General features: G+C 63.2%; 54 protein-coding genes (2 of these 54 only partly in view). 30 read left to right on the forward strand and 24 right to left on the reverse strand.

The window, feature by feature from the left end:
* From OKC29_RS10425 to OKC29_RS10460, 8 genes are all read left to right on the forward strand, one after another.
* Window positions 1-1,009 carry the 3' portion of an N-acetylmuramoyl-L-alanine amidase gene (locus tag OKC29_RS10425; protein WP_043118558.1) on the forward strand. Its footprint begins 557 nt before the window's first position, so the window shows 1,009 of its 1,566 coding nt (coding positions 558-1,566); the start codon falls outside the window, past its left edge; it ends in the stop codon at window positions 1,007-1,009.
* Window positions 1,010-1,239: 230 nt separating this feature from the next.
* Window positions 1,240-3,105 carry a DNA mismatch repair endonuclease MutL gene (mutL, locus tag OKC29_RS10430; RefSeq protein ID WP_073348990.1) on the forward strand — a complete coding sequence of 622 codons (1,866 nt, stop codon included), beginning with the start codon at window positions 1,240-1,242 and terminating at the stop codon, window positions 3,103-3,105.
* A gap of 92 nt (window positions 3,106-3,197) precedes the next feature.
* Complete coding sequence (gene miaA, locus OKC29_RS10435; RefSeq protein ID WP_073348992.1) at window positions 3,198-4,115, forward strand: tRNA (adenosine(37)-N6)-dimethylallyltransferase MiaA; 918 nt, start codon at window positions 3,198-3,200, stop codon at window positions 4,113-4,115.
* Window positions 4,116-4,185: 70 nt separating this feature from the next.
* A complete protein-coding gene (gene hfq, locus OKC29_RS10440) occupies window positions 4,186-4,449 on the forward strand; it encodes an RNA chaperone Hfq (RefSeq protein WP_011704864.1) in 264 nt (87 codons plus the stop codon).
* Between the two features lie 63 nt (window positions 4,450-4,512).
* Window positions 4,513-5,799 (forward strand): ribosome rescue GTPase HflX, encoded by a 1,287-nt coding sequence (gene hflX / locus OKC29_RS10445; RefSeq protein ID WP_011704865.1) that lies wholly within the window; start codon window positions 4,513-4,515, stop codon window positions 5,797-5,799.
* 91 nt (window positions 5,800-5,890) lie between these two features.
* Window positions 5,891-7,042 carry an FtsH protease activity modulator HflK gene (gene hflK / locus OKC29_RS10450; protein WP_073348994.1) on the forward strand — a complete coding sequence of 384 codons (1,152 nt, stop codon included), beginning with the start codon at window positions 5,891-5,893 and terminating at the stop codon, window positions 7,040-7,042.
* A gap of 3 nt (window positions 7,043-7,045) precedes the next feature.
* Complete coding sequence (gene hflC, locus OKC29_RS10455) at window positions 7,046-7,930, forward strand: protease modulator HflC (RefSeq protein WP_011704867.1); 885 nt, start codon at window positions 7,046-7,048, stop codon at window positions 7,928-7,930.
* A gap of 111 nt (window positions 7,931-8,041) precedes the next feature.
* Window positions 8,042-8,230 (forward strand): DUF2065 domain-containing protein, encoded by a 189-nt coding sequence (locus OKC29_RS10460; RefSeq protein ID WP_011704868.1) that lies wholly within the window; start codon window positions 8,042-8,044, stop codon window positions 8,228-8,230.
* 87 nt (window positions 8,231-8,317) lie between these two features.
* Here the strand turns inward: OKC29_RS10460 and ispB are convergent, their stop codons facing one another.
* Window positions 8,318-9,289, reverse strand: a complete 972-nt coding sequence (ispB, locus tag OKC29_RS10465) for an octaprenyl diphosphate synthase (RefSeq protein ID WP_073348996.1) — start codon at window positions 9,287-9,289, stop codon at window positions 8,318-8,320.
* Window positions 9,290-9,531: 242 nt separating this feature from the next.
* On the opposite strand from ispB, the gene rplU reads away from it, so the two are divergent.
* The 5 genes from rplU to OKC29_RS10490 all read left to right on the forward strand — a co-directional run bounded on the left by rplU (window position 9,532) and on the right by OKC29_RS10490 (window position 15,140).
* A complete protein-coding gene (rplU, locus tag OKC29_RS10470) occupies window positions 9,532-9,843 on the forward strand; it encodes a 50S ribosomal protein L21 (RefSeq protein WP_005304210.1) in 312 nt (103 codons plus the stop codon).
* A gap of 17 nt (window positions 9,844-9,860) precedes the next feature.
* Complete coding sequence (gene rpmA / locus OKC29_RS10475) at window positions 9,861-10,118, forward strand: 50S ribosomal protein L27 (RefSeq protein WP_005339028.1); 258 nt, start codon at window positions 9,861-9,863, stop codon at window positions 10,116-10,118.
* Between the two features lie 190 nt (window positions 10,119-10,308).
* A complete protein-coding gene (gene cgtA / locus OKC29_RS10480; RefSeq protein WP_011704870.1) occupies window positions 10,309-11,511 on the forward strand; it encodes an Obg family GTPase CgtA in 1,203 nt (400 codons plus the stop codon).
* A 393-nt stretch (window positions 11,512-11,904) separates the two neighbouring features.
* Window positions 11,905-13,275 carry a YjiH family protein gene (locus OKC29_RS10485; protein WP_016349611.1) on the forward strand — a complete coding sequence of 457 codons (1,371 nt, stop codon included), beginning with the start codon at window positions 11,905-11,907 and terminating at the stop codon, window positions 13,273-13,275.
* Between the two features lie 170 nt (window positions 13,276-13,445).
* The gene (locus tag OKC29_RS10490) at window positions 13,446-15,140 is read left to right on the forward strand and encodes an AMP-binding protein (RefSeq protein WP_073348998.1); all 1,695 of its coding nucleotides are present in this window, start codon (window positions 13,446-13,448) and stop codon (window positions 15,138-15,140) included.
* Window positions 15,141-15,182: 42 nt separating this feature from the next.
* Here the strand turns inward: OKC29_RS10490 and OKC29_RS10495 are convergent, their stop codons facing one another.
* From OKC29_RS10495 to OKC29_RS10505, 3 genes are all read right to left on the reverse strand, one after another.
* Window positions 15,183-15,536: a hypothetical protein gene (locus OKC29_RS10495; RefSeq protein ID WP_073349000.1), complete on the reverse strand. Its 354-nt coding sequence runs from the start codon at window positions 15,534-15,536 to the stop codon at window positions 15,183-15,185.
* A 76-nt stretch (window positions 15,537-15,612) separates the two neighbouring features.
* Window positions 15,613-15,963: a hypothetical protein gene (locus tag OKC29_RS10500; protein WP_073349002.1), complete on the reverse strand. Its 351-nt coding sequence runs from the start codon at window positions 15,961-15,963 to the stop codon at window positions 15,613-15,615.
* Between the two features lie 132 nt (window positions 15,964-16,095).
* A complete protein-coding gene (locus OKC29_RS10505) occupies window positions 16,096-19,068 on the reverse strand; it encodes an HD domain-containing phosphohydrolase (protein ID WP_073349004.1) in 2,973 nt (990 codons plus the stop codon).
* A 155-nt stretch (window positions 19,069-19,223) separates the two neighbouring features.
* Between OKC29_RS10505 and OKC29_RS10510 the strand changes: the two genes are divergently transcribed.
* Together OKC29_RS10510 and OKC29_RS10515 are read left to right on the forward strand one after the other, a co-directional pair.
* Window positions 19,224-20,213, forward strand: a complete 990-nt coding sequence (locus OKC29_RS10510; protein WP_073349006.1) for a luciferase-like monooxygenase — start codon at window positions 19,224-19,226, stop codon at window positions 20,211-20,213.
* Between the two features lie 235 nt (window positions 20,214-20,448).
* Window positions 20,449-20,949, forward strand: coding sequence for a 2TM domain-containing protein (locus OKC29_RS10515; RefSeq protein WP_017410311.1), 501 nt, complete (start codon window positions 20,449-20,451; stop codon window positions 20,947-20,949).
* Window positions 20,950-21,200: 251 nt separating this feature from the next.
* Here OKC29_RS10515 and OKC29_RS10520 read toward each other — a convergent pair whose 3' ends face one another.
* The 6 genes from OKC29_RS10520 to lptD are packed head-to-tail and all read right to left on the reverse strand — an operon-like array spanning window position 21,201 to window position 27,969.
* On the reverse strand, window positions 21,201-22,022 hold the full coding sequence (locus OKC29_RS10520; protein ID WP_065475907.1) for a symmetrical bis(5'-nucleosyl)-tetraphosphatase: 822 nt from the start codon (window positions 22,020-22,022) through the stop codon (window positions 21,201-21,203).
* 6 nt (window positions 22,023-22,028) lie between these two features.
* Window positions 22,029-22,391, reverse strand: coding sequence for a Co2+/Mg2+ efflux protein ApaG (gene apaG / locus OKC29_RS10525; protein ID WP_073349008.1), 363 nt, complete (start codon window positions 22,389-22,391; stop codon window positions 22,029-22,031).
* Between the two features lie 4 nt (window positions 22,392-22,395).
* Entirely contained in the window at window positions 22,396-23,223 is an 828-nt protein-coding gene (gene rsmA, locus OKC29_RS10530) for a 16S rRNA (adenine(1518)-N(6)/adenine(1519)-N(6))-dimethyltransferase RsmA (protein ID WP_016349619.1), read from the reverse strand.
* Window positions 23,213-24,208: a 4-hydroxythreonine-4-phosphate dehydrogenase PdxA gene (gene pdxA, locus OKC29_RS10535; protein ID WP_073349010.1), complete on the reverse strand. Its 996-nt coding sequence runs from the start codon at window positions 24,206-24,208 to the stop codon at window positions 23,213-23,215. Before pdxA ends, rsmA begins: the two co-directional genes overlap by 11 nt.
* Window positions 24,208-25,506, reverse strand: coding sequence for a peptidylprolyl isomerase SurA (surA, locus tag OKC29_RS10540; protein WP_011704881.1), 1,299 nt, complete (start codon window positions 25,504-25,506; stop codon window positions 24,208-24,210). Before surA ends, pdxA begins: the two co-directional genes overlap by 1 nt.
* Window positions 25,507-25,536: 30 nt before the next feature.
* Window positions 25,537-27,969, reverse strand: coding sequence for an LPS assembly protein LptD (lptD, locus tag OKC29_RS10545; protein WP_073349012.1), 2,433 nt, complete (start codon window positions 27,967-27,969; stop codon window positions 25,537-25,539).
* A gap of 174 nt (window positions 27,970-28,143) precedes the next feature.
* Between lptD and OKC29_RS10550 the strand changes: the two genes are divergently transcribed.
* The 3 genes from OKC29_RS10550 to djlA are packed head-to-tail and all read left to right on the forward strand — an operon-like array spanning window position 28,144 to window position 30,660.
* Complete coding sequence (locus OKC29_RS10550) at window positions 28,144-29,154, forward strand: aminoglycoside phosphotransferase family protein (protein WP_024944341.1); 1,011 nt, start codon at window positions 28,144-28,146, stop codon at window positions 29,152-29,154.
* A complete protein-coding gene (gene murU, locus OKC29_RS10555; RefSeq protein WP_073349014.1) occupies window positions 29,151-29,819 on the forward strand; it encodes an N-acetylmuramate alpha-1-phosphate uridylyltransferase MurU in 669 nt (222 codons plus the stop codon). The genes OKC29_RS10550 and murU overlap by 4 nt, the downstream gene beginning before the upstream one ends.
* A 19-nt stretch (window positions 29,820-29,838) precedes the next feature.
* Window positions 29,839-30,660, forward strand: a complete 822-nt coding sequence (gene djlA / locus OKC29_RS10560; RefSeq protein ID WP_065475924.1) for a co-chaperone DjlA — start codon at window positions 29,839-29,841, stop codon at window positions 30,658-30,660.
* Window positions 30,661-30,727: 67 nt separating this feature from the next.
* Here the strand turns inward: djlA and OKC29_RS10565 are convergent, their stop codons facing one another.
* The 3 genes from OKC29_RS10565 to ettA form a co-directional block, all read right to left on the reverse strand.
* Entirely contained in the window at window positions 30,728-32,071 is a 1,344-nt protein-coding gene (locus OKC29_RS10565) for an NCS2 family permease (protein WP_005304142.1), read from the reverse strand.
* A gap of 264 nt (window positions 32,072-32,335) precedes the next feature.
* On the reverse strand, window positions 32,336-32,668 hold the full coding sequence (locus tag OKC29_RS10570; RefSeq protein ID WP_073349016.1) for a hypothetical protein: 333 nt from the start codon (window positions 32,666-32,668) through the stop codon (window positions 32,336-32,338).
* A gap of 163 nt (window positions 32,669-32,831) precedes the next feature.
* Entirely contained in the window at window positions 32,832-34,499 is a 1,668-nt protein-coding gene (gene ettA / locus OKC29_RS10575; RefSeq protein WP_016349627.1) for an energy-dependent translational throttle protein EttA, read from the reverse strand.
* A 240-nt stretch (window positions 34,500-34,739) separates the two neighbouring features.
* Between ettA and OKC29_RS10580 the strand changes: the two genes are divergently transcribed.
* Together OKC29_RS10580 and OKC29_RS10585 are read left to right on the forward strand one after the other, a co-directional pair.
* Window positions 34,740-35,315, forward strand: coding sequence for a Crp/Fnr family transcriptional regulator (locus OKC29_RS10580; RefSeq protein ID WP_073349018.1), 576 nt, complete (start codon window positions 34,740-34,742; stop codon window positions 35,313-35,315).
* A gap of 57 nt (window positions 35,316-35,372) precedes the next feature.
* Entirely contained in the window at window positions 35,373-35,882 is a 510-nt protein-coding gene (locus OKC29_RS10585; RefSeq protein WP_162275617.1) for a YgjV family protein, read from the forward strand.
* A gap of 90 nt (window positions 35,883-35,972) precedes the next feature.
* Here OKC29_RS10585 and OKC29_RS10590 read toward each other — a convergent pair whose 3' ends face one another.
* Together OKC29_RS10590 and OKC29_RS10595 are read right to left on the reverse strand one after the other, a co-directional pair.
* Window positions 35,973-36,809, reverse strand: coding sequence for a phosphorylase family protein (locus tag OKC29_RS10590; RefSeq protein ID WP_162275618.1), 837 nt, complete (start codon window positions 36,807-36,809; stop codon window positions 35,973-35,975).
* A 108-nt stretch (window positions 36,810-36,917) separates the two neighbouring features.
* Window positions 36,918-37,772: a lytic transglycosylase domain-containing protein gene (locus OKC29_RS10595; protein WP_073349020.1), complete on the reverse strand. Its 855-nt coding sequence runs from the start codon at window positions 37,770-37,772 to the stop codon at window positions 36,918-36,920.
* A gap of 181 nt (window positions 37,773-37,953) precedes the next feature.
* On the opposite strand from OKC29_RS10595, the gene OKC29_RS10600 reads away from it, so the two are divergent.
* The gene (locus OKC29_RS10600) at window positions 37,954-38,271 is read left to right on the forward strand and encodes a hypothetical protein (RefSeq protein ID WP_232090966.1); all 318 of its coding nucleotides are present in this window, start codon (window positions 37,954-37,956) and stop codon (window positions 38,269-38,271) included.
* 33 nt (window positions 38,272-38,304) lie between these two features.
* Here OKC29_RS10600 and OKC29_RS10605 read toward each other — a convergent pair whose 3' ends face one another.
* Together OKC29_RS10605 and OKC29_RS10610 are read right to left on the reverse strand one after the other, a co-directional pair.
* Window positions 38,305-38,493: a hypothetical protein gene (locus OKC29_RS10605; protein WP_011704892.1), complete on the reverse strand. Its 189-nt coding sequence runs from the start codon at window positions 38,491-38,493 to the stop codon at window positions 38,305-38,307.
* 155 nt (window positions 38,494-38,648) lie between these two features.
* Window positions 38,649-39,587: a LysR family transcriptional regulator gene (locus tag OKC29_RS10610; RefSeq protein WP_073349022.1), complete on the reverse strand. Its 939-nt coding sequence runs from the start codon at window positions 39,585-39,587 to the stop codon at window positions 38,649-38,651.
* Window positions 39,588-39,917: 330 nt separating this feature from the next.
* On the opposite strand from OKC29_RS10610, the gene xapA reads away from it, so the two are divergent.
* The 4 genes from xapA (at window position 39,918) to OKC29_RS10630 (ending at window position 43,864) form a co-directional block, all read left to right on the forward strand.
* Window positions 39,918-40,745, forward strand: coding sequence for a xanthosine phosphorylase (gene xapA, locus OKC29_RS10615; RefSeq protein WP_073349024.1), 828 nt, complete (start codon window positions 39,918-39,920; stop codon window positions 40,743-40,745).
* Window positions 40,746-40,770: 25 nt separating this feature from the next.
* Complete coding sequence (locus tag OKC29_RS10620; protein ID WP_073349026.1) at window positions 40,771-42,030, forward strand: NupC/NupG family nucleoside CNT transporter; 1,260 nt, start codon at window positions 40,771-40,773, stop codon at window positions 42,028-42,030.
* Window positions 42,031-42,092: 62 nt separating this feature from the next.
* Window positions 42,093-42,896, forward strand: a complete 804-nt coding sequence (gene deoC / locus OKC29_RS10625; RefSeq protein WP_073349028.1) for a deoxyribose-phosphate aldolase — start codon at window positions 42,093-42,095, stop codon at window positions 42,894-42,896.
* A gap of 56 nt (window positions 42,897-42,952) precedes the next feature.
* Window positions 42,953-43,864 carry a DMT family transporter gene (locus tag OKC29_RS10630; RefSeq protein ID WP_060388667.1) on the forward strand — a complete coding sequence of 304 codons (912 nt, stop codon included), beginning with the start codon at window positions 42,953-42,955 and terminating at the stop codon, window positions 43,862-43,864.
* A gap of 5 nt (window positions 43,865-43,869) precedes the next feature.
* On the opposite strand, the gene OKC29_RS10635 is transcribed toward OKC29_RS10630, so the two are convergent.
* A complete protein-coding gene (locus OKC29_RS10635) occupies window positions 43,870-44,883 on the reverse strand; it encodes an NAD-dependent epimerase (protein WP_073349030.1) in 1,014 nt (337 codons plus the stop codon).
* A gap of 321 nt (window positions 44,884-45,204) precedes the next feature.
* On the opposite strand from OKC29_RS10635, the gene OKC29_RS10640 reads away from it, so the two are divergent.
* A complete protein-coding gene (locus OKC29_RS10640) occupies window positions 45,205-45,831 on the forward strand; it encodes a YitT family protein (RefSeq protein WP_011704899.1) in 627 nt (208 codons plus the stop codon).
* Between the two features lie 112 nt (window positions 45,832-45,943).
* On the opposite strand, the gene OKC29_RS10645 is transcribed toward OKC29_RS10640, so the two are convergent.
* From OKC29_RS10645 to OKC29_RS10655, 3 genes are read right to left on the reverse strand one after another with little or no spacing between them, the layout of a single operon-like run.
* Window positions 45,944-46,732, reverse strand: coding sequence for a heme ABC transporter ATP-binding protein (locus tag OKC29_RS10645; protein ID WP_073349032.1), 789 nt, complete (start codon window positions 46,730-46,732; stop codon window positions 45,944-45,946).
* Between the two features lie 14 nt (window positions 46,733-46,746).
* Window positions 46,747-47,778, reverse strand: coding sequence for a FecCD family ABC transporter permease (locus OKC29_RS10650; RefSeq protein ID WP_162275620.1), 1,032 nt, complete (start codon window positions 47,776-47,778; stop codon window positions 46,747-46,749).
* A complete protein-coding gene (locus tag OKC29_RS10655) occupies window positions 47,775-48,614 on the reverse strand; it encodes a heme/hemin ABC transporter substrate-binding protein (protein ID WP_073349034.1) in 840 nt (279 codons plus the stop codon). Before OKC29_RS10655 ends, OKC29_RS10650 begins: the two co-directional genes overlap by 4 nt.
* A 168-nt stretch (window positions 48,615-48,782) precedes the next feature.
* Between OKC29_RS10655 and hutX the strand changes: the two genes are divergently transcribed.
* Window positions 48,783-49,295, forward strand: a complete 513-nt coding sequence (hutX, locus tag OKC29_RS10660) for a heme utilization cystosolic carrier protein HutX (protein ID WP_011704903.1) — start codon at window positions 48,783-48,785, stop codon at window positions 49,293-49,295.
* Window positions 49,292-49,849, forward strand: a complete 558-nt coding sequence (gene hutZ, locus OKC29_RS10665; RefSeq protein WP_073349036.1) for a heme utilization protein HutZ — start codon at window positions 49,292-49,294, stop codon at window positions 49,847-49,849. The genes hutX and hutZ overlap by 4 nt, the downstream gene beginning before the upstream one ends.
* 70 nt (window positions 49,850-49,919) lie before the next feature.
* On the opposite strand, the gene OKC29_RS10670 is transcribed toward hutZ, so the two are convergent.
* From OKC29_RS10670 to OKC29_RS10680, 3 genes are read right to left on the reverse strand one after another with little or no spacing between them, the layout of a single operon-like run.
* Window positions 49,920-50,324 (reverse strand): hypothetical protein, encoded by a 405-nt coding sequence (locus OKC29_RS10670; protein WP_073349038.1) that lies wholly within the window; start codon window positions 50,322-50,324, stop codon window positions 49,920-49,922.
* A 39-nt stretch (window positions 50,325-50,363) separates the two neighbouring features.
* Window positions 50,364-50,915 (reverse strand): cysteine hydrolase family protein, encoded by a 552-nt coding sequence (locus tag OKC29_RS10675; protein ID WP_073349040.1) that lies wholly within the window; start codon window positions 50,913-50,915, stop codon window positions 50,364-50,366.
* A 60-nt stretch (window positions 50,916-50,975) separates the two neighbouring features.
* Window positions 50,976-51,944, reverse strand: a complete 969-nt coding sequence (locus OKC29_RS10680) for a ChaN family lipoprotein (RefSeq protein WP_010634917.1) — start codon at window positions 51,942-51,944, stop codon at window positions 50,976-50,978.
* A gap of 188 nt (window positions 51,945-52,132) precedes the next feature.
* On the opposite strand from OKC29_RS10680, the gene OKC29_RS10685 reads away from it, so the two are divergent.
* Complete coding sequence (locus tag OKC29_RS10685; protein WP_073349042.1) at window positions 52,133-54,226, forward strand: TonB-dependent hemoglobin/transferrin/lactoferrin family receptor; 2,094 nt, start codon at window positions 52,133-52,135, stop codon at window positions 54,224-54,226.
* A gap of 288 nt (window positions 54,227-54,514) precedes the next feature.
* On the forward strand, window positions 54,515-55,580 hold the 5' portion of the coding sequence (locus tag OKC29_RS10690) for a 3-phenylpropionate MFS transporter (protein WP_073349044.1). The gene runs 74 nt beyond the window's last position; only the first 1,066 of its 1,140 coding nucleotides appear in the window; its start codon is at window positions 54,515-54,517; the stop codon falls past the right edge of the window.

Here is a 55,580-nt window from a genome sequence, read left to right on the forward strand (position 1 = left end):
CGAGCCCGGCATGCGTGCCGTGCTGACCCGGCGCGGCGACTATTTCGTCGATCTGAACAAACGCTCCGAGATTGCCCGCAAGGCCAAGGCCGACCTGCTGGTGTCGGTGCACGCCGACAGCTTCCACAATTCGACCCCGCGCGGCGCCTCCGTCTGGGTACTGTCGACCAACCGCGCTAACCGCGAGATGGGCAGCTGGCTGGAGAAACAGGAGAAGCAGGGCGAGCTGCTGGGGGGCGTCGGCAAGGTGTTGGCCGAATCGGACCCGAACCCCTATCTGGCGCAGACCTTCCTCGACCTCTCCATGGACAAGTCCCGCGCCGAGGGTTATGACGTCAGCCGCCAGATCCTGCGCTCGCTGGGCCGGGTTGCTCGGTTGCACAAGAAGGCGCCGGAGCACGCCAGTTTGGCGGTGCTGAAGGCGCCGGATATCCCCTCCGTGCTGGTGGAGACGGGCTTTATCTCCAACCACGCCGAAGAGCAGTTGCTGGCCACCGCCAGCTATCAGGATCAGCTGGCCCGCGCCATCTTCGAAGGGATCCGCAACTATTACCGGGCCCATCCGACCAAGGGAGCCATGCTCACCGGCAAGGGGCAGGGCAGCAACAAGCAGGCGGCAGTCAGCCGACCCGCCCCCGCCAGCAAGCCGGTCGCCGTCAGCAAGCCGGCGGCGCAACCGGTGCAGCAGGTGGTGACCAACCGGATGCCGGCCACCGAGCCGAATCGCAGCAGCGATGGCGGGGCACCGGTCAGCAGCGTCGGCGGATCCTCGTCCGGCGCCGGGGTGATCAAGCCCTACGTGGTGGCGGCCAAGGAGCCGAGCGCGCCGGTCAGCAGCGTGCAGAGCAACGACAAGGCCAACATGCTCCGTCATGTGGTCACCCGCGGGCAGAGCCTTTCCCGGCTTGCCGAGAAATACGGGGTGAGCCAGGCGCGGCTGGTGGAGATCAACAAGCTCAAGTCGCGGGATATCCAGATAGGGCAGGTGCTCTATATTCCGCAAAAATAGCGCAGGATGAGGCGCCGGCCCCGTCCCTGCCAGTGGCAGGGACGGGGCCGGCGAGCCGTCATCGACCCCCGCCGATTACCCGCGCCTTTAATCATCAGGAGTCCGTGATGCCGATCCGTACCTTGTCCCCTGTTCTGGCCAGCCAGACGAGCGTGGGCTGTGATACGGCGGCGTGGCTCTCATCCGGGGCGATTGCCACAGCCACCCCGTTCAACCAGCAGGAGTAAGCGATGCCAATCCGTATATTGCCGCCGATTCTGGCCAACCAGATTGCTGCCGGTGAGGTGGTGGAGCGGCCCTCCTCCGTGGTCAAGGAGCTGGTGGAAAACAGCCTGGATGCGGGTGCCGACCGGGTCGAGATCGACATCGACAAGGGCGGTGCCAAGCTCATTCGCATTCGCGACAACGGCGGTGGCGTTGCCAAGGATGAGCTGGTGCTGGCACTGTCGCGCCACGCCACCTCCAAGGTAGCGACCCTCGACGATCTGGAAGGGATCAACAGCCTGGGCTTTCGCGGCGAGGCGCTCGCCTCCATCAGTTCGGTCTCCCGGCTCACCTTCACCTCCCGCACGGCGGAGCAGTCCGAAGCCTGGCAGGCGCAGGCCGAGGGGCGCGAGATGAGCGTCACCATCAAACCGGCGGCCCACCCGGTGGGCACCACGGTGGAGGTGGTGGATCTCTTCTTCAACACTCCGGCGCGGCGCAAGTTCATGCGCAGCGAAAAGACCGAGTTCGCCCACATCGACGAGCTGGTGCGCCGCATCGCGCTCTCCCGCTTCGACGTCACCCTGATCCTGCGCCACAACGGCAAGGTGGTGCGCCAGTACAAGGCCGCCAATACGGTGGCGGAGCAGGAGCGCCGACTCGCCGCGGTGTGCGGCTCTCCCTTCATGCATCACGCGCTGGCGGTGGAGAGCGAGCACAGCGACGTGCGGCTGTGGGGCTGGCTGGCGACCCCGGAGGGCGCCAGGCCGCAGAACGATCTGCAATACACCTATGTCAACGGCCGCATGATGCGCGACAAGCTTATCAATCATGCCATTCGTCAGGCCTATGACGAGCTGCTGCCGGCCGACCGGTTCGCGGCCTACGTGCTCTACATCGAGCTGGATCCGCGCCAGGTGGACGTCAACGTCCATCCAGCCAAGCACGAGGTGCGCTTTCATCAGGCACGCCTCATTCACGACTTCATCTTCCAGGCGCTGTTTACTGCCCTGCGCCAGCAAGGAGCGGCCAGCGATGAGCCCCTGGCCGAGACCCTGGTCGAGCTGCCGGTCAGTGCCCCCATCGAGTATCCGGGTCAGGCTCCCAGAGCCGAGTGGTATGGCGCCGAGCACAACTACCGGGCGCCGGCTCGGGAAGTGCGGGAAGGCAGTAGTACCGGGCGGGCCGGCAACTACCAGCCGCCCGAGCCCCCCAGCCGGGAGGCGATGCGCGGCATGGGATCGCTGCTCACCACCCTGCCGGCGGTGCAGGGCATGCCGCTGGCAGAGGCAGAAACTGCGCCTGTTGCTGCCGTGCCCGCCAAAGCGGGGACGTGGCGGGCATTGACCCTGGTGGAACAGGCCTATCTGCTGCTGGAGCGAGACAACCGGCTGGCCTTGCTGTCGCTGGTGCGGGCCGAGCGCCTGCTGCTGCGCCACTGGCTGCTGGAGACCTGGGGTCAGGGGCTGGCGGCCCAGCCGCTGCTGTTGCCGGTCTCCTTCAAGCTGCCGAAAAACCTGGTCGCGCTGGTCGAGCAGCAGGATCGTTTGCTCAAACGGATGGGGCTGGAGTTGAAAAGCGGCGGGCGCGACACCATGATCCTGACTCGGGTGCCGGCGTTGCTGCGCCAGACCGATCTGGTGCGCTTATTACCCGAATTGCTGCAACTGATCGAGAGCGGATCTGACAGTGATGCCGGCCAGCAGGCTGAAGTACTATGCCAATGGCTGGTGGAGCAGGGGATAAGTCGCGAAAAAGTATACGATTTTGCCACGGCCAACCGCCTGCTGACGGAACTTGTTGCTGATTTCAGTGACCAACTGGCTGACGTTCACATGGTGCGCCCGCTAGCGCTGGCGAGCGTGCTGGCCGAGTTTGCCGATGGCCATTGAGGGGAATGTTCCTCTTGAACCCATAAACCAGTTTTTTGCAGGTGCGCCGCACGGGCGGCGACCATGCAAGGGGAGTTTTTTACGTGGCTGACTTGCCGACTGCAATTTTTCTGATGGGGCCGACGGCCTCTGGCAAGACGGATCTCGCCATCGAACTGTGCCAGGCGCTGCCCTGCGACATCATCAGCGTGGATTCCGCGCTTATCTATCGCGGCATGGATATCGGCACCGCCAAACCGAGTGCCGCCGAGCTGGCGCTGGCGCCGCACCGGCTGATCGACATCCTGGACCCCGCCGTGAGCTATTCGGCGGCCGATTTTTGCAAGGATGCGCTGCGGGAGATGAAAGAGATTGCCAAGCGCGGCCGCATTCCGCTGCTGGTGGGCGGTACCATGCTCTATTTCAAGGCGTTGCTGGAGGGGCTCTCTCCGCTGCCCTCCGCCGACCCCGTCATTCGGGCCGGCATCGAGGAGGAGGCCGCCCGTCTGGGGTGGCAGGCACTGCACGATGAACTGGTGCGCATCGATCCGGTGGCTGGTGCCCGCATCCATCCCAATGACCCGCAGCGGCTCAGCAGGGCGCTCGAAGTCTACCGCATCAGCGGCAAGACGCTCACCGAGCTGACCCAGGTGCAGGGGGAGGGGTTGCCCTATCGGGTGCTGCAGTTTGCCATCGCGCCGAGCGATCGCGCCGTGCTGCACCAGCGCATCGAGCTGCGCTTTGACAAGATGCTGCAGGGCGGCTTTGAACAAGAAGTCAGGGCGCTCTATCAACGGGGCGATCTCACCCCGGATCTTCCCTCCATCCGCTGTGTGGGATACCGCCAAATGTGGGACTACCTGGCGGGGGAAGTGGAGTATGATGAGATGCGCTATCGCGGAATTGTTGCCACCCGCCAGTTGGCCAAGCGTCAAATGACCTGGTTGCGCGGTTGGTCTGATGTGACCTGGTTGGAATCTGGTGAGTCTGGCAATCTGGCAAGGGTCGTCGCCCGTGCCGGAGTGGCTTGACACTCCTGTATAATCAGGTTGTTATATTGATATCCGGTGTTTAAAAACAACAAACTATAAGGAAAAGAAGATGGCTAAGGGGCAATCTCTCCAAGACCCGTTTTTGAATGCGCTGCGCCGTGAGCGGATTCCTGTTTCTATCTATTTGGTGAACGGCATCAAACTGCAGGGTCAGATCGAATCGTTTGACCAGTTTGTCATTTTGCTGAAGAACACCGTGAGCCAGATGGTCTACAAGCACGCCATCTCCACCGTGGTGCCGGCCCGTGCCGTCAACCACCACCAGCATGCGCCGGGCGCGGCTGGCGAAGAGCAGGGTGAAGCCGAGGCGTGATATCCCGGGACGAGGCGACTCGTCAACCCAGATTCATCATGATTCCTGTCAAGGAGCAAGCGCTTGTTTGACCGTTATGAAGCCGGCGAACAGGCCGTTCTGGTACATGTCAACTTCAGTGATGAGGGTGAGCGCGAGGATCTGGAAGAGCTCAAGATGCTGGTGAGCTCGGCCGGGGTCAATGCGCTGGGGGTGATCACCACCAGCCGCAGTGCGCCCAGCGCCAAATTTTTTGTCGGCAGCGGCAAGGCTGAAGAGATAGCGTCCCAGGTCCAGATGCTGGATGCCGACGTCGTCATTTTCAACCATGCCCTGACCCCTGCCCAGGAGCGCAACCTGGAGCGTCTGTTCCAGTGCCGGGTAGTGGACAGGACCGGCCTGATCCTCGATATCTTTGCCCAGCGCGCCCGTACCCACGAAGGCAAGTTGCAGGTCGAACTGGCCCAGTTACGCCATCTTTCAACTCGCCTGGTGCGAGGCTGGACCCACCTTGAACGTCAGAAGGGCGGGATCGGCCTGCGCGGCCCGGGTGAAACTCAGCTGGAAACCGACCGTCGCCTGTTGCGTGAGCGCATCAAGGCGATTCTGCGTCGGCTCGACAAGGTGGCCAAACAGCGGGAGCAGGGGCGTCGTGCCCGCAACCGCAACGAGGTGCCGACCGTTTCCCTGGTGGGTTACACCAACGCCGGAAAGTCCACTTTGTTCAACCAACTTACAGCTGCCAGCGTGTATGCTGCCGACCAATTGTTCGCAACCCTGGATCCGACCCTGCGCAAATTGGTGATCCAGGATGTGGGTGATGTGATTCTGGCGGATACAGTTGGATTTATTCGACACTTGCCCCATGATCTGGTCGCGGCCTTCAAGGCGACGCTGCAGGAGACCCGCGAAGCGGACCTGCTGCTGCACGTGGTGGACTGTGCCGATGAGCAGATGCAGGAAAATATCGAGTCAGTGCAGCAGGTGCTGGCCGAGATCGAAGCCGATGACCGACCCCAGCTGATGATCTGCAACAAGATCGACAAGCTGGGTGAACATCCGGTCGGGCTGGAGCGTGATGAAGAGGGGCGCCCGGTGCGGGTCTGGCTGTCAGCCCAGACCGGGGAAGGGTGTGCAGACCTGTTTACGGCCCTGACTGAATTGCTGGCCGGATCCATGGTGCACCATACCCTGCAGTTGCCGCCTTCGGCCGCCAGATTGCGCAGTGCGCTCTATCGCCTCAAGGGCATCGAGCAGGAAGGTTTCAGCGAGGAGGGGGATTTTGTGTTGGAAGTCCGCCTGCAACTGGCTGACTGGAACCGCCTCATGAAACAAGAAGGTGAGAGTTTACAACGCTTTATCAGGCATTGATTCGTCGATGAGATGAATGTTTGCTGGCTTCATCAACGGTTGATGGCCCGATAGAGATGATATCCATCCGCATGTATTAATGGAGACGCTGATGGCTTGGAATGAGCCTGGTAACAACGGCAAAGACCGTGACCCCTGGGGGAACAACGGCAAGAATCAGGGACCCCCTGATTTGGACGAGATGCTGCGCAAGGTGAGCCGCCGTTTTGGTGGTCTGCTCGGTGGCGGCAAGTCTGGTGGTGGCGATGTAGGCAAGTTTGGCCTGTCCATCGCTCTGGTGGTGGCGGTAGTGGTGTGGGTCGTCAGCGGCTTCTATACCATTCGTGAAGCCGAACGGGGCGTGGTGCTGCGCTTTGGCGAATACTCCCACAACGTGGATCCCGGCCTGCGCTGGAAGCCGACCTTCATCGATCGGGTGATCCCGGTGGATGTGGAATCGGTCCGCTCCCTGCCGGCTTCCGGTTTCATGCTGACCCAGGACGAGAACGTGGTGCGGGTCGAGATGGACGTGCAGTATCGCGTGGTCGACCCGGAGCAGTATCTGTTCAGCGTGACCAATGCCGACGAGAGTCTGAGCCAGGCCACCGACAGCGCCCTGCGTTACGTGGTGGGCCACACCCGGATGGACGACGTGCTGACCACAGGTCGTGAGAAGGTGCGCCAGGAGACCTGGCAGGTGATCGACAGCATCATCGAGCCATATCACATGGGTCTGCAGATCGTCGACGTCAACTTCCTGCCGGCACGTCCGCCGGAAGAGGTGAAAGACGCCTTCGATGACGCCATCTCCGCCCAGGAAGATGAACAGCGCTTCATTCGTGAAGCCGAAGCCTATGCCCGTGAAGTCGAGCCGAAGGCCCGTGGTCAGGTCAAACGTCTGGAGCAGGAGGCTGAAGCCTACAAGTCCCAGATCGTGCTGAAGGCCAAGGGTGAAGTCGCTCGCTTCAATGAGTTGCTGCCCCAGTATCAGGCTGCGCCCGAGCTGACCCGCGATCGTATCTACCTGGAGACCATGGAAGAGCTGTATCAGCAGGCCAACAAGGTGGTGGTCGACATGCCGGCTGGCAACAACAGCATGATCTATCTGCCGCTCGACAAGCTTTCCGGCAAGGCGAACGCAGTGCAACCGACCCGTCCGGCAGGTGCGCCGGTGGTGGAACAGACCCCGCCGTCCAACGAGGGGGCCAACTCCACTCCGACTCCGCTGCGTAGCGGTGACCGTTTCAGCTCAGGGAGAAACTAATAGATGAAAAAGATAGCTATTGGTGTCATCGCTGTGGCCGCCATGGTCTGCTTCTCGTCGGTCTTCATCGTCGATGAAGGCCAGAAGGGCATCGTCGTGCAGTTCGGCAAGGTGAAGCGGGTCGACTCCGGTGAACCGCGCCTGTACGAACCGGGTCTGCACTTCAAGGTGCCGCTCATCGACCAGGTACGCAAGATGGATGCCCGCATCCAGACCCTGGAAGGCCAGGCGGATCGCTTCGTTACGTCCGAGAAGAAAGACCTCATCATCGACTCCTACGTGAAGTGGAAGATCGAGGACTTCTCCAAGTACTACCTGGCGACCGGTGGTGGCAACAAGATCCAGGCCGAAGACCTGCTCAAGCGCAAGATCAACAACGGTCTGCGTTCCGAGATCGGTAACCGCACCATCAAGGACATCGTCTCCGGTGAGCGCAGTACCGTGATGGAAGATGCCCTGATGAAGATGGCGCGCTCCTCCGAGCTCGGCATCAAGGTGGTGGATGTGCGCATCAAGCAGATCAACCTGCCGGTGGAAGTCTCCAGCTCCATCTATCAGCGGATGCGAGCCGAACGGACTGCGGTAGCCCGTGAGCATCGCTCCCAGGGCCGCGAGCAGGCCGAGATCCTGCGCGCCGACATCGACCGCAAGGTGACCGTGATGATCGCCGACGCCGAGAGTAACGCCCGCCAGCTGCGTGGTGAAGGGGATGCCGAGGCCGCCAAGATCTATGCCGACAGCTACAAGAAAGACCCCGAGTTTTTCAGCTTCGTGCGCAGCATGGAGGCCTATCGCAAGAGCTTCGCCGGTGGCAATGACCTGATGGTCCTCAAGCCGGACAGCGAGTTCTTCCGCTACCTCAAGTCGCCGCACGGCAGCAAGCAGTAAGCGAGTCGCAATGATACCCAAGGGCCTGATGATTCAGGCCCTTTTGTTTGGCGGTCAGGGGCTTGCCGGTGTTCCGGCAGCTTGTGGACCTGGTGGTTGAGAGGAGAGGTGATGCTGACATCCATCTTGATGGGGCTGGGCTTGCTGCTGCTGTTCGAGGGGCTGGGACCGCTGCTGATGCCGCGCGCCTGGCAACAGATGCTGCGGCTGTTGAGCGAGCAGCCCACCGAGCAGCTGCGCCGCATCGGCGGCTGTCTGGTGGTAGCCGGGGCCGTGATTCTGTGGGCGCTGGCGCGTTAGAGGATGGTGCTGAGTGGGCCAGACTGTGTTTGCCGGACAATAAAAAAGAGGCCCTTTGGCCTCTTTTTTATTGTGTTCCGACTGGAATCAGGCGCTGCGCTGCACCGCCATGTGGGCCAGTGTTGCCAATGCCTGTTTGTGCTGGGAGTCCGGCAGGATGGCAAGGGCCGCGATGGCCTTGTCGGCCTCTTCCCGGGCCCGCATGCGAGAGTATTCCAGGGCGCCGGTACGGTCGAGGATGGCCAGGATCCGGTCGAGGTGCTCCATGCCGTTGCGGTGCTTGATGGCATCGCGCACCAGCTGGCGCTCATCCGGGCTACCCACTTCCATGGCTCGCAGCAGCGGCAGGGTGGGTTTGCCTTCGGCCAGATCATCGCCGACGTTCTTGCCCATCTCGTCGCTCTGGGAGCAGTAGTCCATCACGTCGTCAATGATCTGGAAGGCGGTGCCCAGATACTTGCCATAGTCGGTCATGGCCTGCTCGACGGGCGCGGGCTGATGGGTCAGCACGGCGGCGAGGCGGGTGGCCGCCTCGAACAGCTTGGCGGTCTTGCAGTAGATGACCGTCATGTAGCTTTCTTCGGTGGTATCCGGATCGTTGCAGTTCATCAGCTGCAACACTTCCCCTTCGGCGATGGTATTGGTGGCATCGGAGAGGATCTCCATCACCCGCAGGTTGGAGAGCTCGCTCATCATCTGGAAGGAGCGGCTGTAGAGGTAGTCGCCCACCAGCACGCTGGCGGCATTGCCGAACAGGGCGTTGGCGGTTTCCCGGCCGCGGCGCAGGTCGGATTCGTCGACCACGTCGTCGTGCAGCAGGGTGGAGGTATGAATGAATTCGATGATGGCAGCCAGTTTCAGGTGATCTTCACCTTCGTATCCCAGTGCGCGGGCGGCCATGACGGTCAGCATGGGGCGCATCCGTTTCCCACCTGCACTGACAATATAGAAACCCAGCTGGTTGATCAGGCTGACATCGGACTGGAGTCTCGCCAGGATCAGTTCATTGACCGCCGTCATGTCGGCGGCACAGAGCGCACGGATAGTCTGTTGGTCCATAAGTCTCGTAACGTGACGGCAGTGATGACTGCGATTTTAGCAATGGCGGGGATTCTACACGATTTCACAATGGGTTACAGTTAAGCGTTTGTTCACGGCGGCAGATATGCGCACAAAATAAACTTTTTGCTAAATTGGCCTTGCCTGAGCAAATCGATTTGCGTAGAATGCCGGCCCATTGTTATAGGTTTTTGCGCGTGTCTGGCCTTGAGCAAAAAACACGCCTTTACGGAGTTAATCAAATGTACGCGGTATTCCAAAGCGGCGGAAAACAACACCGTGTGGCCGAAGGTCAAATCGTTCGTCTGGAAAAGCTGAACGTTGAGACTGGCGCTACCATCGACTTCAACGAAGTGCTGATGGTTGCTGCAGGCGACACTTTTAAAGTAGGTGCTCCTTTCGTTGAAGGTGGCAAGGTTGTAGCTGAAGTTGTGGCTCACGGCCGTGGCGAGAAAGTGACTATCGTCAAGTTCCGTCGTCGTAAGCACCACCGTAAGCAAGCGGGCCACCGTCAGTGGTTCACTGAAGTCAAAATCACTGGCATCAGCGCTTAATTAGAGGAGTACGATAGATGGCACACAAAAAAGCTGGCGGTTCATCCCGCAACGGCCGCGATTCAGAAGCTAAACGCCTGGGCGTGAAGCGTTTCGGCGGCGAAACAGTTCTGGCTGGCAGCATCATCGTTCGTCAGCGTGGCACCAAGTTCCACGCCGGTACCAACGTTGGTCTGGGCAAGGATCACACCCTGTTCGCTACTGCGACTGGTAAAATCCTGTTCGAAGTTAAAGGTCCGCTGAATCGTAAGTACGTTAGCATCGTTGCTGAGTAATTACGGACCGCAAGGATCCGAAGCCCCGCCAACAGGCGGGGCTTTTGTTTTTCTGCAGCAGTTTACGAAAAAACGGCACGCAGCTGACCCTGGCTCTGAAAGGGTATGCTTGGCAAGATGCGTATCGCCCGCAGGGGTCTGTACCACTATAATTGCGTATCGGTTTTTCGAATTAAGGTGACGGTTACCTATGAAGTTTGTTGATGAAGTCCAGATTCGAGTCGATGCCGGTGACGGTGGTAACGGTTGTGTGAGCTTTCGCCGTGAGAAGTACATTCCGAACGGCGGCCCGGACGGCGGTGACGGCGGTGACGGTGGCGACGTATATCTGGTTGCCGATGAAAACCTGAACACCCTGATCGACTACCGTTTCGAGCGTTTTCACGCCGCCGAACGTGGCGAGAATGGCCAGAGCGCCAACTGTACCGGCCGTCGCGGCAAGGACAGGATCCTGCGCGTACCGGTCGGCACCCGCGCCAGCGATGAAGACACCGGCGAACTGCTGGGTGACCTGACCCACCACGAGCAGAAGCTGCTGGTTGCCAAGGGCGGCTTCCACGGTCTGGGCAACACCCGTTTCAAGAGTTCCGTCAACCGGGCGCCGCGCCAGAAGAGCAACGGTACCCCGGGTGAAGTGCGTACCCTGAAGCTGGAGCTGTTGCTGCTGGCCGACGTCGGCATGCTGGGTCTGCCCAACGCCGGCAAGTCCACCTTCATCCGCGCCGTCTCCGCGGCCCGTCCGAAAGTGGCCGACTACCCCTTCACCACCCTGGTGCCTAACCTGGGCGTGGTGCGTGGTGAGAACTCCCGCTCCTTCGTCATCGCCGACATTCCCGGTCTGATCGAAGGGGCTGCCGAAGGTGCTGGCCTCGGTATCCGCTTCCTCAAGCACCTCGAGCGCTGCCGCGTGCTGATCCATCTGGTGGACATCTGTCCGGTCGATGGTTCTGATCCGGCCGAAAATGCGGTGACCATCGTCCGGGAGCTGGAAAAGTACAGCCCGGAACTGGCGAGCAAGCCGCGCTGGCTGGTGTTCAACAAGATGGACCTGATCCTGGAAGAAGAGGCGCAGGAAGTGATGGATCGCGTCAAGACCGCTCTCAATCATGAAGGCCCTGTCTACGCCATCACCGCCATCAGCAAGGAAGGGACCAAGAAGGTCTGCTACGACATCCTGGACCTGCTGGACACCATGCCCCGTCAGCTGGCGGAAGATGCCAAAGACGCCATCGAGAAGGTGGAGTTCAAGTGGGACGACTACCACAAGAACCAGCTGGCCAAGGCTGAAGCCGATGCGCTGGCCGCCTCCAAGGCGTTTGATGAATCGCTGGACGACGACGAGTGGGATGACGAAGACGATGATGGCGTGGAAGTCATCTACGTGCGTGACTGACCCGCATCCCGTGCGCGGTCGTGATACCGCCACCCGATGCTGAAAAACCGGAGCCTTCCCAGGCTCCGGTTTTTTTATGGGGATCGACCGGATCACTATATAGATATATTTCTTATGTCACTTATTGCCTGCCAACCGCAACTGATTATACTGCGCACCTGAATGTAACCATGCTGAAACAATATGCTAACCAATTGCAATGAATTGATATGCGTATCTGCTTGCGTGCATTCTTATGGAAGGTTTGCCTGTATAAATATTTATGCTTGAAATGATCCATTAAAAGCTTGTTTGTGCATTTTATTGGGGTATTCTTGCGCCCGTTTTGCCGGGCGAGAGCATGGATATGCAGGTTTGCCTGGCTAAGGAAAAGTAACATTAAGGCTGTAGACCATGCTGGAAAAGACTCTGCAAGCACCTGCGCTCAATACCCGCCGCAACGTGCTGATGTTCCTGGTCCCGTCACTCATCGGGATCCTGCTGTTCATGACCCCCGTCATCTATGACGGAAACGTCACCATCCCTGTGGCCGTGCTGGCGAAGCTGGTACAAACGGTGTTTGCCGATTATCTGGTGGCCATGGTCAGCGCCATCATCACCACCACCATGCTGATGACGCTGGTAGCCTGGCTGTTCAAGCCGGCGATCCTGGTCAGACGCCCCTTCCTCAACAGCCTGTTCAACGTCTCCCCCTTCTGGGCCTGCGTGCGGGTACTGGGCGGTATCTTCGTGCTGCTGACCTTCTTCGAGGCGGGCCCGGCAGCCCTGCGCTCCGATGCGACCGGCGGCCTGGTGCTGCATGATCTGCTGCCGGTGCTGTTCTCCGTCTTCATCTTCGCCGGCCTGCTGCTGCCCTTGCTGCTCGATTTCGGTCTGCTGGAGTTTGTCGGCACCATGATGACCCGCATCATGCGCCCGGTGTTCCGTCTGCCCGGTCGCTCCGCGGTGGACTGTTTCGCCTCCTGGCTGGGGGATGGCAGCGTCGGTATCCTGCTGACCAGCAAACAGTACGAAGGCAAGTTCTACACCCAGCGGGAAGCGGCCGTCATCGGCACCACCTTCTCCGCCGTCTCCATCACCTTCTGCCTGGTGGTGATCTCCCAGGTTCGGCTGGAGCACATGTTCGTGCCCTTCTACCTGACCGTCTGTCTGGCCGGGGTGGTGGCCGCCATCGTGGTGCCGCGTTTGCCGCCGCTCTGCTGGAAGAAGGATGTCTACAGCGACGGTACTCCCCTGTGTCGCAAGCAGGAGTCGGTGCCGCACCAGCACAGCGTGCTGAGCTACGGCTATGAGCGGGCCCTGACCAAGGCCGAGGGCATGACCGACATGGGGGCAGTGGCACGGGAAGGGGTGAAGAACGCACTGGACATGATCTTCGGCGTGCTGCCGGTGGTGATGGCCATCGGCACCTGCGCCCTGATGCTGGCGGAGCACACCTCCATCTTCAACTGGCTGGGGGCCCCCTTCGTGCCCTTGCTGGAGCTGCTGCAGCTGCCGGAGGCGGAAGCGGCCTCCAAGACCATCATGGTGGGCTTCGCCGACATGTTCATTCCGGCGGTGCTGGCCTCCACCATCGAGAGCGACATCACCCGCTTCGTGATCGCCGCCATGTCGGTCACCCAGCTCATCTACATGTCGGAAGTAGGCGCCCTGCTGCTGGGCAGCAAGATCCCGGTCAAGTTGTGGGAGCTGTTCGTGATCTTCCTGCTGCGTACCCTGATCACCCTGCCGGTCATCGCCGGGGTGGCGCACCTGCTGTTCTGATCCGGCTCGCGCCTTGTCACACGGTCAACTTCGGTTGGCCGTTTTTTATGGCCGGCATTAGACCAAAGTGAGTCTTTTACAGGCCTTGTTTTTACATTAATGTAACAGGCTGCAAAAACACGCCAGCCGAGCAGTAGGCACGTCCAACCTATGTGGCCAGGAGTCACCCCATGACCTCACTGCTCAGCTACCGGGCCGGTCCCTGCGATCAGCCGCTGCTTCACCAGACCATAGGCGCCTACCTGCAACAGATCGCGGAACGTTTCCCCGACCGGCCCGCAGTGGTGGTGCGCCACCAGCAGATCCGCTGGAACTATCGTGAATACCTGACCCAGATAGACAGGTTGGCGCTGGGCCTGCTGGCGCTCGGGATCCGGCCGGGGGATCGGGTCGGCATCTGGTCGCCGAACAACATCGAGTGGTGCCTGGTGCAATTTGCCACGGCCCGCATCGGGGCCATCATGGTCTGCATCAATCCCGCCTACCGCAGCTACGAGCTGGCCTTTGCCATCAACAACGTGGGCTGTCGGGCCCTCATCTGTGCCAGTGCGTTCAAGGGCTGCGACTACCTCGCCATGCTGGGGGAGCTGGCCCCCGAGCTGGCGCACTGCCCACCCGGCCGTCTCGCATCATCCCGGCTGCCGAGCCTGGAGATGGTGATCCGGCTCGGGGAGGAACAAAGCGCCGGCATGCTCAACTTCCCTGAGATGCTGACACTGGGCGACCAGCAGGACCCGGCCTGGCTGGCCCGGGTGGCGGCCACCCTCAAACCCGATGACGCCATCAACATCCAGTTCACCTCTGGTACCACGGGCAACCCCAAGGGGGCCACCCTCAGCCACAGCAACATCCTCAACAACGGCCGCCAGGTGGCGCAAGGCATGGCATTCAGCGAGCAGGACCGGCTCTGCATCCCGGTGCCGCTCTACCACTGTTTCGGCATGGTGCTCGGCAACCTGGCCAGCATCAGCGTAGGGGCCTGCGCCCTGTTTCCGGCCGAAGCCTTCGATCCGGCGGCCACCTTGCGGATGGTGAGCGAGGAGCGCTGCACCGCCCTGCACGGGGTGCCGACCATGTTCATCGCCGAGCTGGAGCTGGCGGAGTTTGACCAGTTCGATCTCTCCTCCCTGCGCACCGGCATCATGGCCGGTGCCATCTGCCCAGAACCCTTGATGCGCAAGGTGCAGAGCCTGATGCACATGACCGAGGTGACCATCGCCTACGGCCAGACCGAGTGCAGCCCCATCAATCACATGACCGCCATCGATGCGCCGCTGGACAAGCGGGTCACCACGGTCGGCCGCGCCATCGGTCACACCGAGATCAAGCTGGTCGACCCCAGCGGAGAGATAGTCGCCATCGGTGAGCGGGGCGAGATCTGCTGTCGCAGCAACGCGGTGATGCAGGGGTACTGGCAGGATCCGGTCAAGACGGCGGAGACCATCGACCAGGAAGGGTGGCTGCACTCGGGGGACATCGGCATCATGGATGAAGAGGGCTATGTGCGGATCGTCGGGCGCAGCAAGGAGCTGATCATCCGCGGTGGCGAGAACATCTATCCGCGCGAGATCGAAGAGCGTCTTTACGATCATCCGGCGGTGCAGGATGCGGCGGTGTTCGGGGTCGACAGCGAGCGCTATGGTGAAGAGGTGTGCGCCTGGATCAAGCTCAGACCCCGCCAGGAGGCCAGCGAGGAGGAGCTGAAACAGTTCCTGGCGGCCCGCATCGCCTATTTCAAGGTGCCCAGATATATCCGGTTCGTGGAGGAGTACCCCATGACGGTGACTGGCAAGCTGCAAAAATTCAGGATGCGGGAGCTGATGAGTGACGAGTTGGCCCGCCAGCACGCCGAGGCGACGGGCTGAGGGGCGATGACAACGGAAAAAGGGCCTGCGGGCCCTTTTTCGTCAGCGTCCAAGCGGATGTGGTTGTGCCGGTGTGCGGGGGCACTGCACCAGCAGCATGTGGGTGGTGAAGGTGCTGGTCTGGGGGAAGCCTGGGCTAAACCCCGTCACCGGATCGGCGACCCCCATGCTCATCTGGTGAGTGGTGATGGTGCGCTTGCTTCTATCGACTTCCTGATAGCCGTGGGGGCAGCTCAAGATCGCCTGTTGCTGGCACTCCTCTGGCGCGCCGCACTCGATCTGGAAGCGTTGTTGAGCAGGATTGGCGGAGGGGAGTTCGCTGACGGTGGCGGGCGCCGGCAGCAGGGCGCAGCCGGACAGCAAGATGCTGCCCAGCAGGGATATTCTAGGTGACATAAGAGGCTCGTTTTCGGTGAGACAAGATAAGGGCCGGCCAGGATTTGGGTTTCCCGTGCCGGCCGCGAGGCGCGGATCAGCGCGGGGTGATGCCCATGTCGGCCGGACACTGGATAGTCAGGGAGTGGACCGTGTTGGCGACGCGATAGGGCTTGGCCGCCTTGTAGACCTTCTTGTCTTCGTCGTAGCTGCCCCCCAGATACTGGGTGCTGTAGAGCGTCTGCTGGCGGCGATCGGTCTCCTTGTAGCCCTGCGGGCAGGTCTGGTTGGCCTGCTGGAAGCAGGCCGTCATGCTGCTGCACTCGATGTAGAAGCCGCGCTGGCTGGCATCGGCCAGGTGCACCGGGGTGACGGTGGGGGCGGGGGGAGACAGCAGGGAGCAGCCGGACAGCGTCAGCGCGCCCAGCACAATGAGATGTTTTGACATAGATAACCTGAACAGTGTGGTGTGACAAAGAGTGAGGGGGAGTCTATTGCTCCCCCTTCGCTATAGGGGCACCGTTATAACCAGCCGGGGACGCTCAGGCCAGTCCGCAAATGTAAGAAAATATGACCCGCCCTAGGCCAACGCGGCCAGCAGGGCGGCTTCATCCACCTGATCCAGCTGCTCGGGGGCGAGGAAGCGCTCGGCATAGTCGCGCCAGATGCCGCTGCTGACAAACAGGGCAAACAGGGCGGGATCGATGTGCTGCTCGCGCACCATGCTCTGCATGATGGCCAGCGACTGGGAGACCGTCTTGCCCGATTTGTAGGGGCGATCGCTGGCGGTCAGCGCCTCGAAGATGTCGGCGATGGCCATGATGCGGGCGGGGATGCTCATCTGGCTGCCCAGCAGCTGGCGCGGGTAACCCTTGCCGTCCATCCGCTCGTGGTGGCCGCCGGCAATCTCGGGCACGCTGCGCAGATGGCGGGGGAAGGGGAGGCGTTCGAGCATGCGGATGGTCTGGATGATGTGTTCGTTGATCTTGTAGCGCTCCTCCTCGGTGAGGGTGCCGCGGCCGATGGCGAGGTTGTAGCGCTCGCCGCGGTTGTAGAGGTGAGTGGGCACTCGCACCTTGAAGCCCCAGGGGTTGTGCTCGTCCAGTTGATCGTGAGCGGGGCGGGGGATGAGGTGGGCGGCCTTGTCCGCCAGCAGGGGTTCGACGCAGGGCAGCGGCGCGGCCGGCTCGTTCTGGCGCAGCTTGAGCTCCTCCCGGCTGATGCCGAGTCGATCGTCCAGGGTGCGCAGCCAGGTGCGGCTGGCGATGGCATCCAGTCTGGCCAGCTTCTCCGGCGCCATCCACTCACCACCCAGGTTGCACTCGGCGACGAAGGCGAACTCCTGATCCAGGGTGCTCCAGAGTGGGGCCACCTCGCTCCTGGCCGCTTCCCGTTCGGACGCCGGCAGGCGGGCCGCCAGCGCCTCGATGTAGCCGTCGCGCTTGAGCACCTCGAAGCGGGTACGGATCTCGTGGATCCGGTCGTAGAGGGTCTCCAGCTTGGTGGCCTTGTCCACCACGAACTCGGGGGTGGTCACCTTGCCACAGTCGTGCAGCCAGCTGGCGATATGGATGGCCTCCCACTCCTCCTCGTTGAGCCGAAACTCGGCGAACGGCCCCTGCTGCTGGGCGCAGGCGGCCTCGGTCAGCATCCGGGTCAACTCAGGCACCCGCTGGCAGTGGCCGCCGGTGTAGGGGCTCTTGGCGTCGATGGCACCGGCCATCAGCTCGATGAAGGATTCCAGCAGCTGTTTCTGCTCCTCCAGCAGGCGCTGGTTCTCGATGGCGGAGGCCGAGGTGCCCGCCAGCGCCTCGATCAGGCTGATGCGCGAGGCCAGCTCGCGGGCCGGGCAGTCAGGCAGGATCAGCAGCAGGCAGCCGCTCAGCTCCTGGCGATGGTTGCGCAGCGGCTCGGCCACCAGCTGGCAGGGGCCGGGGAAGGGGCCCCAGTCCGCCAGATACTGCTGCCAGCCACCCTGGTCGATGGCGAGGCTGAGCCGCTCGCCCCGGGCCAGCTCGCCAAACCGGGCCTGCTGCCAGCGGATCTGTCCGGCCGGTAGCGGCGCTTGGCGCCACAGCGCCTGTACCGCCACCATGCCCCGCTCCTGGGCCAGATAGAGACAACCCCCTTCGGCCTGCACCGCGGCGATGGTCTCATGCAGGATGCGGCTGAGCAGGGAGTCGAAGCGGTGTTCGGCCGCCAGCGCCCGCCCCATGTTCATGAAGTTGCCGAGGGTCAGCCGCATGCCGGACATGGTGCGGGCCAGATCATCGATCTCGCGGATGGCCGACTCGGGGACCCGGCTTTCGCCAAAATCGAAGTGCTGGATCCGCTCCGCCTCCTGGGTGAGCGCCAGCAGCGGGGTGGCGGTGCGCCGCGAGACCAGCCAGATCACCGGCAGCAGCAGCAGCAGGCCCGCCAGTGCCCAACCTAGGTTGACCAGGGCTTCGTCCCGGGCCTGCTGATAGAGCAGGTCGGCCGAGACCAGCAGAGCGATGTGGAAAGGGGAGTCGGTCCCGAGGGGAGCGAGGTTGACCAGCCAGTCGCTGCCATCGGCGGCGGTCAGGTTGAGCTCCGCCGGTTCGCTCAGCAGGGTGGGCTGGCTGATGATCCGCTGCTGCAGATCCGGCAGGGCCGGGTGGGGCAGGGTCGCCAGCATGGGCAGCTGGCTCAGCTGCTCGAAGCTGGGCAGGTGTCTGGGGTCGGCGGCCAGCAGGGTGGCGTACTCATCGAACAGGATCACCTGGCTCTGGGCGGGCAACTGCAGCTTGCCGATCAGGGCCGACAGTCCCTCGACGCTGGTGTCGAGCCCGATCACGGCGCGCCGGTCGTCGCTCTCCACCGCCAGCGTCATGCCTGGCTCCTTGGTGGTGAAGAAGAGATAGGGACTGGTGGTGGCGATCCCCGCGCGCCAGCGGGCCTGCTTGTACCAGTCGCGGCTGCGGGGATCGTAGCGGTAGTTCGGCATGGGGCGGCGCTCGAGCAGGGTCAGCCGTTGATCGAAATAGAGAAATTCCCCCTTGCCCTGGCTGAGGCTCTGCACCAGCAGGGTACTGGCGGCCGGTACGCCCCCCAGCTGGGCTCTGGCCCGCTCGGTCAGCTTGCGCACCAGAAAGAAGTCGCCATCCTCGTAGCCGGCGTAGACGGCCCCATAGCTGGGGCTGTTGGCCAGCACCTCCGCCAGTTGCGGCAGATAGGCCAGGCGTTCGGTCAGCGTGGTCATGGCGGCCAGCTGGCCGCTGCGCAACAGGCTGAGGGACATGCGGGCCGGCCGCTCGTTCAGTTGCAGGGCGAGGGCCAGCTGCTGGCGATACTGCAGGAAGTTCTGTCGCTCGTGCTCCAGTCCCTGGCGCGCCCCTTGCTGGAACTGCAAGGCGATGAGGGCGCTGCCGAGCAGGGTGAACAGCAGGATGAAGAGGGTGGCGATATGCACGTAGAAGGGTTTACGACCTGGCCTGGCAGTTGTCATGGACACATCCTTGTCACACGGGCGATTGCAGAGACGATCAGCTTGCAGTGTGCCAACAGGATGACAGAAAACACAATAACCCATTCATGGATATCGGGATGTGGCCGACGGAAACGGCGCCTGCCGGGGCTCTCGGCGCCCGCTCTGGCCAATTTTGCCGGCTGATCAGGTGATTCATTCAGGTATCCCGTGCTACATTGCCCCACTTGTTACTGGTCTGTGAATCAATGGAGTGACCCATGTCTGCCATCCCCTATTCCGTACTCGATCTGGTGCCCGTGGCCGAAGGCTCCCAGCCGGCCGAGTCGTTTCGCCGCTCGCTGGATCTGGCCCGTCATGCCGAACGCCTGGGCTATTGCCGCTACTGGCTGGCGGAGCACCACAACATGCCGGGCATCGCCAGCGCCGCCACCTCGGTGCTGATCGGTCATCTGGCCGGCGGCACCAATACCTTGCGCATCGGGGCCGGTGGCATCATGCTGCCCAACCACTCGCCGCTGGTCATCGCCGAGCAGTTCGGCACCCTGGCTTCGCTTTATCCGGATCGCATCGATCTCGGGCTTGGCCGTGCGCCGGGCACCGATCAGCGCACCATGCGGGCGCTCAGACGCCAGCGCAGCGGTGAGGTGGATGACTTCCCGGCCGATGTGCGCGAGCTGATGGATTACTTTGGCGACGAGGTGGGGGCGGTGCAGGCGGTACCGGGGCAGGGGCTGCATCTGCCCATCTGGCTGCTGGGCTCCAGCCTCTACAGCGCCCAGCTGGCGGCGGCCATGGGGCTCCCGTTCGGCTTTGCCTCCCACTTCGCCCCCGCCATGCTGCTGCAGGCGCTGGAGATCTACCGTGCCCAGTATCGCCCCTCCGCCCGCTGGCCCAAGCCCCATGCGGTGGTCTGCATCAACATGATCGCCGCCGACAGCGAGCGGGAGGCACGCTTCCTGTTCACCACCCTGCAACAGCAGTTCCTGCGTCTGCATCGCGGCAACGCAGGCAAGCTGCCGGCCCCCGTCATCGAGCTGGGGGAGGAGTGGTCGGAGCGCGAGCTGGTGGCCATGGAGCAGACCCTGGCCCGTTCGCTGGTGGGCAACCCGGACCAGGTGCGTCACGGCCTCAAGGCGCTGCTGGCGGAAACCCGGGCCGACGAGCTGATGTTCAACGGCCCCATCGTCGATCATCAGGCTCGTCTGCGCTCTTTCGAGATTGCCGCCGAGTTGATGCAGGCGCTATAAGCTCGCCTGCCCGCTACCAAGGCGCTATCTTGCACAAAGCGCCGCCTCTGTCGCCCTGCTGTCAGGTGATCGAAAGAGGGCGTCCTAGGGAGGGAAGGCCGAGTTTTTTAGCACGCTCTTTTATCTAATGCACTGAATCAAAAGGAAAGTCAGGTTGGTGTCAGGGTGCTGTCGTGGCCTATGGCACTCGCCGGCCCCTATGCTGGCTCCGTCAATCAACCACAAGGAGTTCGAGATGATCGTCAGGAAGTTGAGATTGCAGCGGGGCTGGTCACAGGAGCAGTTGGCCGCCTTTACCGGCCTGAGCGTTCGCACCATTCAGCGGATCGAGCAGGGCCAGCAGCCCGGACTGGAATCCCTCAAGGCCCTGGCCGCCGTCTTTGAGCTCGAAGTGGCGCAACTTGACGGTACAAGCCAACAGGAGCACGAGATGAGAGGGAGTGACACGATGGAACGGGATGAGATACGGGTATCGGTAGAGGAGCGGGCCGCCATGCGTTATGTGGAGGGGCTCAAGGGCTTCTATTATCACATCGCCAGCTACCTGCTGGTGATTTGTGGGCTGTTTGTCATCAACTACCTCAGCAACCCTGGCTATATCTGGGCCTGGTGGCCGGCGCTGGGTTGGGGGCTGGGATTGATCTCCCATGCCATCAACCTGTTCCAGCCGTTCAAGCTGTTCGGCCCCGAATGGGAGCGGCAGCAGATCGAGAAACGGTTGGGGCGCAAGCTCTAGGGTGAGCGATGCACCATAGAAAACGGGCCCGGCAATGCCGGGCCCGTTTTGTTTTACTGCCTGCAGCCTATCTGGCGTTGGCGGGACTGTGAGTCGCGGTCAGCGCCTCGTCTTCATGGCACCACAGGGTTGCTCAGATTCCGCCTCTTATCGTCACTTGGCGTAAGTGGGGCAGGGGGTGGCGATCAGGGCATCATCTTCATAGCGCCACAGGGTGAGGCCCTGATTGCTCAGACGCACTCCTCTTATCGTCACTTGGCGTAAGTGGGACAGGGGGTGGCGATCAGGGCGTCATCTTCATAGCGCCACAGGGTGAGGCTGTTGCCCCAGACACAGCCGGTGTCCAGCGCCTTGATGTCCTGCATGCCGGTGTTGCCCATCAGGGCCGCCCAGTGGCCGAATACCAGGATGGGGTCATCCACATGGTGCTCGCGCTGCTCGAACCAGGGGCGCAGGCCCGGGGTCGATTCCTTGGGGCCCTTCTTGCATTTGAAGTCGAGCCGGCCGTCGAAATAGCAGAAACGCATCCGGGTGAAGGTGTTGATGATGTAGCGGTAGCGCTCGATCCCGACCAGATCGTCCTGCCAGCCATCCGGCTGATCGCCATACATGTTGTGCAGCAGCCACTGGTATTGATCGCCGCGCAGCAGGCTCTCCACCTCGCGGGCGCAGTTGCGGGCGGTGCGGGCGTCCCACGCCGGGGAGATGCCGGCATGCACCATCATGATGGGCAGGTCGGGGTGCTCTGCCAGCAGCGGACGGTGGCGCAGCCACTCCAGCAGTTCGTCACGGTCCGGTGCCTCCATCAGCTCCTGCAGCTTGTCCTTCTTCTTGAGCGGGGCGACGCCATCGGCGACCGCCAGCAGGTGCAAGTCGTGGTTGCCGAGCACGGTGACAGCCCGGTTGCCCAGCCCCTTGACGAAGCGCAGGGTATTGAGAGAGTCCGGGCCGCGGGCGACCAGATCGCCACACAGCCAGAGTACGTCGTTAGCGGGATCGAACTCGGCCAGATCCAGCAGACGGCGCAAGTCGTCGTAACAGCCCTGGATATCGCCAACAAAACAGTTCGCCATGAAACCTCAGTTGATAATGTGGGGGACGGCCAGCGTAAAGGGCGCGATGGGCGCCTCGAATTGCTGCCCCGACTCGTCTTGCAGGATATAACTCCCTTCCATCACCCCAAGCGGGGTGGCCAGCGGCACGCCGCTCTGATAGCGGAAGGTCTCTCCCTCTGCGATCACCGGCTGCTCGCCGACCACGCCGGGGCCTTCGACTTCCAGCATCTTGCCATTGGCATCGGTGATGAGCCAGCGCCGGTGCAGCAGCTGCGCCGAGCCCGGCCCCAGGTTCTCGATCTCGATGAGATAGTGGAACTGGTAAGGGTCTTTGGAATCCGCCACATAACGGGGGTATGGGCGGATGACTATGTGCGGAGTGGCCACGGGATCAGGCCTGTTGCTGATCCGCCAGCCAGTTGGCGATCATGACGAACTGCTCGAGGGAGAGATTCTCCGGGCGCAGGTTGCCATCGATACCAAGCTCGGTCAGCTGGGCGTCCGTGATGAAGTTGGAGAAGCTGTTGCGAATGGTCTTGCGACGCTGGCCGAAGCCCTCGGTGCAGACCCGGTTCAGGCAACGAATGTCTTTCGCGACTATGGTCGGGTTCTTGTGCGGGATCAGACGCACCACGGCGGAATCCACCTTCGGTGCCGGCTTGAAGGCGCCCGGGCCCACTTCCAGCACAGGCACTACCTGACAGTAGTACTGGGTCATCACGCTCAGCCGGCCGTAAGCCTTGCTGCCAGGGCCGGCGGCCAGACGCAGGACCACTTCCTTTTGCAGCATGAAGTGCATGTCCTCCACCCGGTCGGCGAACTCGCACAGGTGGAAGATGAGCGGGGTGGAGATGTTGTAGGGCAGGTTGCCGAAGATGCGCAGCGGCCCCTTGCCTTCCCCCATCAGGGTGCCGAAGTCGAAGCGCATGGCATCGGCTTCGATGACGGTCAGCTTCTCTTTGAGGGTCGGGTGCTCGCGCAGGCGCGCCGCCAGATCCCGGTCCAGCTCGACCACGGTCATCTTGTCCATCTGGGAGGCGACCGGCTCGGTCAGCGCGGCCAGACCCGGGCCGATCTCCACCAGGTTCTGACCCGGCTGCGGATTGATGGCGGCCACGATCTGATCGATCACGTAGCGATCGTGCAAGAAGTTCTGACCGAAACGCTTACGGGCGGTGTGGCCCATGTGCACCTTGTTGCTCTGCACCTTACTGCTCATATCTTTTTTTCTCTACCATCTTGATGGCGTGGTTGATCGCGGTGATCAGGCTGCCCGAGTCGGCGAGGCCCTTGCCTGCCAGATCCAGTGCGGTGCCGTGATCCACCGAAGTGCGGATGAAAGGAAGTCCAAGGGTGATATTGACCGAACTGCCGAAGCCCTTGTATTTGAGCACGGGCAGCCCCTGGTCGTGGTACATGGCGAGTACCGCATCCGCATCCTTGAGGTATTTGTCCTGGAACAGGGTATCGGCCGGCAACGGGCCGACCAGATCGATCCCCTCCTGGCGAAGGCCTGCCAGGGCGGGTTCGATCACGTCAATCTCTTCACGGCCGAGATGGCCGCCTTCCCCGGCGTGGGGATTGAGGCCGCAGACGTAAATGCGGGGCTTGGCGATGCCGAATTTGCTCTTGAGATCCGCATCCAGGATGCGGATCACCTTGGCGAGCCGATCCTCGGTGATGGCCATCGCCACATAGGCCAGCGGAATGTGGGTGGTCGCCAGAGCGACCCGCAGTCCCTCGGTTGCCAGCAGCATCACCACGTCGGCGGTGCCCGACTGCTGGGCGAAGAACTCGGTGTGGCCGCTGAACGAGACGCCGGCCTGGTTGATGATCCCCTTGTGCACCGGCCCGGTCACCACGGCGGCAAACTCGCCGCTCATGTTGCCGTCGCAGGCGCGCTGCAGGGTGGCCAGCACGTAGGCACCGTTGCCCTCGTCGAGCATGCCCGGCACCACGGCGGCGCCGAGGGGAACCGGACAGACGGTGAGGGTACCGGCCCGCTGGGGGCGGGCAGGTTGGTCGGCATCATAGGGCTGCAACTCGACGGGCAGCCCCAGCAGGGCGGCCCGCTCGCGCAGCAGCGCCGGATCGGCGATCACCACCAGCTGGTGCGGCCAATCCTGCTGGGCAATCTGCAGCACCAGATCCGGACCGATCCCGGCCGGTTCACCCGGGGTGATGGCGAGACGACGACAACTCATCAGCTGCCGGCGCCTTCGATCTGGATGTAGGCCTCGTCACGCAGCTCGTCCAGCCAGGCCTGGGACTCTTCGGTGAAGCGACGGTTGTAAATCAGCTGATAGGCGCGCTGCTCCTGGGCCTTGTTGGTGGCATCCTGGCTGCGGCGCTCTTCCAGCTGGACGATGTGCCAGCCGTGGGTGGTGCGGAAGGGTTCGCTGATCTGGCCCGGTTGCAGGCGGTTGACCATGTCGCGGAACTCCGGCACATAGACGTTGGGATCAGACCAGCCCAGTTCGCCACCTTGCACCGCAGAACCCGGATCTTCGGAGTACTTCTCGGCCAGGCTGGCGAAGCTGGCCTTGCCGCTCTTGATGTCGTGCAGGATGCCGTCCAGCATGCCCTTGGCTTTTTCTTCGCTCAGGATGATGGAGGGCTTGATCAGGATGTGACGGGCGCGGACTTCGGTCTGCACGACCTGCTGCTGGCCCTTGGTGTCGAACACCTTGATGATGTGCAGGCCGGCACCGGAACGCAGCGGGCCGACGATGTCGCCCTTCTTGGTGCCTTGCACCGCCTCAGCCATCAGGGTCGGCATCTCTTGCGGGCTCATCCAGCCCCAGTCACCCCCTTCCAGCGCCTTGGGTCCGCTGCTCTCGGCAATGGCCATCTTGCGGAAGTCGGCACCCTGCTTGAGGGCGGCCAGGATACGTTCAATCTTGCTCTTGGCGGCGTTGAGCTGCTCGGCGCTCGGGTTGTCCGGCAGGGCAACCTGGATGTGGCCGACATGGTATTGCTGCTGTTGCTGACCCTGCTTGGCGAGGATGTCGACTACCTGCTTCACCTCCTGCTCGGAGATGTTGATGCGGCGGCGCACCTGATTGCGGCGCACCTCGTTCATCAGGATCTCGCGGCGTACCTCTTCCCGATACTGGGCATAGGTCAGCCCTTCACGGGCCAGCTGGGCCCGCAGCTGATCCAGGGTCATCTTGTTGTCGGCGGCGATGCTCTGGATGGCCTGCTCCAGCTGGGTATCGCTGATCTTGAGGCCCTGACGATCCGCCAGTTGCAGTTGCAGGCTCTCCTGGATCAGCCGATCCAGCGCCTGTTTGCGCAGGGTGGCGTCATCAGGCAGGGACTGGCCGCTCTCCTGGGCAGAGGCTTTCACCTTCTGCACCAGGGCTTCCTGCTGGCTGGCCAGCACCACGTCCTTGTTGACTACGGCAAGCACCTTGTCCATCAGTTCGGGGGCGGCGAAGGCACCCTGGCTCATGGCTCCGAACAGGCCTGCAGTCAGCAGGGAAATCAACGTCTTCTTCATATCCATCTCTCAAGGCGTTTGCCAGACCGCTTATTGGTCTCGCAGGTTAAACGGACGAATGTAAGGCAGTGCTTCGGTGTCCAGGGAAGTGCCCTTGGAGCCGGTACCCACGCTACCCAATCCTTTCATTTCAAACTGAATGCCCAGACTGCGCTCCGAGGTCGGACGCATGGTCACGTTGTCCGGAGTGTTGACCCACTCCAGGTTGAAGTTGATGCTCCAGCAGCAGGAGTCGTACTTCAGGCCTACCTTGCGATCAGACTTCACGCTCTGATTCAGCTCCTGATAGTAACCCCCGTACAGGTGCCACTGGTCGTTGAGCGGAGTAGTCAACAGCAGGCCGATCTGGTTGAGGTCGGTTACCTGTCCCTTGTTTTCAAGATCGTAGTTGGCATCGCGCACGAAACGATGGTTCAGCTGGCTGATCAGCTTCTCGCGGCGATACTCGATGGCGCTGTTGGCAGAGCTGAGCCGGCTCTGGTCCACATCATATTGCGCACCGGCATGGGCAAACCACTGCTCGTTGATCTTGGCATCCCCCTCGAAGGAGAGCGGAGAACGAGTGTTGGTGGTCAGGGTCTCGCTGGGATAAAGCTTGACCCTGGGCGCAACAAAATCGAAAGCTTGGGCAACGGCCAGCCGAATTCGTTCATCACCGGCCTCATCATATACCCGGCTGGTGAGACCGATGGAGACTCTGTTGGAGTCGCTGATGCGATCCAGACCGGCGTAGCGGCGGTCGCTGAACAGGCTGTAGTAATCCTGGCGCATGCCGGTGGAGTCATAGACGCCTATGTTGTCCTGGTTCTTGTAGGGCACATAGAGGTACTGGAACTCCGGCTCCAGGGTCTGGTTGGCATCGCCGCCGAACCAGTTCTGGTTGCGCTCGAAAGTCATGCCGCCCTTGAGGCGGAAGGAGGGCAGGGTGCGGGTGATGATCCCTTCGTCCAGGGTGACCCCGTTGCCGTTTTCAGGAGTAAAGCGGCTGACAAAGGTCTGGCTCATGTTGTCCGGCACTTCCTGATCGTAACGGGTGTACATCAGCTTGTACTGGCTGTCGAGGTAGTAGCCGGCCTCGTTGATGAGCGGCATGGTCAGGGTCGGAGCCGTGTAGACCCGGGTGCCGGTGTAGGCTCCGCCCTGGTTCTGGGCGATGGCCTGGGCGTTGTTGTAGCCGAACTTGGTGATCTCGGTGTTCCAGGCGAGATCGTACCAGCTGCCTTGCTGGTAATAGTTGTGGTCGATGCGCGGCATCAGCTCGTGGGGCTGCTGGGCGCTGGCCAGCAGGATCTGGTAGGTGCGCACCTCGGTGTTGATGTTCCAGTTGGGCTGGAAGTAACCGGCCATCAGGGACTGCTGCAACTGGTTCTCGACCTGGGTGCCCACCTTGGGGGAGAAGTCGTTGAAGTAGTTGTAATCCCGATCCCGCACCTTGGTGTAGTCGAGCGACACCCGCATGGCGTTGTCGGCAAACAGCGAGGTGTGGTTGGCGTTGAGCAGGTAACGGTGACCGTCGGACATGGCCTGGTTGAGGCTCGGGGTCTCGTCGTACTGCTTGTCGTTGGCCAGATTCTCGAAATAGAGGCTGCCGACGTGGGCCGGATCCGGCATGTAGCGGAACTGCACCTGCTCCATCAGGCCCCGTCTGTCCATGAAACGGGAGGTGATGGTGGCATCGTAGTTGGGGGCTATGTTCCAGTAGAACGGCTGGGTGATGTCCATGCCGTTCTTGGAGCTCTGGGTATAACCCGGGTAGAGCAGGCCCGTCTTGCGTTCATCCTTGATCGGGAAGTTGATGTACGGGAAGTAGAACACCGGGTAGTCGTAGAGCCAGAGACTGGCGTTCCAGGCCTCCCCGAACACCTCGGTCTGATCGATGTCGATGCTGCCCGCCTTCAGGGTCCACACTTCCTGACCCGGCGGGCAGGTGGTGTACTGGGCCCCTTCCAGGGTGATGTTCTGGTTGTTGTTGGTCATGGTGACCCGGTCGGCTGAGCCGCGCACCGGCGAGCCATGCACCTGATACTTGCCCTCTTCCAGCTCGGAGTTCTTGGTATCCAGGTTGGATTTCAGGGTCTTGTCGCTGGTGACCGTGATCTGGCCATCGTTGTAGTAGATGTTGCCGATGGCGATGACGTCCCGGCTCTTCTGATCGAGCTCGGCGTAGTCGGAGTCGAACTTGCGCACGCCCTGGCGTACCTTGACGTCGCCCTGATAGACGGCGGTGCCGCCCTGCTTGGCTTCGAGCCGATCGGCATCCACTTCCACGGGTTGGGCGTTGGCGTCCTTGCCGGGCGCCAGCTTCTCAATCTTGGGGACATAGTCATAGCAGAGCCCGTCCAGGATCCCGGTGGCGGGCGGCGGCGTCAGCGGCGCCGCCTGCACGATGGCCGGGGTCAGGGCTGGAACAAGGCTGATGGTCAGGGCGATGGGATAGGAGTATCCCAGTGTCCGTTTTGTCATGTGAAAGACTCGCGCAATCCGTGGTAGCTACGGCTGATTCAAGACATGCATTTTACGACAGGATTCATCGAGTTGACATTGCATGTCATTGCTTTATGTTAGCCGGCAATGATAAAGCATTATTGCGGCCAGGGCTAACAGCCAAGTGCTGCTTTCCAATTTGGTCCCCGACTTATGCACGATCGCGATTCCCTCTTGTTGCACTGGGCGCGCCGGATTTCCGGTGATGCCAGCCTGCAGTTGACCCTCATTTCCGGTGACGCCAGTTTTCGCCGCTACCACCGTGGCGGTGGCCTGATCTGGGTGGATGCCAATCCTAAAACCGAAAAGAATCATGAGTTTGTCCGCAATGCCTCGGCCCTGCACGCCGGTGGTCTGCTGGCTCCCGAGGTGCGGGCGGTGGACTACGAGCAGGGGCTGCTGGCGGTGACGGATCTGGGGGATACCCAGCTTATCGGCTGCCTGAACGCAGACAACGTGCTGGCCTGGTACGGCAAGGCCATCGCGCTGCTGCCCCGTCTCGGCGCAGTTGAACTGAACCTTGAGCCTTTTGATGCCGCCTTTATGGCGCGGGAGAACAGCATTTTCCCCGAGTGGCTGCTGGGTCACCATCTGCAACTGACCCTGAGCGACGAAGAGCAGCAGTTGCTGGCTGAGACCTTCGCCTGCCTCACCGAGAACAACCTGGCCCAGCCGCAGGGGGTGATGCACCGGGATTTTCACAGCCGCAACCTGATGGTGTGCGGTGGCGAGACCCCGGCCGACAGCCGGCTGGCGGTCATCGACTTCCAGGACATGGTCACAGGCCCGCTCAGCTATGACCTGGTCTCGCTGCTGAAAGACTGCTACGTGCGCTGGCCGGACACGGTGATCGAGCAGGGTATGCGGCTCGGGTTTGACACCCTGCAGCAGGCCAAGCTGCTGGGCGAGCTCGATTACGCCGCGTTTCGTCGCGCCGCTGATCTCACCGGCATGCAGCGCCACCTCAAGGCGGCGGGCATCTTCACCCGTCTCTACCACCGCGATGGCAAGTCCGGTTACCTCAAGGACATTCCCCGCACCCTCGGCTACGTGGTAGATGTCTGCCACAGCCATGGCGCGAGCTACCCGGAGCTGGCCCGCTTCGGCCAGTGGCTGGCGCAGGTGGTGCTGCCCGGGCTGGCCCGCAGCGGAGTTGCGTCATGAAGGCGATGATCCTGGCCGCCGGTCGCGGCGAGCGGATGCGCCCGCTCACCGACAGCCTGCCCAAGCCGCTGCTGGCGGTGGGGGGCAAGCCGCTCATCGTACACCATATCGACAAGCTTAAGGATGCCGGTGTGACCGACCTGGTCATCAACCACGCCTGGCTCGGCCACAAGCTGGTAGAGGCCCTCGGCGATGGCCGTCAGTTCGGAGTCGACATTCAATGGTCAGCGGAGGAGAGCGCGCTGGAGACCGCCGGCGGCATCATTCAGGCACTGCCGCTGCTGGGGGATGAGCCGTTTCTGGTGATCAACGGCGATACCTGGCTCGATCTGGACTATCGCACTCTGGTGACCCAGCCGCTGGGCACGGATCTGGCCCACCTCTGGCTGGTGCCCAACCCGCCGCAACATCCGGCGGGGGACTTTGCGCTGCAGGCGGGCAAGGTGGTCGATAGCCCGGCGCTGACCTTCAGCGGAGTCGGACTCTATGATCCCGCCGCCTTTGCCGGACTCACGCCGGGGGCGCGCAAGCTGGCGCCGCTGCTGCGGGAGTGGATGGCACAAGGCCGGGTGGGCGGCAGCCTGCTGGCCGGCGAGTGGCGCGACATCGGCACGGTGGCACGGCTGCAGGCGCTGGACGAACAGTTGCAAGGACGCACTCATTAATTTCACGAGGTCTTGAACCATGCGTATTTGGGGTAAGGTGCTTGGCGCCTTCTTCGGTTTTCTGCTCGGCAACATCTTCGGTGCCCTGCTGGGCCTCTGGATCGGTCACCGTTTCGACCGTGGCATGGGCTTGAATTTTCGCCGCGCGCCCACCCAGCAGCAACAGGCGGTCTTCTTCCACGCCACCTTCGCCGTCATGGGTCACATCGCCAAGGCGAGCGGCCAGGTGACCGAGCAGGAGATCCGGGTTGCCTCCAACCTGATGGATCGGATGCGGCTGGCAGGGGAGCAGCGTGCTCGCGCCCAGGAGTCGTTCCGCCAGGGCAAGGAGGCGGACTTCCCGCTGCGGGAGACCCTGGCCGAGTTTCGCCGTGCCAGCCAGGGCCAGCGCGATATCCTGCGTTTCTTCCTCGAGGTGCAGCTGCAGGCCGCCTTCGCCGATGGCAAGGTCGAGGCCAACGAGCGCGCCATCCTGCACACCATCGCCGACGAGCTGGGCTTCAGCCGCATCGAGCTGGCCCGCATTCTGGCGATGGCCGAGGCGCAGATGAACTTCTTCAACCGGGCGCACGGTGGCCAGTATCAGGATGGCGGGCAGCAGTACCGGCAGGAGGCCCCCTCCCGTGACCGGCTCAAGGATGCCTACCAGCTGTTGGGGGTGAGCGAGAGCGACAGCGATCAGGAGATCAAGCGCGCCTACCGCAAGGAGATGAGCAAGCACCACCCGGACAAGCTGGCCGCCAAGGGCTTGCCGCCGGAGATGATGGAGATGGCCAAGGAGAAGACCCAGGAGATCCAGCAGGCCTGGGAGTGGATCCGCGAGGCGCGCGGCATTCGCTGAGCGCCCCTTCGTCAGCCATAAAAAAATGCCCGTCGCTGACGGGCATTTTTGTTTGTGCAGTAGATGCTTAGTGGCTGTCGACCCAGACGAATTTGAGCACGAACAGCAGGGCCACCACCAGCACGCAGGGGTTGATCTCGCGCCAGCGGCCGGTACCCGCCTTCATCACGCAGTAGGAGATGAAGCCCACGGCGATCCCCTCGGTGATGGAGAAACTGAACGGCATCATGACGGCGGTCATGAAGGCCGGCACCGCTTCGGTCAGGTCTTCCCACTTCACCCGGGTCAGCTCGGAGCACATCAGCACGCCCACGTAGATGAGGGCGCCGGCCGCCGCATAGGCCGGCACCATGGCGGCCACAGGAGAGAAGAAGATCGCCAGCAGGAACAGCAGGCCGACCACGATGGCGGTGAGGCCGGTACGGCCGCCGACGGCGACGCCGGAGCTGCTCTCGATGAAAGCGGTGACCGAGGAGGTGCCCATGAAGGCGCCGCCGACCGAGCTGGCGCTATCCACCAGCAAGGCCTGCTTCATGCGCGGGAAGTGCCCCTTGTCATCGGCCAGCTTGGCGCGGTTGGTCACACCGATCAGGGTGCCGGAGGAGTCGAACAGGTTGACCAGCATGAAGGAGAAGATGATCCCGGCCAGGCTGATGTCGAGCGAGCCCATCAGATCCAGCTGGCCAAACACCGGCTCAATGCTGGGGGGCATGGAGACGAAGCCCTTGAAGGTGACGTCGCCAAACAGCCAGCCCAGGGTGGTGGTCACCACGATGGCGATCAACACGGCGGAGTGGACGCCGCGGGCGGAGAAGATGCAGATCAGGAAGAAACCGAGCAGCCCCAGCAGGCAGGGCAGGGAGGTCAGGTTGCCCACCGTCACCATGGTAGCGGGGCTGGCGACCACGATGCCGGCGTTGTGCAGGCCGAGCAGGGCGATCAGCAGGCCGATGCCGGCGGTGATGCCGACCCGCAGGGTGAGCGGAATGTTGGCGATGAGCCAGTAGCGCACCCGCAGCAGGGTGAGGATCAGCAGGCCCATGGCACCCCAGAAGATGGTGCCCATGCCCACTTGCCAGGAGTAGCCCATGCCGGCCACCACCACGAAGGCGAAGAAGGCGTTGAGGCCCATGGCCGGTGCCAGCGCGATGGGCAGGTTGGCAAGCAGACCCATCAGGATGCTGCCGATGCCGGCGATCAGGCAGGTGGTGACGAACACGGCCTGGGTGTCCATGCCGGCCGCAGAGAGGATCTGCGGGTTGACGAAGACGATGTAGACCATGGTCAGGAAGGTGGTGATGCCGGCGATCACTTCGGTGCGGGCGTTGGTGCCATGGCCCTTCAGGGCAAACAGACGCTCAAGCAATCCTTGCCCGGCGGCCTGTGCGGGGGCCTGGTGTGGTTGATTCATGTTGGATTCCAATAGGTGACGTGAAATAAGCAGCAGGCGAGGAGCCGGTCCCATCCATGCGGGCGTGATGCCCTGTTTCTGGTGGTTAAACAACCAGACTCGTCCTGATACCGTGACAGCGCGCACATTTTTACACAGGCGGCGCCGTTTACAAACCCCGGATCTGCGAGGCGGATCAATGAATAGAGCAAAAATTCAAACGTTTGCCCTGCCGAAAATAAAAAAGGTTCTCGCTGGAGAACCTTTTGCGCGGGCAGCGGCCCATCAGAGGGTCTTGAAGTAGCGCTCCACCAGCTGGGCCAGCACGGAGTCGAGAGTCTCCTGTACTTCCCCCAGCTCCCGCCCCAGGCGGCGCAGAAACAGGCTGGCCTGCTCCTCGGTCAACTTGCGGCCGTCGATGAAAAACTCCTGCTCCGGCAACTGCTTGTCATAGCGGGGCAGCAGGGTCCAGTTCACCAGCTCGGGCTCCACGGCGGCGAAGATCTTGGCGGCGACGGTGCAGAAGGTCTCGATGTGCGCCTTGCCATCCGGCCCGAGGCAGCCGGGCTCGACCCGGATCTGGATGGTCAGTTTCTTCTCTGTGGGCTGGGTCGTCATGTTGCTACATCCATGCATAAGGTATCCGTCTTGGATTGTAAGCGATCGGGCACAAGAAAGGGGAGCCTGGGCTCCCCTTGTGGCATGTGCCGGTTGACTTGGCGATGCGCTTGTCGTGGTGGGAACGGTGCGGCTGATACAGAAGCCGTACTTGTTTGCCCTGTTACTTGGCGATGCGCTTGTACTTGGCGCGATGCGGCTGGATGGCCTCGGCGCCGTAGGTCTTCTTCTTCCACTCTTCGTATTCGGTGAAGTTGCCCTCGAAGAAGGCGATCTTGCCCTCGTCCTGGTAGTCCAGGATGTGGGTGGCGATGCGGTCGAGGAACCAGCGGTCGTGGGAGATGACCATGGCGCAACCCGGGAACTCCAGCAGGGCGTTCTCGAGGGCGCGCAGGGTTTCGATGTCCAGATCGTTGGTCGGTTCATCCAAGAGCAGCACGTTGCCGCCGGTCTGCAGCAGTTTGGCTAGGTGCAGACGGCCGCGTTCACCACCGGAGAGCTCGCCGACCCGCTTCTGCTGATCGGCGCCCTTGAAGTTGAAGCGGCCGATGTAGGCGCGGCTTGGGAACTCGTAGTTGCCGATGCGCAGGATGTCCTGGCCGTCGGCGACTTCCTCGAACACCGTCTTCTTGTCGTTCATGCTGTCGCGGAACTGGTCCACCGAGGCCAGCACCACGGTCTCACCTAGGGTGATGGAACCGGAGTCCGGCTGCTCCTGACCCGACATCATGCGGAACAGGGTCGATTTACCGGCACCGTTCGGACCGATGATGCCGACGATGGCCCCCTTCGGAATGGAGAAGGAGAGATCGTCGATCAGCTGGCGGTCGCCGTAGGACTTGCAGAGGTTGGCCACCTCCACCACCTTGTCGCCGAGGCGTGGTCCGGGCGGAATGAACAGCTCGTTGGTCTCGTTGCGCTTCTGGTAGTCGTTGGTGTTGAGCTCTTCGAAGCGAGCCATACGGGCCTTGGACTTGGCCTGACGGCCTTTCGGGTTTTGGCGAACCCACTCCAGCTCTTTCTCGATGGACTTGCGACGAGCCGCTTCCGTGCTGGCTTCCTGCGCCAGACGGGCATCTTTTTGCTCCAGCCAGGAGGAGTAGTTGCCCTCCCACGGGATACCTTCGCCGCGGTCCAGCTCCAGGATCCAGCCGGCCACGTTGTCGAGGAAGTAACGGTCGTGGGTGATGGCCACGACGGTGCCCTCGTAGTCGTGCAGGAAGCGCTCCAGCCAGGCTACGGATTCCGCATCCAGGTGGTTGGTCGGTTCGTCCAGCAGCAGCATGTCCGGTTTTTCCAGCAGCAGGCGGCACAGCGCCACCCGGCGGCGCTCACCACCGGAGAGGTGCTTGATCTGGGCATCCCAGGCCGGCAGGCGCAGGGCGTCGGCCGCGCGCTCCAGCTGGTTTTCCATGTTGTGGCCGCCCTGGGCCTGGATGATGGCTTCCAGCTCGCCCTGTTCGCGGGCCAGCTTGTCGAAATCCGCATCCGGGTCGGCGTAGGCCGCATAGACCTCGTCCAGCCGGGCCATGGCGCGTTTCACCTCGCCGACCGCCTCTTCGACCGCTTCGCGCACGGTCTGCTCCGGATCCAGCTTCGGCTCCTGCGGCAGGTAGCCGATCTTGATGCCGGGCTGCGGACGGGCTTCCCCTTCGATCTCGGTATCGATGCCTGCCATGATGCGCAGCAGGGTCGATTTACCGGCGCCGTTCAGACCCAACACGCCGATCTTGGCGCCCGGGAAGAAGGAGAGGGAGATGTTCTTGAGAATATGACGCTTGGGCGGCACTACCTTGCCGACCCTGTTCATGGTGTAAATAAATTGAGCCATTGGCTAATTCTCTTCCTTTTCAGCAGGTTAATGTCTTGGCACTAACAGACTGATGTCGTGGTGGGGCCAGGTCGACGCGGGTCAACCGGGTTCCAAAAAACCCGTCGATTGTAAACCAATGGGCGAGGGGGGGCAAAGGTGGCACCCGGTCAGCCATCCCCTTTGCCGGGGCCATCACAGCCTGCTGCAACGGACCGCCAAACTTGGCATGATGAAGGCCCAGTTTGCCCCGGAGTTTGCATGACCAGCCTGCCCTCAGCCCCGCCTCTGGCGGCCACCCTCGCTGCCATGGGGCTGGCACCCGCTATCGGCGAGCCGCTTGCCGGTTGCCTGCCCCGTTTGATCTTGCAGCCGGGTCAGCCGCTGCTGGCCCAGGGGGCGATGCAGGAGTCGGCCTTCTACATCGAGCGGGGCATCGCCCGCGCCTGTCACTACAATCGGGACGGGCAGGAGCGCTGCAAGGAGTTCTACTTCGAAGGGGAGCTCTGTCTGCTCTACGACAGCTGGCTCAGCGGGTCGCCTGCCCGCTACCAGCTGGAGGCCGTCACGGCGCTGCAACTTGTGCGAGTGCCGCTCGCCCTGCTGGACGAGCCCGCCTGGCAGTCGGTCTGCATGGCCCTGCTGCGCCAGCAGCTGTGCTACAAGGAGCGCAAGGAGGCCTTCTTGCTGCTCCACTCCCCCGAAGAGCGCTACCGGGAGCTCTGCCGCACCTTCCCCCACTGGCCGGCGCGGCTCACCCAGGTGCAGCTCGCCAACTACATCGGCATCAGCCCGGTCACCCTGTCGCGGATCCGCCGGCGCATTAACACGGGTTAATGCCGCGCCGCGCGCATTCCCGCCATGCTGGGCCCCTCGAACAAGCCTGGAGTGGGGATGATGTCGCTGTTTTTGTGGTCACAACTGGTGGTGAGCCTGGCGCTGCTGCTGGATCTGCTGTCGTTTCAGCTGCGGACGCGCCGGGCCATTCTGGCCTGCCTGGCGCTCTCCTGCGCCCTCAATGGCGCCCATTTCGCACTGCTGGAGCAAGCGTCGGCCGCCCTGCTGCTCTGGCTGGCGAGCCTGCGCTTCGTGGTCAGCATGCTGGCCACGCGTCGCCTCTTGCTGTGGCTCTTTATGGGGTTGTCCTGCCTCGCCGTGCTCGCCACCTATCAGGGACCGCTCGCCCTGTTGGGGTTGCTGGCCAGTCTGCTGCAGACCCGAGCTGCGTTTTGCCCGGATGATCGCCTGCTGCGGCGCTGGATGCTGCTGGGTACCCTCTGCTGGCTGGCCAACAACCTGCTGGTGGGGTCGCCCGTGGCGGCGCTGATGGAGGGGCTGTTTCTGGTCAGCAATCTGGTGGGCTACTACCGCCACTATGGGCGCAGGGCATGTCCGGGGAGTTGATATCGGCTGCGGGAGAAACCGTGGGCCAAGTCCCGCCTGATAGGGATTACCAAGAAAAGAAGCCGCCATAGTGACGGCCTCTCTGGCTTATCAGGCTTTGTTGAAGCCGTTGATGAGCACTTTTGCGTAATCGATGACGAACTGTTGGCAGTGGATGGCGGTCTGCGGATCGAACTCCTCGCCGTGCAGATCGGTATTGGAGAGCACCCGGATCCCGACGAAGGGCACCTTGTAGGCCTCGGCTACCAGCGCGGCGGAGGAGGTTTCCATCTCTTCTGCTGCCGTGTTGTAGGTCTGGTGCAGCCAGTTGATGCGGGCGACCTGGCGGTTCCACTCGTCGGCGGTGCCTATGATGCCGGGGACCACCCGACCGTGACGATAACGCTCGGCCATGCCGAGGGCGCGGCCGACCAGCTCGGGATCGCCGGCAAAGGCGGTGTGTTCCACCAGCTTGCCGTTGTCGCGCAGGCGCATGGTGACCTCGAAGTTGTGCCATTTTCTCGGGTCGACACCCTGCTCGGCGGGCGTCAGGTCACTGCGGTAGGCCCCCATGTTGAAGCTCTTGGTGCCGATGACGATGTCACCCCGGTGCAGCGCCGGATCGTGGCCGCCCGCCGTGCCCTGATTGATGACGAGGCGCGGCTGGAAGCGCTCCATGGCGAGGGTGGTGGCCGCGGCGGCATTGGCCAGTCCCACCTCGGTGCGGGAGACGACCACCGGATAACCCGAGAGGGTGCCCTGCCAGTAGGTCCAGGCGCCCACGGTCAGCTCCTGCTTGTCCTTGAGGGCGGCTACCAGGGTCTCGACTTCGACATCCATAGCCCCCTGGATCAGGATGGGGGCGGGAGCCGGGTTGGCCGCCACGACGGCGGAGGAGAAGAGGGCAAACAGGGTAAGCAGGCGCGAGCAGCGTTTGATGAAATTCATGGATTACCTGTAGAACGTGCGAGAAAGCGCCGGATCCTACCGAAAGGCAAACGATTGCGCAAATGCGGGTGTGATTTTTGTCAATAGCAGGCCGCCAGTGAGCCTGGCTCAGGGCTGTTTGTGGCCGGCGAAGTAGAGCACCCGCCGCACATATTGCTGGGTCTCCTGATAGGGGGGGATGCCGCCATACTGCTCCACCGATTTTTCGCCGGCGTTGTAGGCCGCCGACATCAGGGTCCAGTTGCCGTCGAAATGGGTGTGCAGCCACTTGAGATAGGCCACGCCGCCCTTGATGTTCTGCTCCGGATCGAAGGGGCGGGTCACCCCGAAGCGCTGCTGGGTCTCGGGGATGAGCTGCATCAGCCCCTGGGCATTCTTGGGGGAGACGGCGCGGCTGTCGAGGTTGGATTCGGCGATGGCGATGGCCAGCACCAGCCGCTCGTCGATGCGGTGGCGCTTGGCGGCATGGCGCAGCATGGTGGCCAGCTTTTGCTTGGCGGGCGACTGGCGGGCCAGATAGGCCTCCAGATTGAAGGGGGTGGTGGGGATGGCGGCTAAGTAGCCGCCGGATCCGCCGACGCCGCTGCCGCACTGATCCCCCATCACGGCATTGCCGACCCGGCTGTTGTAGTAGCGGGCGGCCTGCTGGTTGCCAAGGCGGATCGCCATGGCCAGGTAGGCGTTGGCCATGCGGGGGTTGCGAACCGAGCCCGGGCCGGTGGCGAGCAGGCGGCCGATACGAAAATACCCTTCCGGATTACCCGTGGTGGCGGCGGCGCAGTAGAAGTGGATGGCCTGGGTCAGGTTGCCCTGACTCTGTGCCTGCTGACCTTTCTTCAGTGCGCTGAGCGCCTTGGGTGCCTGTCTGAAATCCCTGCTTTGCGCCGCTGCCTGCCCGGTGCCGGCCAGCAACAGCGATAAAAAAAGCAGCAAAAACAGCCTGTTTTCGCTGGAACTCGACATGGATTCTCTCCTGTTGGGGTACAGAAGATATAGGGGAACATGGCCTGCTCCGCCATTAATCCAGTGGATCCTGTTGTTATGGATCCGGGTATCCAGAGATCAAAACGGTATGGAACCAATGACCGAAGCTGATGCGGCAGGGGTTGGCGACGGCTCATAAGGGTCGCCGCCAGCAAAGGGGTTGCTAGATAAGCTGCCCCTGGCCAGGCTCGGCACCATCGGCACCATCGGCACCATCGGCACCATCGGCACCATCGGCACCATCGGCACCATCGATACCGTCAGCGCCATCAATACCATCAGCACCCTCCATGCCGTCGGTACCGGCACTGCCATCACTGCCCGGTTCCGGGAGCCACTGGCCATTGTCCGCCGGCGGACAGTCATCACCGGCCGGGCAGGGCGTGCGGGCCTGCAGCGGGGCGCCGAGCAGTCAGCCAAGCAGCAACAGCAGAGAGTAGAGGGTACGAGTCGGTTTCATGGAATTGACCAGGTATAAACAAGGAGAGAAGAGAGGGGCCTTGCTGGCCCCTCAGACGTCGAGGTGATAGGGCTGCTCGTCCGGCTCGGCGGCGGGCAGCTGGCGATACATCAAGCGGATTTCGCTCGCCACCCAGAGCGAGAGCAGGCCGAGCAGGCTCAGCAGTGGCGCCAGGGTGTGGCTCTGTTGCAGTCCGTAGGCAGACAAGGCGGCGCCCAGCAACAGCAGAATACGGATCATGAGGTGACTCCTTCTCATCATGGTGAGGGCGCGGATGCGTGCCCGTGTGGCACCAAGTGTGGCCAGTATACCCCAGCCGGTGCACGGCAAACCGCCATCCGCTTCACATCCCCATCCTAAGGGCTGAGGTAGTTAAGCACCATCCGATTAACTCATCAATCCACGGTCGGCCGGTTCATCTGTGCGCTCATGGTGTCGATGAAGTGGCGGATCGCCACCGCGGCTGGCTGGCCGTCGCCGGGCGGGGCGTAAAGCACGCAGAGATCGGCGGGGATCGCCTGCTCGAGCCGGATGAAGCGCACGTGGGGCCACTTCTGGCGGGCGTAGCTGGCCGGCACCAGCGCCACTTGCAGGCTGGTGGCCACCACCGCCATCAGGGTGTTGGGTTCGACCACCTCCTGGTTGAGATGGGGGTAGAAGCCCTCCACCAGACAGGCGTTGATGATGAGGTCGGTAGAGGAGGAGTTGGCGCGGCTCATCAGCACGAACGGCTCCCCCGCCAGCTCGGGCAGGGAGACCAGCTTGCGATCCCGCAGCGGATGCTCGTCCGACACCACCAGCACCATGGACTCGCGATAGATGGTTTCAGCCAGCAGCGGATGGATGTTGACGGTGTCGGCGAAGCGGGCGAGGCCGAGGTCTATCTCCTTGCGCGAGAGCGCCTGTTTCTGCCGTTCGGGGGAGAGCTCGGTGAAGGTGATCTCGAACTCGGGGTGGCGCTGGTGACACTGGCGGATCACCTCGCCAAAGCCGGCCCAGAAGATGGAGCTGACCAGCCCGATGCGGATCTGGTTGCGCTCCATGCGCCCCGCCTGCACCACCCGGTTGATGCCGCTTTCCAGCACGTCGAACAGCAGGGCGCACTCGGCCTGCAGCAGCCGGCCGGTGGCGGTGAGGCTCACCTGGCGGGTGTGGCGCTCGAACAGCGCCAGCCCCAGCAGGGACTCGAGCTCCTTGATCTGGGCGCTGAGTGGCGACTTGGAGACATTGAGCTGCAGGGCGGCCCGGCTGAAGTGTCCCTGGCTGGCCACCGCATGGAAGTAGCGCAGCATCTTGAGGGTGACGCGATCGCGCCAGTGACTGTCGAGGGCCAAGCGACCTCCTTCGGTGGCTGATTGAGGGCCGGATGCGATCCCCGTCAAAGTTTGCGCGACCGGTGCGGGCGGCAGCAAGGCCGCTGCGCGGCGGATGGTCGATCCGGCTCACACCTTTGCCGGTCCGTTTTGACCGTGCCGGGTCTGGTTGGCGACAAAACGGGGCCAATCAGCGCCATTCATGCCGCTTCCTTTGGTTTTCAGCCATCTCCCAGCGGGAAATTGTGCTGAAAATCAGGATAGTCAGGCCGATTTTAGCGATTTTTATCGCCCAATACCTCCCCTAGAGTGAGCGCCATGTCCCATTTACAGCCTCAAGAGGTGCAGCTCATGCAACAAGATCCGGTACTCAACGCCGTCGCCACCATTCTCGCCCGCAAGCCGGGTTTCGCCCCCCGTGCCGCCATGATCCTGGGCTCCGGCCTCGGCGTGCTGGCCGATGCGCTGGAGGAGAAGGTCACCATTCCCTACGAGGAGCTGGACGGCTTCCCGGTCAGCACGGTGGCCGGCCACAGCGGCGAGCTGATGCTCGGCAAGCTGCACGGGGTGGACGTGATGTGCATGAAGGGGCGCGGCCACTACTACGAACACGAAACCATGAAGGTGATGACCACCCCGGTGCGCACCTTCAAGCGGCTGGGCTGCGAGCTGCTGCTGGTGACCAATGCGGCCGGCTCGCTGCGCCCGGAGCGGATCGGGGTCGGCTCCCTGGTCATCTTCAACGATCACATCAACACCATGCCGGGCACCCCCATGACGGGCGCCAATGACGAGGTCTACGGCCCGCGCTTCTTCAGCCTGGCCAATGCCTATGACAAGGCATTGCGCAGCGAGGCGCTGGCGCTGGCCGAGCAGGAGGGGATCGCCGTCAATCAGGGGGTGTTCGTCTCCTACAGCGGCCCCTGCTTCGAGACCGCGGCCGAGATCCGCATGATGCAGATCATCGGTGGTGACGTGGTGGGGATGTCGGTGGTGCCAGAAGTGGTCAGCGCCGCCCACTGTGCGCTGCCGGTGCTGGCCATCTGCGCCATCACCAACATGGCGGAGGGGCTTGGCGACGTGCAGCTCTCCCACGAGCAGACCCTCAAGTGCGCCAAGCTGGCGGAAACGGATTTCATCCGCCTCATCAACGCCTTTATCAAGCACCACTTCCAGTAAGCAGGGAACGACCAGGAGGTCAGTTATGTTTGCAGCAGGATTTCTCGGTATGGCGGCGCTGATCCTCATCGCCGTGCTCGCATCGACCAACCGCAGGGCCATTCGCCTGCGCACCGTGGGGCTGGCGCTGGCCTTGCAGGTCGCCATCGGTGCCCTGGTGCTCTATGTACCGCTGGGGCGCCGGGCGCTGGAGGGGATGGCCCACGGGGTCGACGCCGTGCTGGCAAGCGGCAAGGCGGGCATCCACTTCCTGTTTGGCAACCTGGTCAACTTCTCGGTGGACGGCATCGGCTTCGTGTTTGCCCTCAACGTGCTGCCGCTGGTGGTGTTCTTCTCGGCGCTGATCGCCGTGCTCTACTACCTCGGCATCATGCAGCTGGTGATCCGCTTCATCGGCGGCGCCATGGCCCGCCTGCTCGGCACCTCCCAGACCGAATCCATGTCGGCGGTGGCCAACGTCTTCGTCGGCCAGAGCGAGGCGCCGCTGGTGGTCAAACCCTACATGCCCAAGATGAGCGACTCGGAGTTCTTCGCCGTCATGTGCGGTGGCATGGCTTCGGTCTCCGGTACCGTGCTGGCGGGCTACGCCATGATGGGTGTGGACATGCAGTACCTGCTGGCCGCCTCCTTCATGGCGGCGCCGGGCGGGATCCTGTTCGCCAAGCTGATCATTCCCGAAACCAGCCAGCCGGACTATGTGTTCGACAACAGCATCCAGTTTGACGGCAAGAAGCCGGAGAACGTGCTGGCGGCGGCAGGCGAGGGGGCCAGCAGCGGCCTCAAGCTGGCGGCGGCCATCGGCGCCATGCTGATCGCCATGATCGGGCTGGTGACCCTGGTCAACACCCTGCTGGGCGGGGTGGGGGAGATGATGGGCATGCCGCTCTCCCTCGAACTCATCCTGGGCTGGATCTTCTCGCCGCTCGCCTTCCTGCTCGGGGTGCCGCTGGCGGACATCGGCATCGCCGGCGCCATGATCGGCAAGAAGCTGGTGGTGAACGAGTTCGTGGCCTATAGCGACCTCTCCCCCTACCTGAAAGACGCCAGCACTGTGACCGCCGCCGGCCTGCAGGTGCTGGAGGAGAAGTCCAAGGTGATCATCAGCTTCGCCCTGTGCGGCTTTGCCAACCTGGCCTCCATGGGGATCCTGATCGGCGGCCTCGGTACCCTCTGCCCTTCCCGCACCGACTTCATCGCCCGCTACGGCCTGCGTACCGTGCTGGCTGCCACCTGTTCCAACCTGATGAGCGCCGCCATCGCCGGGATCTTCTTCTCCCTGGCCTGAGCGTCCCATCCCTTGTTCCGGGGCGCTGCGGCGCCCCTTTCTTATCCCGACAGGAGCCTTCCATGATTCCAGCTACTGCTTTTGCACCTGCCTGCGCCGCCACCGAGGCCGCCAGCCGAGCCATCCGCTTGATGGACCTCACCAGTCTCAACGACGATGACCACGACGCGCGCATCATCGCCCTCTGCCACCAGGCGCAGACCCCCGTCGGCAACACCGCCGCGGTCTGCATCTATCCGCGCTTCGTGGGGCTGGCCAGGCTCACCCTGGCGGCCCAGGGCACCCCCGAAATCAAGGTCGCCACCGTGGTCAACTTCCCCCACGGCGACGATGAGTTGGATGTCGTGCTGGCCGAGACCCGCGGGGCCCTTCTCGCTGGCGCCGACGAAATCGATCTGGTGATCCCCTGGCGTACGCTCAAGGCGGGGGACGAGACGCCCGCCCGGGCGCTGGTGCGCGGCTGCAAGGCATTGTGCGGAACGCGGTTGCTCAAGGTGATCATCGAATCCGGCGAGCTGCAGGAGCCCGCGCTTATCCGCGCCGCCTCCCTGCTCGCCATCGAGGAGGGGGCCGACTTCATCAAGACCTCCACCGGCAAGGTGCCGGTCAATGCTACCCCAGCGGCGTGCCGCACCATGCTGGCGGCCATCGCCGAGTGCGGTGCGCAGCACCGGGTGGGCTTCAAGGCGGCAGGCGGGGTGAAAAGCGCGCAGGAGGCGGGGGAGTATCTGGCCATGGCGGCCGCACTCTTTGGCGATGAGTGGCTGGTTGCCGAGCATTTTCGCTTCGGCGCCTCCAGCCTGCTTGGCCAGTTGCTGGCCACTATCGAGGGCAAGAAGCCGGTTGCTGCCGACGGCAGTTATTGAATCATTCCCATCCAGTGCGGTGCCCGGCGGGGCGCCCCTTTGCACAGGTGCATGCCATGTCCCATCCCCGTTTTCATTTCGTGCAGGCCCACGGCAAGGTGCTGCTATTCACCCTGCTCATCAGCCTCTCCTTCCCCATCGGCAGCGCCCTCACCGCGGTGCTGGACCCGCTGGTGGTCACTTGGGCGCGCTACCTGCTGGCGGCGCTCACCTTCGTGATTCTGCTGGCTTGCCAGCGCCGTCTGGTGCTGCCTTCGCTGCGGGATCTGGGGCGTTATACCCTCATCTCGCTGCCAGCCCTCTGCTACTTCGTCGCCATGTTCGTGGCGCTGCAGGAGACCAGCGCCCTCGATGCCAGCGCACTCTACACCACGGTGCCTCTCATCAGCGCGCTGGCCAGCATGCTTGTGCTGCAGCGCCGCATCGGCTGGTCGATGGCGTTCGCCCTGCTGGGGGGCATGGTGGCGGCCGCGCTCATCATCTTTCGCGGCGAACTGAGCCAGCTGGCGAGCCTGAGCCTCACCCCCAGCAACCGCATCTATCTGCTCGGCTGCGTGGGGATGGCGCTCAACCCCATACTGGTGAAGCGCTACTACCGGGGCGAGTCGTTTGCCCACCTCACCTGCTGGACCCTGATCTGCGCCACCCTGCTGCTCACCCTGGTAGTGGCGCCGCGGCTGCTGACAACCGACTGGCAGCAGGTGTCGCTGCCGCTCTGGCTCGGCCTTGCCTATCTGGCGCTCTTTGCCACGGCACTCAGCTTCTTTTTGTTCCAGCAGGGGAGCGTGGTGCTGCAGCCGGAGCAGGTCTCGGCCTACACCTACCTGATCCCGGTGCTGGTGTTGTTGACCGGCATGCTGAGCGGGGAGGAGGTTATCTGGCGGCAGGTGGGCTGGGGCGTGCTCGGCGTGCTGCTGACCATGGCGGTCATGGTGCTGGTGCCCGCTCGGCAGGCACGCCGTGCCTGAATGGGTCAGCGGGCGGGCTGGTAGTAGTCGAGATACCAGCGCACGAACGCGGCGACCCCTTCCTTGATGGAGGTGGCGGGGCGCAGGCCGGTGAGGGTGTGGAGGGGCTCGCTGTCGGCCCAGGTGGCGTGCATGTCGCCCGCCTGCATCGGCAGCATCCGCTTGATGGCGGGCTTGTCCAGCGCCTGTTCCAGCGCCTCGATGAAGTCGAGCAGCCGCACCGGCTGACCATGGCCGATGTTGAGGATGCGATAGGGCGCGGCGCTCTCGGCCGGGCTCTGCTCGCCGGCGTGCCAGTGAGGGTTGGGGCGGGGCGGCAGCTCGGCGACGGCCAGGATCCCCGCGACGATGTCGTCGATGAAGGTGAAGTCGCGGCTGAGGTCGCCCTGGTTGTAGACGTCGATGGGCTCGCCCGCCAGGATGGCGCGGGTGAACTTGGCGATGGCCATGTCGGGCCGGCCCCAGGGGCCGTAGACGGTGAAAAAGCGCAGCCCCGTGGTGGGCAGACCGTAGAGCGCCGAGTAGGCGTGGGCCATCAGCTCGCCGCTCTTCTTGGTGGCGGCATAGAGGGAGACCGGGTGGTCTACCTGCTGATCGGCACTGAACGGTAGCTGCTCGCCCATGCCGTAGACTGAGCTGGAGGAGGCGTAGATCAGATGCCGGATGCCGTGCTGACGGCACCCTTCCAGCACCGTCAGCATGCCGGTGAGGTTGCTCTCGCTGTAGGCAAACGGGTTTTCCAGCGAGTGGCGCACCCCCGCCTGGGCGCCCAGGTGGATCACCCGCTCGAACCGCCCCTCGGCAAACAGGGAGGCCATGCCGGCCTGGTCCGCCAGCTCGCCCTGCACGAAGCGAAAATGGGGGAAGGGGGTCAGCATCGCCAGGCGAGCCTCCTTGAGGCTCACCTCGTAGTAGTCGTTGAGGTTGTCCAGCCCCACCACCTGATGGCCCGCCTCGCACAGCCGTCTGGCCACGTGAAAACCGATAAAGCCGGCGGCGCCGGTGACCAGATACTTCATGGTTGGGGTCCTGTGCAGATCATGGGGCTCCTGACGGTGATGGGAAAAGGGGCTGCGCGCTTTGTAGCAGAGCCGGCGCATCTGTGCCATGGCAAACCGCCCGTGTCGGCGCGACGGGGGCGGTCCAGGCGCGGCATGCTGCATCTTGGTGCAGCGGCTGTCAATGGAGAATGACAGGCACCAAAACGGGGCGTGGGCGGCAACTATTGTGATCATGGTCGCAAAAAATAGACTGAACCCCATAACGAAGCCCTGCGGACAGGGCTCGCGCCCGCCAGACGGGCAACAGACACTCTTTCACTTCGCTATTGGATACCGGTTATGGACAACACCCCTGGCTCGGCGCACTCCGTTCGGACTGCGCACCCCCTCTATGAAGACGTCATCGCCCTGCTGACCGCGGCCGGCTTCGTCTCCCTCGGCATCTTTCTGTTTCATCAAGTCGGTCTGCTCACCGGCGGCACCGCCGGGCTGGCACTGTTGCTGCAGCAGGTGACGGGGCTGAGCTTCGGCCTGCTGTTTTTCGGCATGAACCTGCCCTTCTATGCCCTGGCCTGGCTCAGGATGGGGCCGCGCTTCACCCTCAACACCTTCGTCTCGGTGGCGGCTGTCTCCTTCATGACGGATCACCTCAACGCCGTGCTGCAAATCGGCAAGATTGAGCCGGTCTACGCGGCGCTGATCGGCGGCACCCTGATCGGCATGGGGCTGCTCATCATGTTTCGCCACAAATCGAGCCTGGGCGGCTTCAACATCCTGGCGCTGTTTATCCAGGATCGGTTCGGCATCCGCGCCGGCAAGCTGCAAATGGGGCTGGATTGTACCATCGTCATCGCCTCCTTCTTCGTGGTGCAGCCCTGGATCCTGGCGCTCTCCGTGGTGGCGGCCATCATCTGTAACCTGGTGTTGACACTCAACCACAAGCCGGGCCGCTATCAGATTGCTTGACGAGTAAAGAATCATATGAGGCTGTTTGGCTGACGATTAGCCTGCCCGCCTTGCAAACAAACAGAGCGCCTGATGGCGCTCTGTTGCTATCTGCCGCACGGCCATCACCGCATCACACCACCATGGGCAGCCCGCTTTCGGGGTGGAGGATCACCTGGGCCGGGTAGTCGTAGAGCCGGTCGATCAGATCAGGCGTCAGCACCTCGCGCGGGGTGCCGTCTGCCATCACTCTGCCCTGCTCCAGCATCACCAGCCGGTCAGCGTAACGGGCCGCCAGATTGAGGTCGTGCAGCACCACCAGCACGGCGGTATGGCGGGCGGCGAGGGCGCGTGCCATGGTGAGCAGCTGGTGCTGGTACTTGAGATCGAGCGCCGAGGTGGGCTCGTCGAGCAGCAGCAGCCGCGCTTGCTGCGGTTCGTCCGGTGCCTGCCAGATCTGGGCTAGCACCCGGGCGAACTGCACCCGCTGGCGCTCCCCGCCGGAGAGGCCGGGATAGAGGCGGCCGGCCAGGTGATCGACCCCGGTGTGGGTCATGGCGGCCCCGACTATCTGGTCGCGCCGGCTGGCCGGTTCGCTGTGGGGCAGCCGGCCCATGGCCACCACCTCCTCGCACAGGAAGGGGAAGTTCAGGGACGAGCTCTGCGGCAGCACCCCGACCCGATGGGCCAGCTCGGTGCCGGCCCACTCTTGCCGCTCCCGGCCAAACAGGCGGATCTCTCCCTGATGTTCCAGCTCGCCGGTGAGGCATTTGAGCAGCGAGCTCTTGCCGGCGCCGTTGGGGCCGAGCAGGGCGGTGAGGCTGCCCGCCTGCAGGCTGAGGTCGAGCCTGTCCAGGATGGGGCGGCCGCCCCGGCTGAGGCTGAGCTGGCGACAGTGCAGCAGGGTCGATGAAGCAGACAAGAGGAGTCCTCCGGTTAAAGCGTCCGGCGGCCCTTGACCAGCAGCCAGATGAAGAAGGGGGCGCCCAGCAGGGCGGTGATGATGCCGACCGGCATCTCGGCCGGCGCCAGCAGGGTGCGGGCCAGCATGTCGGCGCCCAGCAGCAGGGCGGCCCCGAGCAGGGCGGAGAGCGGCAGCAGCCGGACGTGGTTGGGGCCGGCCAGCAGCCGCACCAGGTGGGGCACCACCAGGCCGACGAAACCGATCATGCCGGCCACTGCCACCGCCACGCCGACCCCGGCGGCGGTGAGCAGGATCAGCCGCCGCTTGAGGGACTGCACCTGAATGCCGAGGTGGCGGGCTTCCCCTTCACCCAGCAGCAGGGCGTTGAGGGGGTTGGCATCGCGCAAGAACAGAATGAGCAGGGCTACCAGGGTCAGCAGCGCCAGCGCCACGTCCACCGGCTTGCCCGCCGCCAGCGACCCCATCTGCCACAGGCTCAGGTTGCGCAGCATCTGATCGTCGGCGAGATAGGTGAGCAGGCCGATCACGGCGCCGGACAGCGCCGTGACGGCCACCCCGGCCAGCAACATGACGGTGACCGAGGTGCCCCCCTCCCGGGTGCCGAGCAGATAGACCAGGGTGGTGGTCAGCGCCCCGCCGAGAAAGGCGAGCAGGGGCAGCAGGCCGATGCCGAGCAGGCTCTGCCACTGCTGGCCGAGGGGGGCCAGCAGCACGATGGCCAGCGCCGCGCCGAGCGCCGCGCCGCCGGAGACCCCGATGATGCCGGGGTCGGCCAGGGGGTTGCGAAACAGCCCCTGCATCACGGCGCCGCAGAGGCCGAGAATCCCCCCCACCGCGATGCAGAGCAGGGTGCGCGGCAGGCGGATCTCCTGCACGATCAGCAGCTTGTGGGCCTCAATCCCGCTCCCTTGGCCGGCGAACAGGGCGCGCAGGCTCTCGCCAAAGGAGAGGGCCATGGGGCCGGTGGCCAAGGATCCGACCAGCAGCAGCGCCAGTGCGCCGCCGGTGAGGCACAGCAGCCAGGACAGTGGCAGACGCATCATGAACCCAGTTTGATCCACTTGGCGATCTGGCTGGCCTGCTGCAGCGAGGTGAGGCTGAGCCCCCCTTGCAGGGCGTGACCGTCGATGGCGTGGATGGCCCTGTTCTTGCCGGCCGGGGTGGCGGAAAGGGCGGGCACCTGGCTCAGCACGGTTTCAGGATCCTGATACTGCTGCCAGTCGCGGCCGCTCACCAGCACCAGATCGGGCTGCAGCTCGATCAGGGATTCGGTGGAGACGGGCTTGTAGTCTTGCAACTGTGCCACCGGATTGACGCCGCCGGCCAGGGTGAGCAGGGCACTGGCGGTGGTGTTGCCGCCGGCGATGCTGGTGGGCTGGCCCTTGTGCAGCAGCAGGAAGACTACCTTGAGCGGTTTGTTCTGCTTCGCCTGGGCGGCCAGCTGCTCGCTCTGGGCCTGGATCTCGGCCTTCAGGCGGGTGCCGGCGGCCGAGTCCTTGAGCAGGGCGGCCAGGGTATCGATGCGCTGGTTGAGGTTGGCGAGGGTGGGGGCGGTGGGCAGCACGTCCACCTCGACCCCGGCCCGGCGCAGCTGCTCCAGGGCGGGCGGCGGCCCCATCTCGTCGCTGCCGACCAGCCGGGTCGGCGCCAGGCTCAGGATCCCTTCGGCGGCAAGAGCGCGGTGATAGCCGACCCGTGGCAGGTTTTTCGGCTCTGGGCTGCTGATGTCGGTGGCGATGAGGCTCTGCTCACCGCCCAGCGCCAGAATGAGTTCCGTGGTGGCCGGGCCTATGCTGACGATACGTTCCTGCGCCAGAACGGACAGGGACAGGGCTGAGCAGCCGAGCAGGCTGAGTGCGAGGGCAAAACGACGGCCCATGCTAACCTCCGAAGGGTGAATGAAGTTGGGTTGCCGCCGAGAATATCAAGCCGTCGAAAAAAATGCACTGAGAATGAAAGCGATTATCAATTGCATTGGTTTGGGGCCTTCATTACAGTATCCGCCATGACAGAACAGGGATGCCGCAGGCACCCCAAGGGAGAACCGATGAGCATTGCACAACGCATTCATGGGCTGCTGGAACAAGATCCCAGCGCTCACCCATCCACCATCGCCGCCGAGCTGGCCGTCAGCGAATGGGAGGTGGTACGCCACCTGCCGGCCGAGCTGGTCACCCTGGTGCCCGCCGAGCAGGCCGAAGCCCTGCTGGCGGATCTGGCCGACTGGGGCCAGGTGACCACCATCGTCGAGTCCGACGGTTCCATCTTCGAGGTGAAGGCCCCCTTCCCCCGTGGCAAGAGCGCCCGCGGCTACTACAACCTGATGGGGCGCGACGGCGAGATGCACGGCCACCTCAAGCTCGACAACGTGGTCGGCATCGCCCTGGTCAGCAAGCTGTTCATGGGCAAGGAGGGGCACTCTTTCCAGTTCTTCGGCCACAGCGGTCGCTGCATTTTCAAGGTCTATCTGGGGCGTGACGAGCAGCGTCAGCTGCTGCCGGCCCAGGTGGAACGCTTCATGGCCCTGCGCCACCAGTATCAAGAGGAAGTCAAAGCATGAGTGAACGTCAGGAGCGTCTGCAGAACCGCCTGCAACCGGAGATCCGCGAGTTTCGCGACGGTTGCCGCACCCTGCAGCTGGCGACGGTGGACAGTGAAGGCAACCCCAATGCCAGCTATGCCCCCTTCGTGCTGCAGGAAGATGGCTACTATGTGCTCATCTCCGAGATCGCCCGCCACGCCCGCAACCTGCAACAGGTGCCCAAGGTGTCGCTGATGCTGATCGAGGACGAGAACGGGGCCCGCGAACTGTTTGCCCGCAAGCGCCTCACCTTCGATGCGCTGGCCGAAGTGGTGGCCCGCGACGACGTGCGCTGGGAAAAGGCCATTGCGGCGCTGGAAGGGCGCTTCGGCGAGATAGTCAAAGGGCTTTCCAATCTCAAGGATTTCGTGCTGTTTCGCCTCAAGCCCGAACAGGGGCTGTTCGTCAAGGGCTTCGGCCAGGCGTTCCGGGTCTCCGGCGACGAGCTGGTGGATTTCGTCCACCTGGTGGAAGGGCACAAGCGCGTCGACAATGGTGCCGAGCTGACCAGCCCGGCCGATGCGCCGGTCTGATCTACGCGATCACCAACATGACAAAACGGGCAGCCCTGGGGCTGCCCGTTTTTTTATGGACGGTTTTCCCTCAATCCTGCCAGGAGGCCTTGTTGGGGAAGGCGTCGCGGTCGGCCCGGGTGGCGGTCTCGTTGCACTCGCCCCGGATCTTCCAGGAGGTCTGGCTGAGCACTATGTAGCCTTCGCGGCAGTACTTGCGCTCGGCCAGCGCCTGGGTGAGCTGGGCATCCTGCAGCGCTTCACGCCGCTCCAGCAGGCTCTTGCTGCGACTCAGGCGGCTGCCGTCATCGTCCTGCAGGCGGGTGGGCAGGGTATCGAGCGGGGCGGCTTCGAAGGTGAAGCGCTTGCTCCCCTCCTCGTTGATGTGGGTCCTGAACAGGGGGGCCGGGCCATCCGGCTGGCGCCCCGGCAGGCCGGAGCAGGCGGTGATTGCCGGTAACAGCACCGTGAAGGCAACGGCAGAGAGTAGACGCACACAAGACTCCAATCGGGTGATCGCTTCAGAGCGGGCAGATTAACATGCCGGGCCCGGTTGGGTGGCGCCGAGCAGCTCATCCGTCGTGAGCAGGGTCACGCTTCTGCCTTTTGGCAGGCTGAGGTGACGCCACATCCAGTGGTGGTGCTCGATGATCTGCTCCGCGCTCAGGTGGGGCCTGTCTGCCGTGGTGTGGGCGTCGGTCACCGCCACCACCTCGAAACCGCGAGCGGCGGCACTGCGCAAGGTGGTGTCGACGCAAAAATCGGTGGCACAGCCGCAGACGAGCAGCCTGTCTACCGGCTGCTCCGCCAGCAGGAAACCGAGCTCGGTGTCGAGGAAGCTGTCGCAGGCGGTCTTGCGTACCCGGCTGTCATGCCCCTCTGGGGCGAGATCGGCGTGCAGCTGCCAGCCCGGACTGGCGGGATCCACTTCGGAACCGGGGGCATCGTGCTGCACATAGATGACACGACCCTGTTCTGCCCGCACGCGCTCGGCCAATCGATTGATATTGGCGATGACCTGGGCGTCCTGATGGCGAGGCTGGGTGAACAGCCCCTGTTGCATGTCGATGACCAGTAACACATCCATATGAAATCCTTGGGCAAATGTTTGTCAGGGTGGCAGCCACTGGGCTCCTCAGACGCAAGGTCAGGGTTGCAGCCACTGGCTGCAGTCACGACTGCGGGATTGATGCAGTGCGCCCATATCTTGCTTCATTTCATCGGCGTTTAGCCAGCGTTCCGGCAGGGGGGCGATGCCGACCCGCACGTCGGCAACCCGGCCGGCCGCTGCTTGACCATCACCCGCTTGCGGCGCCGTCAGCTCCGGCACGACCAGCGCTACCTTGAGATCCGGGTTGCGGCTGGCGATGCGGCTGGCCAGCCCCAGCCCGCCCTCTACGTGGAAGTTGCCGGCGATATGCATGATGCGTTGGCCGGGGTGGCTGCGCAGGTAATCCACCATGCTCTCGGCCATGGTGTCGTCCCAGCTGGTCTGGGCGGCAAAGCGGCGGGCGTTGCTGTCGGCATCGCCATGATGGAGCGAGGCCATGAATTTCTGGCGATAGGGATCATCGCCGAGGGTGAGGGTGCGGGCCAGTTGGCTACGACGGCTGGCGGGCAGCTGATCCAGCCAGGCCGGCCCCTCCTGGCCGACACAGCTCACCAGCGGTTTGGGCGCATTGGCGGCGATGACCGGCAGGTGGTGCGCCTTGGCGAACTCCACCAGCGGGCGATAGTCGCTCTGGTAGTTGGGCCAGGCGTTGCCGTCACGAATGAGGGCCGCCTCGCCGATGCGACCGGCCAGGTAGGCATCCAGCACCGGCTGATCGGCGCGGCTGAACTGCTCCATGGAGAGCACCAGAGGGCGACCGTCTGCGGCCAGGCCCGCCAGCATTCTGGCCTGCAGCAGGTGCACCGCCGGATGGGTGTGCAGCTCGCCCACCAGCACTATGTCGGCGTCCGCCACCCGGGCCAGGGCCTGTTCGAGGGTCAGATCGTTCCCCTGGGTGGCTTTGAGCTGATAGTGATAAAGGGTGCCGGCATCGTTGACGGGGGCCGTCGTGGCACAGGCGGCCAGCAGCAGGGGCAGGGTGAACAGAGGCAGTAGTCGGGTCATGGATGTCTCGCAGCGATGAGGTGCCTGCACCATACAATGGCAGCATGGCGGGCGGGAAAACAGAGGGGCGTAGTGTAGAACCGAATTATGACAAAAGAAAATGAGAATGATTCCGTTTATTATTGATCTTTGTTGAGAGGTGGGTAAGATGCCAGCTGTTTGATAACAGTTCTCAATAAGGATTTGCAGTGGCCCATAACAACACCCTATCGCTGGTCGCCCTTGCCGTGGCGGCAGGCCTCGCTTCCCCGGTTTTTGCGGCGGACAAGAAAGCAGATGAAGTCATGGTGGTCAGTGGCTCTCGGATGGAGCAGAAACTGGAGGATGTCTCCGGCCCCATCTCGGTCATCACCGCCGAACAGATTGAAGAGCAGGTGGTGAGCAACGTTGCCGACCTGTTCCGTTACGAGCCGGGGGTCATCGCCCTCGGCGGCGCTGGCGATGCCCAGACCTTCGTCATTCGCGGCATGGGTGAGAACCGGGTCAAGATAGTGCGCGACGGCGTGCGCCAGAACGACGCCTACAAGAACGGTGGCGTGGGTCAGAGCTATTTCGACACCGACATGATCAAGCAGATCGAGGTGGTCAAGGGACCCGCCTCGGCGGCCTACGGCTCCGATGCACTGGGCGGCGTCATCGCCATCACCACCAAGGATGCGGCTGATTTCCTCAAGGGTCGCGACAGCTATCTGGATGCCACCACCGGTTATGCCTCCAGCAGCCACCAGAAGATGGCCGGCGTCACTGGGGCTCTGCGCGCCGGCGCGTTCGAAAACCTGCTGCGCTACACCTGGCGTGACGGCGGGGTGACCCAGAACTACGACGGCGACAAGAACGAGTTCGACATCGTCAGCCAGGCCGTGCTGTTCAAGAGCCAGTGGAACCTGAGCGATGCCCAGTTCCTCAAGCTGACCGTCGACTACTTCAACGAGGGGCAGGACCCCGATGCCGTCGACCTCACCAAGGCGGGCTCGGTCTTCAACCAGCCGATCACCGACAAGGAGACCGACAACCTGTCGCTGGTGCTGGATCACGGCATCGCCCTGAACGCGCCCTGGGTTGATCGCATCGACAGCAAGCTCTACTACGCCCGCACCAAGCAGATCATGGATCAGTACGCCTCTTCCAAATATCCGGTGCGGCCGACCAACCCCTACGTGACCAAGAACTCGCTGGACAACAACGGTTTCGAGCAGAAGAGCCTGGGAGCCCAGCTGAAGTTCAGCAAGGCGCTGGCGAGCCAGCGGCTGGCCTGGGGTCTGGAGTATGAGCACACTGACAACGAGCGGACCCGCTTCAAGGCGCCGACCGTGCCGGGGGATTTCGTCGGCTACAACGAGCTGAGCTTCCCCTCCACCACCACCGAGCACGGCGCCCTGTGGGCGTTTGACGAGCTGAAGTTCGGCGAGCGCTGGGTGTTGACGCCGGGTGCTCGCTACGACTACTACCGGATGAACCCGGATCAGGATCCTGCCTACACCGGCGAGAACCTCAAGCGCTTCTCCGAAGGGGAGTTCTCGCCCAAGCTGGGGCTGGTGTTCAAGGCGCACGAGGCGGCCAACCTGTTCGCCCAGTACAGCCACGGCTACAAGACCCCCATGTATGACAACGCCTTCTCCACCCTGAACCACCAGGCATATGGCTATCGCATCGAGCCCAACCCGAACCTCAAGCCCGAGAGCAGCGACGGCATCGATCTGGGGGTGCGCGGCAGTGCCGGCGGTTTCAGCTATGAAGTGGCCACCTTCTACAACAAGTTCGAAGACTTCATCGAGCTGGCCGGGGTCGGCACCGAGGGCCGCACCGCGCTGTATCAGTATCAGAACCTGGACAAGGCGACCACCAAGGGGGCCGAGGCCAAGGCGGACTACTGGCTGAACGATCTGGTCAACGTCTGGGGCAACCTCTCCTATATCGAGGGCAAGGATGGCGATGGCAACTACATCAACAGCCTGAGTCCGCTCAAGGGGACCCTGGGTGTTCGACTGGAGCAGCCCAACTGGAACATCAACACCGCCCTGCGCTTTGCCGACGACATGAGCAAGGTGGGCAAGGATGCCAAGGGCAACGACAACATCAAGAGCGCGGGCTGGGGCGTGGTGGACATCTATGCCCAGTTCAAGCCGGTGCAGGATCTGCAGTTCAACGTGGGCGTCTTCAACTTGTTCGACAAGGAGTACGTCAACTACGAGAGCATCACCGGCCAGAGCGCCAGTGCCAGCACCAGCCGCCAGACCGAGCCGGGTCGCAACCTGAGTGCACGGGTCAAGTACGTGTTCTGATGAATGCACACCACGACAAGGGGCCTGCGGGCCCCTTTTTCATGGCGGGAACCGGGCCCCCGATGGCGGACAAAAAGGCGGCCAAAAAGAAACCCGCCGAAGGCGGGTGGAAGGATTGCAACACTAACCAGGAGGAGGTGTTACTCAATAGACACCAGCCTTGCGCCAATAGTTCAATTTTATTGATGTTTTTCATTATTATCTGTGCGGCGTCCCACCCGGGATCGCAGGATCCCCACCGACAAATCGGTTATCATTTGTGCCCCCGTTTCTCAGTGTCGAGGATCTATGCCCGCCTTCTCCTGGTTAGCCCTGTTTTTTGGCGCTTTCTACTTCGTCTACGGTGCCTATCTGCCGTTCTGGTCGCTCTGGCTGGAGGGGATCGGGGTGAGCGCCGAGATGATCGGCCTGCTGCTCGGCGCGGGCATGGCGATCCGCTTTGCCGGCAATCTGATGGTGATGGGGCAGATCAAGGGGGCGGGGCACCTGCTGCCGGTCACCCGCCTGCTCTGCCTGCTCAGTCTGCTGGCCTTCCTCGGCTTTTACCTCAGCCACAACCTCTGGTGGCTGGTGGGGCTGACCCTGGTGGCGAACTTCATCTACCCGACCCTGATGCCGGTGGGGGAGGCGCTGGCCACCCGCATGGTGGTGCAGGCACACCTCGACTACGGCAAGGTGCGCCTGTGCGGCTCGTTCGCCTTCATCGTCGCCTCGACCCTGGTGGGGGCGCTGGTGGGGAATTTTGGCAGCGACTGGATACTGCACACCATGGTGGCCGGGCTGCTGCTGATGCTGCTGCTGAGCTGGCTGCCGCTGCACCCGGCGCCGCAGGACATTCAGGGCGAGCGGGCCAAGGCCTCCCTGCTCGATACCCTCAAGTCCCCCTCGGTGCGCCGTTTTCTGCTGATCTCGGCCCTGCTGCAAGGCAGTCACGCCGCCTACTACGGCTTTAGCGCCATGCACTGGAAGGCGGCGGGTTACAGCGGCACCACCATAGGTTATCTGTGGGCGCTGGGGGTGGTGGCGGAGATCGGCATGTTTGCCGCCGACAAGCGCTTCCTCAACCGCTTCGGCGCCCAGACCCTGTTTCTGGTGGGGGCGCTGGGCTGCGTGGTGCGCTGGATCCTGCTCGGTGCCTCCACCGAGCTGCTGGTGCTGGTGGCGGGTCAGCTGCTGCATGCGGTCACCTTCTGCGTCAGCCACCTCGGAGCCGTGCGCTTCATGACCCGTCAGCTGCCGGCCGAGCAGCTGATCCCGACCCAGGCGCTCTATGCGGCGCTGGGGCTCGGCATGACGGTGGCCGCCCTGATGACCTTGTGCGGCCTGCTGTTCGAACCGCTGGGGGGCGGCATCT

The organism is Aeromonas sp. QDB34, from assembly GCF_027705405.1.
In the GTDB taxonomy this organism is placed as follows: Bacteria; Pseudomonadota; Gammaproteobacteria; order Enterobacterales; family Aeromonadaceae; genus Aeromonas; species Aeromonas hydrophila.

Bases quoted from the DNA above. Each gene is read 5' to 3' on its own strand.
- mutL (WP_073348990.1), top strand. From the start codon at position 1,240: ATGCCAATCCGTATATTGCCGCCGATTCTGGCCAACCAGATTGCTGCC.
- hfq (WP_011704864.1), top strand. From the start codon at position 4,186: ATGGCTAAGGGGCAATCTCTCCAAGACCCGTTTTTGAATGCGCTGCGC.
- hflK (WP_073348994.1), top strand. From the start codon at position 5,891: ATGGCTTGGAATGAGCCTGGTAACAACGGCAAAGACCGTGACCCCTGG.
- hflC (WP_011704867.1), top strand. From the start codon at position 7,046: ATGAAAAAGATAGCTATTGGTGTCATCGCTGTGGCCGCCATGGTCTGC.
- OKC29_RS10460 (WP_011704868.1), top strand. From the start codon at position 8,042: ATGCTGACATCCATCTTGATGGGGCTGGGCTTGCTGCTGCTGTTCGAG.
- ispB (WP_073348996.1), bottom strand. From the start codon at position 9,289: ATGGACCAACAGACTATCCGTGCGCTCTGTGCCGCCGACATGACGGCG.
- rplU (WP_005304210.1), top strand. From the start codon at position 9,532: ATGTACGCGGTATTCCAAAGCGGCGGAAAACAACACCGTGTGGCCGAA.
- rpmA (WP_005339028.1), top strand. From the start codon at position 9,861: ATGGCACACAAAAAAGCTGGCGGTTCATCCCGCAACGGCCGCGATTCA.
- cgtA (WP_011704870.1), top strand. From the start codon at position 10,309: ATGAAGTTTGTTGATGAAGTCCAGATTCGAGTCGATGCCGGTGACGGT.
- OKC29_RS10485 (WP_016349611.1), top strand. From the start codon at position 11,905: ATGCTGGAAAAGACTCTGCAAGCACCTGCGCTCAATACCCGCCGCAAC.
- OKC29_RS10490 (WP_073348998.1), top strand. From the start codon at position 13,446: ATGACCTCACTGCTCAGCTACCGGGCCGGTCCCTGCGATCAGCCGCTG.
- OKC29_RS10495 (WP_073349000.1), bottom strand. From the start codon at position 15,536: ATGTCACCTAGAATATCCCTGCTGGGCAGCATCTTGCTGTCCGGCTGC.
- OKC29_RS10500 (WP_073349002.1), bottom strand. From the start codon at position 15,963: ATGTCAAAACATCTCATTGTGCTGGGCGCGCTGACGCTGTCCGGCTGC.
- OKC29_RS10505 (WP_073349004.1), bottom strand. From the start codon at position 19,068: ATGGGTTATTGTGTTTTCTGTCATCCTGTTGGCACACTGCAAGCTGAT.
- OKC29_RS10510 (WP_073349006.1), top strand. From the start codon at position 19,224: ATGTCTGCCATCCCCTATTCCGTACTCGATCTGGTGCCCGTGGCCGAA.
- OKC29_RS10515 (WP_017410311.1), top strand. From the start codon at position 20,449: ATGATCGTCAGGAAGTTGAGATTGCAGCGGGGCTGGTCACAGGAGCAG.
- OKC29_RS10520 (WP_065475907.1), bottom strand. From the start codon at position 22,022: ATGGCGAACTGTTTTGTTGGCGATATCCAGGGCTGTTACGACGACTTG.
- rsmA (WP_016349619.1), bottom strand. From the start codon at position 23,223: ATGAGCAGTAAGGTGCAGAGCAACAAGGTGCACATGGGCCACACCGCC.
- pdxA (WP_073349010.1), bottom strand. From the start codon at position 24,208: ATGAGTTGTCGTCGTCTCGCCATCACCCCGGGTGAACCGGCCGGGATC.
- surA (WP_011704881.1), bottom strand. From the start codon at position 25,506: ATGAAGAAGACGTTGATTTCCCTGCTGACTGCAGGCCTGTTCGGAGCC.
- lptD (WP_073349012.1), bottom strand. From the start codon at position 27,969: ATGACAAAACGGACACTGGGATACTCCTATCCCATCGCCCTGACCATC.
- OKC29_RS10550 (WP_024944341.1), top strand. From the start codon at position 28,144: ATGCACGATCGCGATTCCCTCTTGTTGCACTGGGCGCGCCGGATTTCC.
- murU (WP_073349014.1), top strand. From the start codon at position 29,151: ATGAAGGCGATGATCCTGGCCGCCGGTCGCGGCGAGCGGATGCGCCCG.
- djlA (WP_065475924.1), top strand. From the start codon at position 29,839: ATGCGTATTTGGGGTAAGGTGCTTGGCGCCTTCTTCGGTTTTCTGCTC.
- OKC29_RS10565 (WP_005304142.1), bottom strand. From the start codon at position 32,071: ATGAATCAACCACACCAGGCCCCCGCACAGGCCGCCGGGCAAGGATTG.
- OKC29_RS10570 (WP_073349016.1), bottom strand. From the start codon at position 32,668: ATGACGACCCAGCCCACAGAGAAGAAACTGACCATCCAGATCCGGGTC.
- ettA (WP_016349627.1), bottom strand. From the start codon at position 34,499: ATGGCTCAATTTATTTACACCATGAACAGGGTCGGCAAGGTAGTGCCG.
- OKC29_RS10580 (WP_073349018.1), top strand. From the start codon at position 34,740: ATGACCAGCCTGCCCTCAGCCCCGCCTCTGGCGGCCACCCTCGCTGCC.
- OKC29_RS10585 (WP_162275617.1), top strand. From the start codon at position 35,373: ATGATGTCGCTGTTTTTGTGGTCACAACTGGTGGTGAGCCTGGCGCTG.
- OKC29_RS10590 (WP_162275618.1), bottom strand. From the start codon at position 36,809: ATGAATTTCATCAAACGCTGCTCGCGCCTGCTTACCCTGTTTGCCCTC.
- OKC29_RS10595 (WP_073349020.1), bottom strand. From the start codon at position 37,772: ATGTCGAGTTCCAGCGAAAACAGGCTGTTTTTGCTGCTTTTTTTATCG.
- OKC29_RS10605 (WP_011704892.1), bottom strand. From the start codon at position 38,493: ATGATCCGTATTCTGCTGTTGCTGGGCGCCGCCTTGTCTGCCTACGGA.
- xapA (WP_073349024.1), top strand. From the start codon at position 39,918: ATGCAACAAGATCCGGTACTCAACGCCGTCGCCACCATTCTCGCCCGC.
- OKC29_RS10620 (WP_073349026.1), top strand. From the start codon at position 40,771: ATGTTTGCAGCAGGATTTCTCGGTATGGCGGCGCTGATCCTCATCGCC.
- deoC (WP_073349028.1), top strand. From the start codon at position 42,093: ATGATTCCAGCTACTGCTTTTGCACCTGCCTGCGCCGCCACCGAGGCC.
- OKC29_RS10630 (WP_060388667.1), top strand. From the start codon at position 42,953: ATGTCCCATCCCCGTTTTCATTTCGTGCAGGCCCACGGCAAGGTGCTG.
- OKC29_RS10635 (WP_073349030.1), bottom strand. From the start codon at position 44,883: ATGAAGTATCTGGTCACCGGCGCCGCCGGCTTTATCGGTTTTCACGTG.
- OKC29_RS10640 (WP_011704899.1), top strand. From the start codon at position 45,205: ATGGACAACACCCCTGGCTCGGCGCACTCCGTTCGGACTGCGCACCCC.
- OKC29_RS10650 (WP_162275620.1), bottom strand. From the start codon at position 47,778: ATGATGCGTCTGCCACTGTCCTGGCTGCTGTGCCTCACCGGCGGCGCA.
- OKC29_RS10655 (WP_073349034.1), bottom strand. From the start codon at position 48,614: ATGGGCCGTCGTTTTGCCCTCGCACTCAGCCTGCTCGGCTGCTCAGCC.
- hutX (WP_011704903.1), top strand. From the start codon at position 48,783: ATGAGCATTGCACAACGCATTCATGGGCTGCTGGAACAAGATCCCAGC.
- hutZ (WP_073349036.1), top strand. From the start codon at position 49,292: ATGAGTGAACGTCAGGAGCGTCTGCAGAACCGCCTGCAACCGGAGATC.
- OKC29_RS10675 (WP_073349040.1), bottom strand. From the start codon at position 50,915: ATGGATGTGTTACTGGTCATCGACATGCAACAGGGGCTGTTCACCCAG.
- OKC29_RS10680 (WP_010634917.1), bottom strand. From the start codon at position 51,944: ATGACCCGACTACTGCCTCTGTTCACCCTGCCCCTGCTGCTGGCCGCC.